The 55,736-nt window shown below is 73.4% G+C and carries 51 protein-coding genes and 1 pseudogene (1 of these 52 running past the window's edge); 33 read left to right on the top strand and 19 right to left on the bottom strand.

Features of this window, described 5'->3' with window-relative positions; genetic code table 11:
- Window positions 1-302 carry the 5' portion of a MoxR family ATPase gene (locus AB0R04_RS21165; protein ID WP_363373310.1) on the bottom strand. It extends 577 nt beyond the left edge of the window, so only the first 302 of its 879 coding nucleotides appear in the window; its start codon is at window positions 300-302; the stop codon falls past the left edge of the window.
- A 263-nt stretch (window positions 303-565) separates the two neighbouring features.
- The gene (locus AB0R04_RS21160; RefSeq protein WP_363373307.1) at window positions 566-1,237 is read right to left on the bottom strand and encodes a Tat pathway signal sequence domain protein; all 672 of its coding nucleotides are present in this window, start codon (window positions 1,235-1,237) and stop codon (window positions 566-568) included.
- 387 nt (window positions 1,238-1,624) lie between these two features.
- Between AB0R04_RS21160 and AB0R04_RS21155 the strand changes: the two genes are divergently transcribed.
- The 3 genes from AB0R04_RS21155 (at window position 1,625) to AB0R04_RS21145 (ending at window position 3,709) form a co-directional block, all read left to right on the top strand.
- Complete coding sequence (locus tag AB0R04_RS21155; protein ID WP_063346149.1) at window positions 1,625-2,377, top strand: TetR/AcrR family transcriptional regulator; 753 nt, start codon at window positions 1,625-1,627, stop codon at window positions 2,375-2,377.
- A 142-nt stretch (window positions 2,378-2,519) separates the two neighbouring features.
- Window positions 2,520-3,176, top strand: a complete 657-nt coding sequence (locus AB0R04_RS21150) for a DUF6230 family protein (RefSeq protein WP_363373305.1) — start codon at window positions 2,520-2,522, stop codon at window positions 3,174-3,176.
- A gap of 2 nt (window positions 3,177-3,178) precedes the next feature.
- Window positions 3,179-3,709, top strand: a complete 531-nt coding sequence (locus tag AB0R04_RS21145; protein WP_244293257.1) for a DUF6114 domain-containing protein — start codon at window positions 3,179-3,181, stop codon at window positions 3,707-3,709.
- A gap of 97 nt (window positions 3,710-3,806) precedes the next feature.
- On the opposite strand, the gene AB0R04_RS21140 is transcribed toward AB0R04_RS21145, so the two are convergent.
- A complete protein-coding gene (locus AB0R04_RS21140) occupies window positions 3,807-4,901 on the bottom strand; it encodes an NAD(P)-dependent alcohol dehydrogenase (RefSeq protein ID WP_363373303.1) in 1,095 nt (364 codons plus the stop codon).
- 158 nt (window positions 4,902-5,059) lie between these two features.
- Between AB0R04_RS21140 and AB0R04_RS21135 the strand changes: the two genes are divergently transcribed.
- Both AB0R04_RS21135 and AB0R04_RS21130 read left to right on the top strand, forming a co-directional pair.
- The gene (locus AB0R04_RS21135; RefSeq protein ID WP_363373300.1) at window positions 5,060-5,956 is read left to right on the top strand and encodes a helix-turn-helix transcriptional regulator; all 897 of its coding nucleotides are present in this window, start codon (window positions 5,060-5,062) and stop codon (window positions 5,954-5,956) included.
- Between the two features lie 116 nt (window positions 5,957-6,072).
- On the top strand, window positions 6,073-7,350 hold the full coding sequence (locus AB0R04_RS21130) for a globin domain-containing protein (protein ID WP_363373298.1): 1,278 nt from the start codon (window positions 6,073-6,075) through the stop codon (window positions 7,348-7,350).
- A gap of 173 nt (window positions 7,351-7,523) precedes the next feature.
- On the opposite strand, the pseudogene AB0R04_RS21125 reads toward AB0R04_RS21130, so the two are convergent.
- Together AB0R04_RS21125 and AB0R04_RS21120 are read right to left on the bottom strand one after the other, a co-directional pair.
- Window positions 7,524-8,758, bottom strand: a pseudogene (locus AB0R04_RS21125) (IS701 family transposase).
- Between the two features lie 346 nt (window positions 8,759-9,104).
- Window positions 9,105-10,103, bottom strand: a complete 999-nt coding sequence (locus AB0R04_RS21120; RefSeq protein ID WP_363373295.1) for a helix-turn-helix domain-containing protein — start codon at window positions 10,101-10,103, stop codon at window positions 9,105-9,107.
- Window positions 10,104-11,007: 904 nt separating this feature from the next.
- On the opposite strand from AB0R04_RS21120, the gene AB0R04_RS21115 reads away from it, so the two are divergent.
- Together AB0R04_RS21115 and AB0R04_RS21110 are read left to right on the top strand one after the other, a co-directional pair.
- On the top strand, window positions 11,008-11,481 hold the full coding sequence (locus AB0R04_RS21115; RefSeq protein ID WP_363373292.1) for a hypothetical protein: 474 nt from the start codon (window positions 11,008-11,010) through the stop codon (window positions 11,479-11,481).
- A 62-nt stretch (window positions 11,482-11,543) separates the two neighbouring features.
- On the top strand, window positions 11,544-11,699 hold the full coding sequence (locus AB0R04_RS21110; RefSeq protein ID WP_363373499.1) for a hypothetical protein: 156 nt from the start codon (window positions 11,544-11,546) through the stop codon (window positions 11,697-11,699).
- Between the two features lie 465 nt (window positions 11,700-12,164).
- Here AB0R04_RS21110 and AB0R04_RS21105 read toward each other — a convergent pair whose 3' ends face one another.
- Window positions 12,165-13,571 (bottom strand): selenium-binding protein SBP56-related protein, encoded by a 1,407-nt coding sequence (locus AB0R04_RS21105; RefSeq protein WP_363373291.1) that lies wholly within the window; start codon window positions 13,569-13,571, stop codon window positions 12,165-12,167.
- A 247-nt stretch (window positions 13,572-13,818) separates the two neighbouring features.
- Here AB0R04_RS21105 and AB0R04_RS21100 point away from each other — a divergent pair, with 247 nt between their 5' ends.
- The 6 genes from AB0R04_RS21100 (at window position 13,819) to AB0R04_RS21075 (ending at window position 19,313) form a co-directional block, all read left to right on the top strand.
- Window positions 13,819-14,835, top strand: a complete 1,017-nt coding sequence (locus AB0R04_RS21100) for an alpha/beta hydrolase (protein WP_363373289.1) — start codon at window positions 13,819-13,821, stop codon at window positions 14,833-14,835.
- 83 nt (window positions 14,836-14,918) lie between these two features.
- Window positions 14,919-15,713 (top strand): fused MFS/spermidine synthase, encoded by a 795-nt coding sequence (locus AB0R04_RS21095; RefSeq protein WP_363373491.1) that lies wholly within the window; start codon window positions 14,919-14,921, stop codon window positions 15,711-15,713.
- A 170-nt stretch (window positions 15,714-15,883) separates the two neighbouring features.
- Window positions 15,884-16,696 (top strand): class I SAM-dependent methyltransferase, encoded by an 813-nt coding sequence (locus AB0R04_RS21090; protein ID WP_363373286.1) that lies wholly within the window; start codon window positions 15,884-15,886, stop codon window positions 16,694-16,696.
- Between the two features lie 202 nt (window positions 16,697-16,898).
- Window positions 16,899-17,564, top strand: a complete 666-nt coding sequence (locus AB0R04_RS21085) for a DedA family protein (RefSeq protein ID WP_363373283.1) — start codon at window positions 16,899-16,901, stop codon at window positions 17,562-17,564.
- Between the two features lie 118 nt (window positions 17,565-17,682).
- The gene (locus AB0R04_RS21080; RefSeq protein WP_363373280.1) at window positions 17,683-18,351 is read left to right on the top strand and encodes an O-methyltransferase; all 669 of its coding nucleotides are present in this window, start codon (window positions 17,683-17,685) and stop codon (window positions 18,349-18,351) included.
- A 62-nt stretch (window positions 18,352-18,413) separates the two neighbouring features.
- Window positions 18,414-19,313: a Gfo/Idh/MocA family oxidoreductase gene (locus tag AB0R04_RS21075; RefSeq protein WP_363373278.1), complete on the top strand. Its 900-nt coding sequence runs from the start codon at window positions 18,414-18,416 to the stop codon at window positions 19,311-19,313.
- 78 nt (window positions 19,314-19,391) lie between these two features.
- Here AB0R04_RS21075 and AB0R04_RS21070 read toward each other — a convergent pair whose 3' ends face one another.
- Together AB0R04_RS21070 and AB0R04_RS21065 are read right to left on the bottom strand one after the other, a co-directional pair.
- Window positions 19,392-19,877, bottom strand: a complete 486-nt coding sequence (locus AB0R04_RS21070; protein ID WP_363373275.1) for a hypothetical protein — start codon at window positions 19,875-19,877, stop codon at window positions 19,392-19,394.
- A 185-nt stretch (window positions 19,878-20,062) separates the two neighbouring features.
- Window positions 20,063-21,172: a hypothetical protein gene (locus tag AB0R04_RS21065; RefSeq protein WP_063346137.1), complete on the bottom strand. Its 1,110-nt coding sequence runs from the start codon at window positions 21,170-21,172 to the stop codon at window positions 20,063-20,065.
- Window positions 21,173-21,403: 231 nt separating this feature from the next.
- Between AB0R04_RS21065 and AB0R04_RS21060 the strand changes: the two genes are divergently transcribed.
- The 4 genes from AB0R04_RS21060 (at window position 21,404) to AB0R04_RS21045 (ending at window position 26,347) form a co-directional block, all read left to right on the top strand.
- On the top strand, window positions 21,404-22,441 hold the full coding sequence (locus AB0R04_RS21060) for a phosphotransferase family protein (protein WP_363373272.1): 1,038 nt from the start codon (window positions 21,404-21,406) through the stop codon (window positions 22,439-22,441).
- Window positions 22,442-22,444: 3 nt separating this feature from the next.
- A complete protein-coding gene (locus AB0R04_RS21055; RefSeq protein ID WP_363373269.1) occupies window positions 22,445-23,656 on the top strand; it encodes an acyl-CoA dehydrogenase family protein in 1,212 nt (403 codons plus the stop codon).
- Between the two features lie 145 nt (window positions 23,657-23,801).
- Window positions 23,802-25,091 carry an esterase gene (locus tag AB0R04_RS21050; protein ID WP_363373266.1) on the top strand — a complete coding sequence of 430 codons (1,290 nt, stop codon included), beginning with the start codon at window positions 23,802-23,804 and terminating at the stop codon, window positions 25,089-25,091.
- 227 nt (window positions 25,092-25,318) lie between these two features.
- A complete protein-coding gene (locus AB0R04_RS21045) occupies window positions 25,319-26,347 on the top strand; it encodes a hypothetical protein (RefSeq protein ID WP_363373263.1) in 1,029 nt (342 codons plus the stop codon).
- Between the two features lie 351 nt (window positions 26,348-26,698).
- On the opposite strand, the gene AB0R04_RS21040 is transcribed toward AB0R04_RS21045, so the two are convergent.
- The 3 genes from AB0R04_RS21040 to AB0R04_RS21030 form a co-directional block, all read right to left on the bottom strand.
- The gene (locus AB0R04_RS21040; RefSeq protein WP_363373261.1) at window positions 26,699-27,670 is read right to left on the bottom strand and encodes an NADPH:quinone oxidoreductase family protein; all 972 of its coding nucleotides are present in this window, start codon (window positions 27,668-27,670) and stop codon (window positions 26,699-26,701) included.
- Window positions 27,667-28,419 carry an SDR family oxidoreductase gene (locus tag AB0R04_RS21035; protein WP_363373259.1) on the bottom strand — a complete coding sequence of 251 codons (753 nt, stop codon included), beginning with the start codon at window positions 28,417-28,419 and terminating at the stop codon, window positions 27,667-27,669. Before AB0R04_RS21035 ends, AB0R04_RS21040 begins: the two co-directional genes overlap by 4 nt.
- A gap of 116 nt (window positions 28,420-28,535) precedes the next feature.
- Complete coding sequence (locus AB0R04_RS21030) at window positions 28,536-29,294, bottom strand: SDR family oxidoreductase (RefSeq protein ID WP_363373256.1); 759 nt, start codon at window positions 29,292-29,294, stop codon at window positions 28,536-28,538.
- A 207-nt stretch (window positions 29,295-29,501) separates the two neighbouring features.
- Between AB0R04_RS21030 and AB0R04_RS21025 the strand changes: the two genes are divergently transcribed.
- The 5 genes from AB0R04_RS21025 (at window position 29,502) to AB0R04_RS21005 (ending at window position 35,939) form a co-directional block, all read left to right on the top strand.
- Window positions 29,502-30,131, top strand: coding sequence for a TetR/AcrR family transcriptional regulator (locus AB0R04_RS21025; RefSeq protein ID WP_363373254.1), 630 nt, complete (start codon window positions 29,502-29,504; stop codon window positions 30,129-30,131).
- 64 nt (window positions 30,132-30,195) lie between these two features.
- Window positions 30,196-30,825, top strand: a complete 630-nt coding sequence (locus tag AB0R04_RS21020) for a maleylpyruvate isomerase N-terminal domain-containing protein (protein WP_363373251.1) — start codon at window positions 30,196-30,198, stop codon at window positions 30,823-30,825.
- A gap of 234 nt (window positions 30,826-31,059) precedes the next feature.
- The gene (locus AB0R04_RS21015; protein ID WP_363373249.1) at window positions 31,060-31,662 is read left to right on the top strand and encodes a GNAT family N-acetyltransferase; all 603 of its coding nucleotides are present in this window, start codon (window positions 31,060-31,062) and stop codon (window positions 31,660-31,662) included.
- Window positions 31,663-31,861: 199 nt separating this feature from the next.
- Window positions 31,862-33,589 carry a cellulose synthase catalytic subunit gene (locus AB0R04_RS21010; RefSeq protein ID WP_363373247.1) on the top strand — a complete coding sequence of 576 codons (1,728 nt, stop codon included), beginning with the start codon at window positions 31,862-31,864 and terminating at the stop codon, window positions 33,587-33,589.
- Window positions 33,590-33,791: 202 nt separating this feature from the next.
- On the top strand, window positions 33,792-35,939 hold the full coding sequence (locus AB0R04_RS21005; protein ID WP_363373244.1) for an acyltransferase family protein: 2,148 nt from the start codon (window positions 33,792-33,794) through the stop codon (window positions 35,937-35,939).
- A gap of 90 nt (window positions 35,940-36,029) precedes the next feature.
- Here the strand turns inward: AB0R04_RS21005 and AB0R04_RS21000 are convergent, their stop codons facing one another.
- Window positions 36,030-36,662, bottom strand: a complete 633-nt coding sequence (locus tag AB0R04_RS21000; RefSeq protein WP_363373242.1) for a hypothetical protein — start codon at window positions 36,660-36,662, stop codon at window positions 36,030-36,032.
- 144 nt (window positions 36,663-36,806) lie between these two features.
- Here AB0R04_RS21000 and AB0R04_RS20995 point away from each other — a divergent pair, with 144 nt between their 5' ends.
- Genes AB0R04_RS20995 through AB0R04_RS20985 form a run of 3 tightly spaced genes read left to right on the top strand, consistent with a single transcriptional unit; the run spans window position 36,807 to window position 38,270 of the window.
- Window positions 36,807-37,037, top strand: a complete 231-nt coding sequence (locus AB0R04_RS20995; RefSeq protein WP_063350865.1) for a hypothetical protein — start codon at window positions 36,807-36,809, stop codon at window positions 37,035-37,037.
- 25 nt (window positions 37,038-37,062) lie between these two features.
- A complete protein-coding gene (locus AB0R04_RS20990) occupies window positions 37,063-37,569 on the top strand; it encodes a hypothetical protein (RefSeq protein WP_159398314.1) in 507 nt (168 codons plus the stop codon).
- Entirely contained in the window at window positions 37,566-38,270 is a 705-nt protein-coding gene (locus tag AB0R04_RS20985; protein ID WP_363373239.1) for a class I SAM-dependent methyltransferase, read from the top strand. Before AB0R04_RS20990 ends, AB0R04_RS20985 begins: the two co-directional genes overlap by 4 nt.
- Window positions 38,271-38,313: 43 nt before the next feature.
- On the opposite strand, the gene AB0R04_RS20980 is transcribed toward AB0R04_RS20985, so the two are convergent.
- The 4 genes from AB0R04_RS20980 to AB0R04_RS20965 form a co-directional block, all read right to left on the bottom strand.
- Window positions 38,314-38,787, bottom strand: coding sequence for a helix-turn-helix domain-containing protein (locus AB0R04_RS20980; RefSeq protein WP_363373237.1), 474 nt, complete (start codon window positions 38,785-38,787; stop codon window positions 38,314-38,316).
- A gap of 116 nt (window positions 38,788-38,903) precedes the next feature.
- Entirely contained in the window at window positions 38,904-40,028 is a 1,125-nt protein-coding gene (locus tag AB0R04_RS20975; protein ID WP_363373234.1) for an SDR family oxidoreductase, read from the bottom strand.
- Window positions 40,029-40,194: 166 nt separating this feature from the next.
- Window positions 40,195-40,788, bottom strand: a complete 594-nt coding sequence (locus tag AB0R04_RS20970; protein WP_363373232.1) for a TetR family transcriptional regulator — start codon at window positions 40,786-40,788, stop codon at window positions 40,195-40,197.
- Between the two features lie 191 nt (window positions 40,789-40,979).
- Complete coding sequence (locus AB0R04_RS20965; RefSeq protein WP_363373229.1) at window positions 40,980-41,915, bottom strand: aldo/keto reductase; 936 nt, start codon at window positions 41,913-41,915, stop codon at window positions 40,980-40,982.
- A 270-nt stretch (window positions 41,916-42,185) separates the two neighbouring features.
- On the opposite strand from AB0R04_RS20965, the gene AB0R04_RS20960 reads away from it, so the two are divergent.
- From AB0R04_RS20960 to AB0R04_RS20950, 3 genes are all read left to right on the top strand, one after another.
- Window positions 42,186-42,920: a rhomboid family intramembrane serine protease gene (locus tag AB0R04_RS20960; RefSeq protein WP_363373227.1), complete on the top strand. Its 735-nt coding sequence runs from the start codon at window positions 42,186-42,188 to the stop codon at window positions 42,918-42,920.
- A gap of 115 nt (window positions 42,921-43,035) precedes the next feature.
- Complete coding sequence (locus AB0R04_RS20955) at window positions 43,036-44,004, top strand: D-2-hydroxyacid dehydrogenase family protein (RefSeq protein ID WP_363373224.1); 969 nt, start codon at window positions 43,036-43,038, stop codon at window positions 44,002-44,004.
- A 258-nt stretch (window positions 44,005-44,262) separates the two neighbouring features.
- Entirely contained in the window at window positions 44,263-45,120 is an 858-nt protein-coding gene (locus AB0R04_RS20950) for a hypothetical protein (RefSeq protein ID WP_363373222.1), read from the top strand.
- Between the two features lie 48 nt (window positions 45,121-45,168).
- On the opposite strand, the gene AB0R04_RS20945 is transcribed toward AB0R04_RS20950, so the two are convergent.
- On the bottom strand, window positions 45,169-46,764 hold the full coding sequence (locus AB0R04_RS20945; protein WP_363373220.1) for a M4 family metallopeptidase: 1,596 nt from the start codon (window positions 46,762-46,764) through the stop codon (window positions 45,169-45,171).
- Window positions 46,765-46,973: 209 nt separating this feature from the next.
- Between AB0R04_RS20945 and AB0R04_RS20940 the strand changes: the two genes are divergently transcribed.
- The gene (locus AB0R04_RS20940; protein WP_363373218.1) at window positions 46,974-48,302 is read left to right on the top strand and encodes a hypothetical protein; all 1,329 of its coding nucleotides are present in this window, start codon (window positions 46,974-46,976) and stop codon (window positions 48,300-48,302) included.
- Between the two features lie 37 nt (window positions 48,303-48,339).
- Here the strand turns inward: AB0R04_RS20940 and AB0R04_RS20935 are convergent, their stop codons facing one another.
- Complete coding sequence (locus AB0R04_RS20935) at window positions 48,340-50,484, bottom strand: amino acid adenylation domain-containing protein (protein WP_363373215.1); 2,145 nt, start codon at window positions 50,482-50,484, stop codon at window positions 48,340-48,342.
- Between the two features lie 206 nt (window positions 50,485-50,690).
- Here AB0R04_RS20935 and AB0R04_RS20930 point away from each other — a divergent pair, with 206 nt between their 5' ends.
- The 4 genes from AB0R04_RS20930 to efeU all read left to right on the top strand — a co-directional run bounded on the left by AB0R04_RS20930 (window position 50,691) and on the right by efeU (window position 55,179).
- Complete coding sequence (locus AB0R04_RS20930; protein WP_363373213.1) at window positions 50,691-51,515, top strand: ATP-binding cassette domain-containing protein; 825 nt, start codon at window positions 50,691-50,693, stop codon at window positions 51,513-51,515.
- 195 nt (window positions 51,516-51,710) lie between these two features.
- Window positions 51,711-52,862: an iron uptake system protein EfeO gene (efeO, locus tag AB0R04_RS20925; RefSeq protein ID WP_363373211.1), complete on the top strand. Its 1,152-nt coding sequence runs from the start codon at window positions 51,711-51,713 to the stop codon at window positions 52,860-52,862.
- Between the two features lie 107 nt (window positions 52,863-52,969).
- Entirely contained in the window at window positions 52,970-54,310 is a 1,341-nt protein-coding gene (gene efeB / locus AB0R04_RS20920) for an iron uptake transporter deferrochelatase/peroxidase subunit (protein WP_363373209.1), read from the top strand.
- A gap of 35 nt (window positions 54,311-54,345) precedes the next feature.
- Complete coding sequence (efeU, locus tag AB0R04_RS20915) at window positions 54,346-55,179, top strand: iron uptake transporter permease EfeU (RefSeq protein WP_063346113.1); 834 nt, start codon at window positions 54,346-54,348, stop codon at window positions 55,177-55,179.
- A gap of 69 nt (window positions 55,180-55,248) precedes the next feature.
- Here efeU and AB0R04_RS20910 read toward each other — a convergent pair whose 3' ends face one another.
- Entirely contained in the window at window positions 55,249-55,521 is a 273-nt protein-coding gene (locus AB0R04_RS20910) for a hypothetical protein (RefSeq protein ID WP_363373206.1), read from the bottom strand.
- Between the last annotated feature and the right edge of the window lie 215 nt (window positions 55,522-55,736).

Genomic DNA, 55,736 nt, shown 5'->3' with positions numbered 1-55,736 from the left:
CCGGCGGTGATCCGCAGCAGCTGCTTGGCGTGGTTCCACTCATAGAGGGCGCGGGCCTCGTCGATGCCCTCGTAGCACTGGAGCCGGACCAGCCGGGCCCGGCCGACCGCGGCCACCGCCTTGGCGAGTTCGGTCTTGCCGACCCCGGCGGGGCCCTCGACCAGCAGCGGCTTGCCGAGCCGGTCGGCGAGGAAGACGGTGGTGGCCACGGCGGTGGAGGCCAGGTAGCCGGTGGCGGCCAGCTGGTCGGCGGTGTCCGCCACCGATGCGAAGAACCCCGTGCTGTCGCCGCTGCCGCTCATCTGCCCGCCCCGTTCCTGTCCGCCCTGTCCGTGCGGCAGCACCCTACCGGCCGGTCACTTCGCTGTCTCGGGGGTTCGGCGGGGTGGCGCGGCGCGGGGCCGGGGTCGTGGCGTGCTGCCGGATCACCTGGCGGGCGTGCGGGCGCGCCGGAGCGGTGTACGGCGACCACGGCCGCCGTACACCGCCCGTCTGTTCCCGCCGGTCTCGGCCGTCGGTTGAGGACGTCTGACCGGGCGTCAGGTGGTGCGTGCCCCTCGGGTCGTCAGTTGACGAAGATGAGCGGGCTGCCCGCCACCGAGGTGTCGGTGACCGGGCCGTAGGTGGCGCTGAACCAGCCGGTCGAGAAGCACAGGCCCGAGCCGGAGACCAGGTTGAACGGCTGGGAGGAGAAGCCGATGGTGTTGCCGGTGTTCGAGGTGGTGCCGTTGATCCCGGTGGTGGTCTGGTAGACGCAGTTGATGCTGCCGAGGATGGTGTTGAGCACCACCGTGGTCTTCATCGCGCCGGCCGCGCCGGGGGTGAGGGCGACCGGGTTGCCGGGGCCGTCGCCGACGGTGTTGGTGAACGGCAGGTTGTTGACGGTGATGCTCTTGACGCCGGTGACGCCGAGGACGTTGGAGGAGCAGGAGCCGAAGGTCTGGGTGTTGAGCTGCTCGACCGCGCTGCCGGGGGCGGCCGGGTTGGCCGTCACGGTGGCGGAGAAGGCCGAGTTGGCGCAGCTGATGCCGCTCGTGCCGCTGGCGCTGCTGTAGAAGGTGGCGGCGGTGCCCGAGACCAGACTGGCGGTGAGGACGTCGCCGATGGCGACGTCCGGGCCGCTGCTGCTGCCGGTGGTCAGCACCGCGGAGCCGTCGGCCTGGGCGGGTGCGACGGCGGCGCAGGTGAAGGCGAGGGCGGCGAGGGCGGCGGTACCGAGCGTACGGCGAAAGCGCATGAGGGTGACCTCTCTCCGTGCGGAGACGGGTGGGGGTGGCCCGCGGTGCGGGTGTGGTGGCGTGCACGGCGGGGGAGGTGCGTGGGCATGGCGTACCGGGGGCTTCGCGGGGCCGTGGTGCGGCGGGCCCGGCGCCACGGGCCCGCTCGTACGGCACAGCGGTGTGAAGGTGCGGACGTGCGCTGCGAGTGCAGGAGTGCACGTCGGCGGCTGCCACCGCCGCGGGCCTGCGTCCGCTCGTGGTCCCGTGGCCCGGGCTGTTCGCCCGGGGCCGCCGGAGCCCCTGGAGGTCGTCCGGTGGTGACAGGGTCGCCCACCGGTTGGAAACCTGTCAGTGTTGTAAACCCGATGTTGCGTCAATGTCAATACAGGTAACAGGAGTTGGTGATGGAACGGAAACACCTCCGAAGTGCCGACGTGATCCTGCTGCCGGGCGCGCGGGCCGGTCGTGACCCGGCCCGGTCCATCAAGCGCGGCCCGAGCCGGCTGCCCCCGGGCGTGGTGGCCGCGACCCAGCGCGAGCGGCTGCTCGACGGGCTGGTCCAGACGGTGGCCGCGCGCGGCTATCAGCACGCCACGGTCAGCGACATCTGCCGCGCGGCGGGTGTGACCAGACCGGTCTTCTACGAGCTGTTCAGCGGCAAGGAGGACGCCTTCCTGGCCGCGCACCGGCACGGCACCGGAGTGGTGCTCCGGCGGATGGCGGCGGCCTTCGCGGCGGAGTCCGACTGGTGCGCCGGGATCCGGCAGGCGCTCGGCGCGATGCTCCATCTGCTGGCGGGGACACCGGCTTTCGCGACCATGGCGGTGATCGAGATCGAGGCGGTCGGACCGGCCGGCCGCCGCGAGCGGGACCAACTCCTCACCCGGTTCCGGGCGTTCTTCGCCGAGGTGCCCCAACCGCCGGTCGGTGTGCGGGTGGTGGAGCTGGTGGACGCCGTGGTGGGCGGGGTCTACAGCGCGCTCTACCGGCGGATCGACTCCGGCCGGACGGTTCAACTGCCGGAACTCCTTCCGGTGTTGAGCATGTTCTGTCTCGCGCCCTTCCTCGGCCCGGCGCAGGCGGCCGTCCGGCTCGGGTTTCCGATCGGTGAAGATCCTTCGTGCACCCGTATTGACCCGGCCACTACCGGGCAGTAGCTTCCCAGTTACTCAAAGCGCGGCTTGACCGTGCCCGCCCCGCTGCCGAGGGGCGGGCGGCCCGGTCGGGCCGTGGAACGCTGTCCGCGCCAGGGCACCGTGCCAGTGCCTGCACATCCCACCCACCCAACAGGGAGCACACATGGCCATGTCCGAGGACGCCGCCGCCGCGGCCGAGACCCCGGAGACGCCGACCGGCAGCAGGAGAGGGCGGGTACGGCTCAAGCGCAGCGCCTGGATGGCCGTTCCGGCCGTCGCCGCGGGCGCCGTCCTGATGGCCCTCACCGCCCAGGGCGTACTCGCCGCCCAGTTCTCCATCAGCGGCATGCCGTTCACGATCACCGCGGACAAGCTCGACGGCAAGGGCTTCGCCCAGTTCGGCAGCCTGGACTCGATGATCCCCGACAGCCCCAACCAGGGCTCCACCGGCGGTCAGGTGCTGGTCGCGGTCTCGGCGATCAAGAAGGCCGAGATCACCAACCTGTGCCAGAGCGTGGACCTCGGTGGCGTCAACCTGGTGATCCACGCCGGCGACGCCGGCACCCCCGTCTCCGCCACCGACCTCACCACCGACTCCGACATGCTGTCCGGTGACGCGGAGTTCACCAACATCGAGATCGGCGGCGACGCCAGCACGTACACCAAGGCCGGCAACGCGGGCAAGGGCAACCCGGGCGTCTTCGGGCAGCAGGCCGACACCGTCGTGCTGACGCACCTCAAGCAGCACAACTACGCGAGCACCGCCGTCGGGTTCAAACTGCCCAACCTGCGGCTGAGCTTCAGCTCCCAGGGCTGCTGACCATGACGGAGTCCGTACCGGAGCCGGCCGGTTCCGGCGAGGGCGTCGCGGAGGGGGCCGTGGGGACGGCTCCCGCCCCCGCTCCCGCCACCACCCGACCGGTCAAACGCGACTGGCGGGGCCAACGGCCGTTCTGGGGCGGGCTGCTGGTGCTGTTCGGCGGCGCCGAGATCCTGTTCACCCTGCGTGCCCCGCTGCCCGTCGTCCTGCACATCGGGATGCAGGGGCTGGCGGGCTACCTGGTGCCGGCGGTGATGGTGCTGTGCGGCCTGCTGATCCTGTTCAACCCGGCTCAGCGGCTGTTCTACTCCGTCCTCGCCGTGCTCGCCGCGCTGGCGAGCTGGCTCACCTCCAACCTGGGCGGCTTCGTGATCGGGATGCTGCTCGGACTGGTAGGCGCCTGCCTCACCTTCGGCTGGCTGCCCGATCAGCCGCTGCGCCGGGGGCGGCAACGGCGGGAGGACCGGCGCCAGGAACGCCGGTCGTCCCGAGCGGGCACGGCCGGGGCCGGGGCCGACCCGGCCGGGGTCTAGCCCGAGGCGCCCCGACGGCGCCCGCCCCCTGGTGATGGGAGAGCACCAGGGGGCGGGGCGTCGGGGCACGGGGGAGTGCGGGGTCAGGCCGTGACGGTCAGATCGTCGCGGCGTCGATCACGAAGCGGAACCGGACGTCGCCGGCCAGCACCCGATGGTAGGCCTCGTTGATCTGCTCGGCGCGGATCAGCTCGATCTCCGCGGTGATGCCGTGCTCGCCGCAGAAGTCCAGCATCTCCTGGGTGGCCGGCAGCCCGCCGATCATCGAGCCGGCCAGCGAACGGCGGCCGGAGAGCAGCGCGTGCGCGTTCACCGTGACCGGCTTCTCCGGCGCGCCGACCTGCACCATGGTGCCGTCGGTGCGCAGCAGGCCGAGGTAGGCGCTCAGGTCGAGGTCGGCGGAGACCGTGTTGACGATCAGGTCGAAGGTGCCCGCGAGCTCGGTGAAGGTGGCCGGGTCGGAGGTGGCCCGGTAGTGGTCGGCGCCGAGCTTCAGCCCGTCCTCGCGCTTGCGCAGCGACTGGCTGAGCACGGTGACCTCCGCGCCCATGGCGTGGGCGAGCTTCACGCCCATGTGGCCGAGCCCGCCGAGGCCCACGATCGCGACCTTCTTGCCCGGCCCGGCGCCCCAGTGCGCGAGCGGCGAGTACAGCGTGATGCCGGCGCACAGCAGCGGCGCGGCGGCGTCCAGCGGCAGGTTGTCGGGGATGCGCAGCGCGTACGCCTCGTCGACGACCAGCTTCGAGGAGTAGCCGCCGTGGGTCGGCAGGCCGTCGTGGCCGACGCTGTTGTAGGTGAAGACGGTGCCGTCCTGGCCGGTGCAGTACTGCTGGAGGCCGGCCCGGCAGTTGTCGCACTCCCGGCAGGAGTCGACGATGCAGCCCACGCCGACCCGGTCGCCGGCCTGCCAGCGGGTGACGCCCGCGCCGACCTCGGTGACCACGCCGGCGATCTCGTGGCCCGGGACCATCGGGAAGATGCCGGTGCCCCAGTCCTCGCCGACCTGGTGGATGTCGGAGTGGCAGATGCCGCAGAACTTGATGTCGATCACGATGTCGTGCTCGCCCACCGCCCGGCGGGTGACGGTGGTCTTCTCCAGCGGGGAGTCGGGCCGCGCCGCGGCGTAGGCGGCGACCGTGCGGGTGGTGCCCTCGGTGGTGCTCGTCGTCGTTGCGTTCGTCGAGTTCGTCATGCTTCCAGCCTGCGCCGGTGCGGAGCGACCAGCCAGACCAGAGCTCTTCGTACGTACGCCAGGCGTAGGGACCCCGGACGTACGACCGCGGAACGTACGCACGGCAGTATCACCCTTGCCCCCGCCCCCGCCGCCCGGATCCCCCGCATACTGCAGACATGGACCAGCGCACCGAACTCAGCGAGTTCCTCCGATCCCGCCGCGCCCGGCTGCGGCCCGAGGACGTGGGCCTGCCGGACAGCACCACCCGGCGGCGGGTGCCCGGCCTGCGCCGCGAGGAGCTGGCCCTGCTCGCCGGAGTCAGCACCGCCTACTACACCCGGCTCGAACAGGGCCACGGCGAGAGCGTCTCCGCCGCCGTCCTGGACGCCATCGCCCGCGTGCTGCGGCTCAGCCCCGCCGAGCGCGAGCACCTCGGCCGGCTCACCAGGCCCGCCCGCCGCCGCCCCGGCCGGGCCGCCGCCCGCCCGCAGCGGGTCCGGCCCGCGCTCCAGCAACTCCTGGACGCGATGGAGTGCGTGCCCGCGTACGTCCTCGGCCGGCGCCTGGACATCATCGGCTGGAACCGGCTCGGCACCGCCCTGCTCGGCGACTTCGCCGCGATGCCGCCCGAGCAGCGCAACATGGCCTGGCAGCTCTTCCTCGACCCGTCGGCCCGCGAGCTCTACGAGGACTGGGACGGCAAGGCCACCGACGTCGTCGGCATGCTGCGGCTGGACGCCGGACGGGATCCGGACGACCCCAGGCTCGCCTCGCTGATCGGCGAACTCTCCCTCAAGAGCGCCGACTTCCGCCGCCTCTGGGCCGCCCACAGCATCCAGGACAAGGGCCACGGCACCAAGCGGCTGCACCACCCGGTGGTGGGCCGGCTCAACCTCCAGTACGAGACGCTGCGCCCGGCCGGGGACGTCGACCAGGTGCTCGTCACCTACCACGCCGAGCCCGGCTCCAGCTCCGCCGAATCCCTGCGCCTGCTGGCCAGTTGGGCGGCCACCGAGTTCCACCCCGAGCCCGTCGAGGCGACCCAGGCGACCCCGGTCGACCCCGTCCGGTAGCGCCCCTGGTAGGCCTTCCGGCCAGGCCCTCCCGTCAAGGGGTCGATGGTCCCGGGTCCGATCGGGGCCATCGGCCCTTCTCGCCGGTAACCGGGCGGCGATTGACTGGGCGGGTCATGGACACCACCACCAGCGGAAACACCACCAGCGGCACCACCGCCGAGTACGACCGGCTGATCGCCCGCCACCACGCGATGCGGCTCCGGCGCCAACTCCTCACCCCTGCCTCGCCCTTCGCGCCCGATCCGGCCGGCTCCGGTGCCGACGCGTACGGCGGCTCCGGGGGCACCGATGGCTACGACGGCTACGACGGCGCCGCCGACCAACGGCTGATCCGGCGCGACCTCGGCCTGCTCGACCCGCTCTCCGAACTGATCGACCACCTCTACGCGGTGATGTTCCGCCGCCGCCCCTACCTGCGCGCGCTCTTCCCCGCCTCGATGGAGTTCCAGCAGGCCCACCTGGAGCGGATCCTCCGCCACCTGGTGGACCACCTCCACCACCCGGCCGAACTGGCCGCGACCCTGCGCCAACTCGGGCGCGACCACCGCAAACTGGGCGTCCGGCCGGTCCACTACGAGGCCTTCGAGGAGGCCCTGTGCGCGGCGATCCGGCACCGGGCGGGCGCCGGGTGGACCGAGGAGATGGAAGCGGCCTGGGTCCGGATGCTGCGCTTCGCCGTCGCGGCGATGACCGCCGGCGCCGACTCCGCGCTCACCGAACCCCCGTACTGGCACGCCGTGGTGACCGGCCACGAGCGCCGCCGCCCCGACCTCGCCGTCCTGCGCGTGCGCACCGGCGAGCCCTACCCGTACCGGGCCGGACAGTACGGCACGGTCGAACACCCGACGCTCCCGCACACCTGGCGGCAGTACTCGATGGGCTGCGCGCCGCGCACCGACAACGAGTTGGAGTTCCACGTCCGGCGCACCGGGCCGGACGGGGTCAGCGCGGCCCTCGTCGAACGCACCGCCGTCGGCGACCGGCTGCGCCTCGGCCCGCCGCGCGGCGGCCTGCTGCCCGAGGACGACACCCGCGACCTGCTGCTGGTCGCCGGCGGCACCGGCCTGGCCCCGATGAAGGCCATCGTCGAGCAGCAGGCCGCCCAGCGCCCGCGCGGCCGCCGCGTCCACCTGTTCGTCGGCGCCCGGGACTGCGGCGACCTCTACGACTGGTCCGCCCTCGCCGAACTCGGCCTGCACAAACCCTGGTTGGCGCTCACGCCGGTCACCGCCGGCCGGCTCGCCGACGCCGTCGCGGGCGCCGGGGACTGGCGCGACCACCTCGCCTGCGTCAGCGGCCCGGCCGGCATGGTCGCCTCCGTCCGCTCCGAACTGCTCGCCGCCGGGCTGCCCCTGGCCCAGGTCCGCTACGACCAGGCGCTCGCCCGCTAATACTCCAGCAGGACTTCGACGTTTTGCCTGCTCAGAGGCTGCGTGGTGAGTATAGTGGGCTGATTTCCATCAGGGGCGGTCTTCATGGGACCGCCCCTCGATCGTGTGCAGTCGGCGTTGGTAGTGGCAGCGGCGGGCGACGGCCTGGCGTTGTCGGCGCCAGGTAGACCAGTTCAAGGCGTGAACGCGCGGCGAGTACCTTGGCGGGTGTGGGCCGTGGGGACGGCCAGCTGCCAGGAGTCGCCGGATCTCTGCCACGGCGAGGTCCACCAGGGTGCGCGAACCGTTTCTGCAGCCCCCTTTGATGCCGCAGCCATGGCGGCCAGGAAGGCGTGGGCGAGCATGGCCAGGGCGATGTGCCGCATCCAGCCGGGGTAGCGGCGGACCTCGTACTGGTCCAGGCCGCACTCGTTCTTCGCGGCCTGGAAGCACTCCTCGATCGCCCGGCGCATCCCGGCGATCCGCACCAACTGCTCCACGGTCGTGTCGAGTTGTGCGTAGGCGAGGTAGTAGGCGATCTCGTCGGGCCTGCTCAGACTGCGGCGGGCCAGCGCCCACCGCTGGCGAGCCTGGACCCCGCCCTGGTAGTCGAACTCCGCCACCGCGGGCAGCCGGATGGCCGCCCAGTCGTAGACGCGCGGTCCCTTGGCGCCGTCCCCGCACGAGATCCGCTCCCAGGCCTCGGCCGGGGCCTGGGCAAACAGCCAGTCGATGCGTGGACAGCCCACGCTGAACTGGGACTTGGGCACCGCAAGGACGTAGCCGACGCCGGACTGTTCCAGCAGGCGACGGAAGCGCCCCTCCTGGCCGTAGGCCGAGTCCGCGGTGACCCAGGCGATGGGCATCGGGGAGGCGAGCGCACGCAGTACCAGTGTCTTGGCCGGCTCGCCCTTGGTGTGGAAGCCCCGCTCGTCGGGGACCTTCGCCGCGCGGCAGCGGTCCCGGTCCTCGGTCCAGGATTTGGGCAGGTAGAGCTCACGATCGACCAGCGCCCGTCCGCGGCTGGTGGCACAGGCCGCGAAGGCCCCGATCTGACAGTTCTCCGTGCGGCCGGCCGTGCCGGAGTACTGGCGCTGTACGCCTGCGGAGGTGGTGCCCTTCTTGACGAAGCCGGTGTCGTCGATGATCAGGACTCCGTCGTCGGCTCCGAGGCGTTCGGCGACGTAGTGCTGGAGCTCGTCTCGGATCTCGTCCGCGTCCCACCGGGCACCGGCGAGCAGGTGCTGCAGGCCGTCAGGCGTGGCGTGACCTGCGTACTCGGCCAGCTGCCAGCCGTTCTTGCGGCCGACCGGGCCAAGCAGGCCGCTGACGCGCGCATCCGGCGGCGTGGCTCCACGCGGCTGAAACGGTGGCCGACCTGGAGGAAGAGGTCTTCGAGTTCGTTGTCCCAGGTCTCGGCTGCAGGCACGTTGAGCACGACGAGAGACTGCCCCGCCGCTGCCACTACCAACGCCGACCGCACACGATCGAGGGGCGGTCCCATGAAGACCGCCCCTGATGGCCATCAGCCCACTACACTCACCACGCAGCCTCTGAGCAGGCAAAACGTCGAAGTCCTGCTGGAGTACTAGGCGCCCAGGCCGCGGACGGCGGCATCACCTACACCTGACAGGACCTCCACGCGACCTGCCGTTACGGCGAGGAGAGCTCAACCGTCAGCGTCCCTGGCCCCGCCGCGGCAACTCCGCCGGCACCGGCCTGCACACCTTCGGCGAGGTCCCCGATGCTGCTCCTCGTGCCCAGGCAAATCGCGATCACCTCGCGTGCCGGCCCTGCGGCTGGTCACCTGTTTGGCTGCAGGTGCGGTTGAGGTCGCGCCAGGCACGTGGGGAGAGGCCGTACGCCCGTTTGAAAGCCTTGCTGAAGTGAGTCGCGTCCACGAAGCCCCAGCTGCGCCCGATCGCGGCGATCGTCCGGTACTGCACCTTCGGGCTGGCCAGTTCCCGCCGGCATTCCTCCAGACGGTTCGAGCGGATCCAGTCGCCCGGGGTTAGCCCTGACCGGGCCAGCAGCGTGTAGAGGTGCCGAACCGAGACGCCGTGTGCGGAGGCAATCTGCGCGGCGGACAGGTCCCGATCGCGCAGGTGTGCCCGCATGTACCGAAGAATCCGGAGGTTGAGCGTCGCCTCCAACGATTCCCGGGCCAAGGGCGAGTCGCCGAGCCGCGAGGTGATGGTGGCGCGGATCAGATCGAGGCTGGGTTCCGCGACCGCCTGGGCGTACCGGTCCTGGTGGAGTCCCTCGGTGGCGGCCAGTTGGGAGAAGTAAGCGTAGGCCAGGGCGGCGACGGGACTGGCCGCACTGAACGTGACCGCGGTCATTTCCCTCAGTAACGGCTCGGGCAGTGCGAGCGCGGTGCGCGGGAAGCGCAGGAAGTGATGGTCGACACCGCCGTCGAAGCCGAGGGCGTACGGCACGGACGTGTCGTAGAAGGCGAATTCCCCCGGTTTCAAAAAGGCTTGGCGATCGTTCTGCGTCACCATGCTGGTGCCCGTTACCTGGAGGCCCAGGAAAATGTGCGGCTCGGTGTCCTCCCGGGCCAGCCGCTGCGTCCTCCGTATCGTCAGGCCAGTCGCCTGTCCCGAGCAGACGCCGATGCAGCCGACCGTGTTCAGTTTGACCTTGACCGAGATGTCCTTCGGTGGAGCGTGGTGGTCGATCTCGATCCGTACGATGGACTCCCAGACCGCGTGCCGGACCGCCTCCTCCCGGTCCTGCAGTGGGAAGGACGCGGTGTCCAGGGTCGCGCTCACAGGGCAGGTCCAGCCGGCGGCCGCCCTGGTGTGATGTTGCGGGCCGCGGAGGATGGACTCCTGCGGATACCTGTGCCTGCCAGACACTGGCCGGTCGCGGCAGCGGACTGCGTCACACCTGAGGGGGGCAGCCAAGCCGGGAGGAGAGGGTCGGGTCGATGTGATCCATTCGCTAGGACGCTTTCGTCCCTGTGCCATTCCCTCACTGAGCTGTCCTCCCCGAGGCCAATCCTGCGACCAGGTTGTCAGGACAAGTTACGGCGCGCAACAGGCTCTCGGTGGTGTCAACTCCACTGATTTTGAGGCGCGTTGGCCAGAAGATGCTCGGGAGATCGAGTAGACAGACGAAGGCATTGCCGCAGGCGCATCTGATGCCGGCGGTGTCGGTGTCGCGCGGCGCCCCGCTGTGCCCGGGTGATCGCTAGGCGCGCGGAGGCTATGTCCCGAGGCTCGTAGCCCCGGGAACGGGATCGACGACTGGTGCGGACTTCGCCAGGACACACGCTCAACCGTTGGCCGTCGCACCGATCGCGGTTGGGTCGATCAGCGGGCCCTGCTCGTCGATCTCGTCTCTTTCGGCCGAACCTGGGCACCCGCGCACACCTGACCAACTTCCGCGCACGGACAGCACAGTTGGCGCTGCTCGAAAGACCTAGAGTCATGACACGTCGAGGCCCGATCGACCCGTCCGAGACGGTGACCACCGCGACGACTGTGTCGCATGCCGCGCTGAACAACCCGAAGTGTCATGGACCAGGGTCTCGTGGCTCTTGGCGGGGTTTGTGACACAGCCCACCCCTTGGAGTCCTTCAAAACACCACCGCGCTGCGGCTCACGGGCACTCGCCCACCACCAGGAACCGACTGGTTCCCGTTCGACACCACACCACGAAGGGACAGTTCGTATGTTGAAGAGAATTGCGGTCCTCTCGGCGACCGCCGGTCTCCTCCTCGCGTTGACGCCCGGGACCGCCTTCGCCGCCGTCCAGGGGCTGCCGTGTGGTTCTGGGTACTCGTGTGACGGGGCTGACCCCGGCAACATGTCCTTTGACCAGGTGGACACCGACGACCACGCCAGTGATCCCGGCTGCACGACGGTGCAGCTTCGGTCGGGGAAGAAAGACGGTCTCTGGTACGCCTGGAGCCGCCTGACGGTCTCGACCGGCTGCGGCACCTACGAGGGCTGGATAGATCGGTCCTACGATGGTGGCGTCACCTGGAAGTTGCAGGGCTACTACAGCACGTCAAGCTCGAACTACGGCGACATGTTCTTCTGGCCGGACAACGTTTGTATCCGCGCCGGGTTCAAGCTGTACGGCGAGCCGTGGTCCAAGTCCGGGGTAACCGATTGGCATCCGGTGAACAAGTGCAAAAACTGATCGAGTACCACTGACCTCGATCGTTCGCAACGGTCCGTCGGTCCGTCCGACGGACCGTTGCGGTGCCCGGCTGCCCGACCTGCCACAACGGCCGCCGACTCCTCCTGCGCGGCGAGGACGGCCCCCGAGGCGAATGGCGCCTGCTCGCGGCCTGCCACAACCTCCGCAAGATCTTCCGCCACGCCGGGGCGGCAGGGACCGCCGCCCCGGCCGGCTGACCGGCCGAGCCTCCCCGGCCACATCACGAGCCCTGCCAGCCGGACACCCGACAGGGCAGGACCCCGTCAGAACCCCACAGGCCCCGACGGGGCCGCCACGACCGATCCACCGGTCACGGGAGCGGAACCGCTTGCTCGTTACTGACCCATGCTCCTAGCGACCAGCAGTTCTTGCGCTCAACATCCGAGAGCAGACCGGCGACGAACGCCCGGGCCGTGGCACGTGGCTCGACCCGCACGCACCTGCCCGCCACCTCCCCGAGCACCGATCGCCATCGGTCAGGGTCTACTCTGTGGCTCGCGGCCACCGTCCGTTCTTGAAGAGTCCACACACCTCACCAAGATCACGCGGTGGCCGTTCCAGTTCCCGCGCAAACCGGCCCGATCACGAAGTGCGGCTGGAGTACTGACCGTACGTCCTGCCGCTGGACGTCCCGCCAGTGGACGTCCCCGCCGCTGGACGTCCTACCGGTAGCAGTAGGAGTCCGAGGAGGCGTCGCCGCCCGCGAGGTGGGTCTGGTGCACCCGCAGGCCCCGGAAGTCGGCGCCGTGCGGGAAGAAGCGCTCGTCGACGCTCAGCCCGCCCGCCTCGGTGTCGGCGTCCAGCTTGATGATCCACGGCTCGATGCCGTCCGGGTAGAACTGGTCGTCCCAGGCGCCGTAGAGGGAGTTGGTGAGGTAGAGCCGGCGCCCGTCCCGGCTGATCTCGACCATCTGCGGGGCGCCGCTCAGCGGGCGCCCCGGCGCGGCCGGGTGCGGGGTGCGGGCGACGACCCCGCCCAGCCGTACAGAGTCGGCGAGGCGGGGGTGGAACGGGTCCGACACGTCGTACTGGAACAGCTCGCCGGTGCCCCACGCGGACACGTACAGCCAGCGGTCGTCCACCGACAGGTTGATGTCCGTGATCAGCGGCGGCACCGCGCCGAACGGTTGCAGCGCGGGCGGCAGGTCCTCCGTCTTGGCGGGCTCGGCGGGGATCTCGATCACCTTGCGCGCGGTGAACGCCGGGCCCTCCCGGTACCAGAGCCAGACCGAGGCGGACAGGTCCTCGACGTTGGTCACCACCCCGGCGAAGCCCCACTCGGCCTGCGGATCGTGCGCCGGGCGCAGCTCCAGCACCATCTGGTACTGGTCGCCGAGGTCGACCCGTTGCAGGTGCCGCCCCGAGTCCAGCTCCCAGAAGTGCAGCGCGTGCCCGTACTTGCGGCCCAGCAGCAGCTCCGGGACGACCCCGCCCTCCACCATCCAGGGCGTGCCCCACTCACTGGTCACCCCCACGTTCGTCCCCAGGTGCCACCAGACGTCGTACGCGAAGTGCTGCGGCCCGCGCTCCGTCTCCCAGGCGCGCAGCACCTCGAAGGTGGTGTGGTCCAGCAGCGCCACCCCGCCGGGCCCGTCGTTCCCGTCCCCGCTGCCCAGGCAGGACAGGAACACCCCGTCCGGCCCGCAGTGCAGGGTGTGCGGGCGCGAGTAGCCGGCCTTGGCGGCGAGTTCCGCCGCCTCGACGGTCTTGACGAGGCGCGGCCGGACGGGGTCGGGCCGGGTGTCCATCACGTGCAGCCGCGAGGAGCGCAGGCCCGGGAGGAGGAGGTAGCGCCGCTCGGGGTTCTCGTGGCAGGCGTGCGCCAGCGCGCTGGAGCAGGCGTTCCACCCGAAGTGGTGCAACTCGTCGCCCAGCGTCGGCAGTTCGGCGAAGTTCAGGACCTTCCCGTAGCTCGCCGACGCCGGATCGGTGTCCACGGTGAGCAGCGCGTCCGGCCGCTCCCCGGCCCGGTCGAACCCGGCGACGTACGCCAGCGTCTCCGGTGGCGCGGCGATCGCCTCGGCGGCCGAACGGTACAGCGACGGATCGGTGTGGCCGGCCTGCGGCATGTGTTCTCCTCAACTCGCCTGCGTGACAACCGGAGTTGGATCTGTCCGGGTAGCGTTCCACATGACCACCGGCGCACAGCAGGCGCACGGGGAGCGATCAGGAGGCGCGGGCGACCGGGTCACACCGGTGCCCGGCAGACCGGTGCCCGACAGGCCGCCCCGGGCTACCGGCCGGTATTGTCGGGGTCCTGGATCGGGATCACCTGCGACGGACGGCAGGTCGAGCATGAGGACGGGTGCGGCGCAGATGGAGTTTCGGGAAGACATCCTGGGTGCCCCCTACGAGACGGCCGAGCTGACGCTGCGGCCGGACGCCGAGGGGGAGGTCTGTGCGACGCTGGTGCGCCGGCTGGTGCCGGGGGCGGAGCGGGCCGTGCTGTACATCCACGGGTACAACGACTACTTCTTCCAGACCAACCTCGCCGACCACTTCGCCGCGCTCGGCTTCTCCTTCTACGCCCTGGACCTGCGCAAGTACGGCCGCTCCCTGCGCCCGCACCAGTCGCCGAACTTCGTGCGCGACCTCGCCGAGTACGACGAGGAGATCGACGAGGCGGTGCGCATCATCCGCGAGGTGGACGGGCACCGGCGGCTGCTGCTGAACGGGCACTCCACCGGCGGGCTGATCGGCGCACTGTGGGCGGGGCGGCGCTCGGGGCGCGGCCTGGTGGAGGGGCTGTTCCTGAACAGTCCGTTCCTGTCGATGCCGGCCGCGCCCGCCGTGCGGACCGTCGGCGGCCCGGCCGTCACCGCGATCGGACGGCTGGCGCCCACCCGCGTGCTGCCGTCGACGCTCAATCCGCACTACACGCACAGCCTGCACAAGGACCACGAGGGCGAGTGGGACTTCGACCTCACCCTCAAGCGCCCCGAGGGCTTCCCGCTGTACGCGGGCTGGCTGGCCGCCATCCACCAGGGCCACCGGCAGCTGCGGCACGGGCTCGGGATCGATGTGCCGGTGCTGCTGATGGCGTCGACCAGGTCGATCACGACCACCAAGTGGCACAACGCGCTGCACCACGCGGACGCCGTGCTGCGCGCCGACGACATCGCCGGCCAGGGCCCGCGACTGGGCCGGCACGTCACCATCGTCCGGATCGAGGGCGGCATGCACGACCTGGTGCTCTCGGGCGAGGCCGCCCGCACCCGGGCCTTCGCCGAATTGGACCGCTGGCTCGCCGCCTACCTCGACGTCCGACTGGTGGACGTCCGGTCGGTGGACGCCCAGGCCGTGGACGCTCAGGCCGTGGGGGAGAGCGCGTGACGGACGAGTCGGTGACGCACGAGGCGGCGGCGGACGAGCCGGTGCCGGTCGGGCGCCACACCGACCTCGGCTTCGCCAAGCTCATGCCGGACCTCGACCGGGACGGCGGCTGGCTGCTCACCCTGGACGGCACCCCGCAGTCCTACGTCGACCTCGCCGACCCGACCCACCTGGAGTTCGAGTACACCCGGCGGCTCGGCCACCTCGCCGACGCCCTCGCCCCCGCCGGGCGGCCGCTGGACGTGCTGCACCTGGGCGGCGGCGCGCTCACCCTGCCCCGCTACCTCGCCGCCACCCGCCCCGGCTCGCGCCAGCGGGTGGTCGAGGTGGACGGGCCGCTGCTCGACCTGGTCGCCGAGCACCTGCCCTGGCAGGGGCCCGGCGCGGACATCACCGCGACCGTCGGCGACGCCCGCGCCGCCCTCGCCGAGACCCCGCCCGGCACCCGGGACCTGGTGATCGCGGACGTCTTCCACGGCTCGCGCACCCCCGCCCACCTCACCTCGGTGGAGTTCCTGCGGCTGGCCGCCGCCGCCCTGCGCCCCGGCGGCTGCTACGCCGCCAACCTGGCCGACGGCCCGCCGCTGGCCTTCGCCCGGGCCCAGGCCGCGACGGTCGGCGCGGTGTTCCCGTACACCTGCCTGGTCGCCGAGGCCCCGGTGCTGCGCGGCCGCCGGTACGGCAACATCCTGCTCGCCGGTTCGACGGCCCCGCTCCCGGCCGCCGAGCTCACCCGGCTGCTGGCCGGCGACATCTTCCCGGCCCGCCTCACCGACGGCGCCGACCTGGCCGCCCTGGTCGGCCGCACCGCCCCGGTCACGGACGCCGACGCCACCGACTCCCCGCCCCCGCCGGACGGCGCGTTCAGCATCGGCTGAGCGGCGCGGCGGCCCGAGCGTCCCCGCGTCCGGGGTGTCAGAATCGGCGGGTTCAGGCCGGAGCGTGGAGCACGTCGAGCGTCGAGCACGTCGATCGTGGAGCACGCCGAGCGCGCAACACGTCCAGCGCGGAGCAGGTCCAGCGCGGAGCACGTCCGAAGGAGTGAGCGATGAGCGGCGGGGAGCGGCCGGAGTTGGCGGAGGTGCCGGAGACGGCGTTGTGGACGCTGTGGCACCGCGCGGTGGAGGCGCGTCGGCCGGACACGGTGCTGGAGGACCCGAAGGCGGTCGAGCTGGTCGACCGGATCGACTTCCCGTTCGCGGAGCGCTTCGGGGAGGGCGCGCTGGTCAGCCAGTTGCAGGCGCTGCGGGCGGCCTGCTTCGACCGTGAGGTGGCGGACTTCCTGACCCGCTGCCCGCGCGGCACCGTGGTCGGCCTCGGGGACGGCCTGGAGACCCAATCGTGGCGGGTCGACAACGGCCGGGCGGACTGGCTGGCGGTGGACCTGCCGGAGACGGCCGAGCTGCGGGAGCGGCTGCTGCCGCCGGACGAGCGGCGCCGGATCCTCGCCTGCCCGGTCACCGAGCCGGGCTGGATGGACGAGGTGGATCCGGCACGCGGAGTGATGATCTGCGCCGAGGGCCTGCTGATGTACCTGCGGCCGGAGGAGGTGCGGGCGCTGATCGCGGCCTGTGCCGAGCGCTTCCCCGGCGGGTCGATGGTGCTGGACGCGGTGCCGCGCTGGTTCAGCGCCCGGTCCGTCCAGGGCAAGCTGCGGAACCGGCACTACCAGGCGCCGCCGATGCCGTTCGGCATGAACGCGGACGAGCACGGCAAGCTGGCCAGCGCGCACCCGGCGGTGACCGACGTGCGCGAGGTCTACCCGGAGGGCGGGCGGGGCCTGCTCCGCGCCCTGCTGCCGCTCGTGCGCCGGGTGAACGCGCGGCCGTCCGTGGTCGCACTTCGCTTTGCCGGATCTTGAAGAACGGCTGGTCAAGCGGGAACCATGGGGCACCACCGCACGTCGTAACCACGGGTGATCGGCCGGGGGGACAGGCCGCCCGGCACGTTAGGCTGCCCTTATGGGGAAGCGGCCGCGTTGCCGCCATCGGACAACTGCCGGAATCGGCGTGCGGCACCGCTGAGGGCCGCGCCGGTTCCGACCTGCCACGGAGGTACTGGCCTTGCACATCGACGCCTGGATCGAGAGCGTCCCACCGACCGCGGTGTACGCCCTGGTCGGCCTGATCATCGGCCTGGAGTCGCTGGGCATCCCGCTGCCCGGCGAGATCGCCCTGGTCACGGCCACCCTGATGGCGGTCAAGGGTGTGGTGAGCCCGGAGTGGATCGCGGTGGTCGCGATCCTCGGGGCGATCATCGGCGACTCGATCGGCTACTCGATCGGCCGCAAGGGCGGCAAGCCGCTGTTCGAGAAGCTCGGGCGGAAGTTCCCCAAGCACTTCGGGCCGTCCCACCTGGCCACCGCCGAGCGCTCCTTCCAGAAGTGGGGGATGTGGGCGGTCTTCTTCGGCCGCTTCATCGCCCTGCTGCGCATCTTCGCCGGGCCGCTCGCCGGTGCGCTGAAGATGCCGTACTGGAAGTTCCTGATCGCCAACGTGCTCGGCGGCATCGTCTGGGCCGGCGGCACGACCCTGCTGGTCTACAAGGTCGGCAAGAGCATCGAGCCCTGGCTGTCCCGCTTCTCCTGGGCCGGCCTGGCCGCGGCGGTGCTGGTCGGCGGCGCCTCGGCCTGGTTCATGAAGCGCCGGGCCGCCAAGACCCACGCCAAGATCGAGGCGGAGGAGGCGGCCGCCGCCGCGACCGCCGCCAAGGCGCCCGTGGCGGAGTAAGCGCAGTAAGCGCAGTAAGCGGAGTGACGAGGCGCTGCTACTGAGCACGGAGGGGCTGTCGGGCCCACGGGAGTAGCATCGGCGGGTACCTGCCGATCATGCACAACTGGAGGGCCCGATGACCCAGTCGACGTGGGATGCCGTGGACGCGTACTTCTCCGAGCAGCTGGTGGGGCACGACCCGGCGCTGGAGGCCGCGGCCGCCGCCGCCGACGCGGCCGGGCTGCCGGAGATCGCCGTCGCCCCCAACCAGGGCAAGCTGCTGCACCTGCTGGCGCTGACCCAGGGCGCGCGGCGGATCCTGGAGGTCGGCACGCTCGGTGGGTACAGCGCGATCTGGCTGGCCCGGGCGCTGCCCGCGGACGGCACCCTGATCACCCTGGAGATCGACCCGAAGCACGCCGAGGTCGCCCAGGGGAACATTGCGCGCGCAGGGCTGGAGAAGGTCGCCGAGGTGCGGCTCGGCCGGGCCGCCGACTCGCTGGCCGCGCTGGTGGAGCAGGGCGTTGAGCCCTTCGACCTGGTCTTCATCGACGCGGACAAGCCCAGCAACCCCGAGTACTTCCGGCGGGCGCTCCAGCTGACCAGGCCCGGCTCGCTGATCATCGTCGACAACGTGGTGCGCGGCGGCGCCGTCGCCGACGCGGACAGCACCAACCCGGCGGTGGTCGGCACCCGGGCCCTGCACGACCTGATCGCCGCCGAGCCGAAGGTCACCGCGACGTCGGTGCAGACGGTCGGCAGCAAGGGCTACGACGGCTTCACGCTGGCCCGCGTACAGAGCTGAACCTTTTTTCACGTACCACTTTCACGCACCACTTTCACGCACCACGGAGGAACGGAGACATCGTGCGGATCGGACTGCTGGGCGCGGGCCCCTGGGCGGAGCGGGTGCACGCACCCGTCCTCGCCGAGCACCCCGGGCTGGAGTTCACCGGCGTCTGGGCCCGCCGGCCGGAGGCGGCCACGGCCCTCGGCGGGGCGTACGGCGTCCCCGGCTACGCGGACCTCGACCAGCTGCTCGCCGAGGTGGACGCCGTCTCGATCGCGCTGCCGCCGACCGTGCAGGCGGGCCTCGCGGTACGGGCCGCCGAGGCGGGCTGCCACCTGCTGCTGGACAAGCCGGTCGCGCTGACCGTGCCGGACGCCCAGGCCGTGGCCGAGGCCGTCCGGGCCCACGGGGTCGCCTCCGTGGTCTTCTTCACCGTCCGCTTCGGCGGGGAGCAGATCCCGTGGATCGAGCAACAGGCGGGCCTGGGCGGCTGGTTCACCGGCCGCTCGGACTGGCTCGGCTCGGTGTTCGCCCCCGGCAGCACCAGCCCGTACGCGGTCTCGCCGTGGCGCGAGGAGAAGGGCGCGCTGTGGGACGTCGGCCCGCACGCGCTGTCGGTGCTGCTGCCGGTGCTCGGCGACGCGACGCAGGTCACGGCGGTGGCCGGCCCGCTGGACACCGTCCACCTGGTGCTGCGGCACGCCGACGGCGCCTCCAGCACCCTGGCACTGAGCCTGACCGCGCCGGTCGGCGCCGGCGGCGTCGGCCTGGAACTGCGCGGCGAGCACGGCATCGCCCACCTGCCCGAGCGCGGCGAGGGCCCGGACGCCGCCCTGCACCGCGCCCTGGACGCCCTCCAGGCCTCGGCCGCCACCGGCCAACCGCACCTCTGCGACGCGGAGTTCGGCCTGCGCGTGGTCGAAATCCTGGCCGGCGCCGAACACTCCCTGGCCACGGGCGCACCGGTCGCGGTGTAGATGTGACACCTGGGCGGGTTCGCTGCGGACCATCGCAGCGAGCCCGCCCGTGTCATGACGCGACGCGTCAGGGCCCGCTCACGGCGGAGGCACCATCTGAGCGGTGGCGTCCAGGTTCCGGACCGGTTTGCCCTCCTCGTACGACACCGGGACGGCGCCCGCGAGTTCGGCCACGGCCTTCTTGAGTGCTGACGACGCTGCGCCTTCATGCGACGTGGTGACCGTGATCCCCGACGCGTCCGGCCGCAGGGCCGCCGTATAGACCGGGAACGGCAGCGAATCGGCCTGTGCCGCGTCGCCGATCCTCTTGAGGGCGGGATCGACGGCCGCCCGCGCGTAGGAGGCGTGCCGGATCTCGGCGCGTCCCGTCTCGATGCCGGGGTGCGCCTGGGCGGCGGCCGCGACGAGCGCCCGCGCCCGCGGTTCGTCCGTCGCGAACAGCACGACCCGGCCTGCCGCCGGGTCCAGCTTCAGCGCGCCGAAGGTGTCCTTGAACCCGCCGCGCCCCTGCTCTCCGAGCGCCGACGCCAAGTCCTGCAGCGCGGCGAGCGAGAGCGCGTCCACCTGCCGCGACGGCGAGGAGACCACGGCCCCGGGACCGGGGGGGCCGCCAACGGCCGACGTGCTGCTACCGCAGCCACACAGCAACCCGGCTGCCGTCAGTACGGCGGCCGACCACGCGGGTAGTCGCGATGGTGTCATTCGGTGAACTCCGTCCTGGTGGCGCTTCTGCCAACGCGGTCGTGGGGTCAGGCCGCGGGCAGGGTGGGGTTGGTCGGGCCCGGGCGGCGGTCGGTGGGGCGGGCCGGGGGGATGACGGGGGCGTGGAAGTCGCGCGGGCCGGTCCACAGGGCGGGGACGGCGTCGCCGCGGCGGGCGAGTTCGTAGGCCAGCGCCTCGTAGTTGACGCGCCAGCCGTGGAAGTGCTGCCAGGCCTCGTCGACCGGGCGCTCGCGGGGGAAACCGGCGCTCGTGATCATGGCGACGGCGCCGATGTACTCGGTGTAGGTCAGGCGGATCGGGACGTCCGGGTCCGGGTCCGGGTCGAAGTCGATCCGCACCGAGCGGCCGATGTCGCGCAGCGCGGTGAAGCCCGCGCGCAGCACCAGGCGGGCCTCGGGCGGGGCCGAGCGCGGGCAGAGCGCCAGGTGGAGGGCGGCCGCGTCCAGCACCGCGATCAGGCCGACCACCCAGCTGCGGTTCGGCTGCGGGGAGCGGAAGGACAGCAGCACCGGGTAGTTGGAGTGGCTCTCGCCGATGTCGGCGGCGAGCCGCTCCCAGTCCCGGTAGAGCTGGGGGAGGGCGGTCTCGGTGTCGACGAGGGACTGCCGGGCCAGCAGCTCCGGGCCCCAGGCGGGCTCGCCGGCCCGGGACTGGAGCAGAGTCACCTCGGTCTCCCGTCGCTGGTAGGCGGCGTAGAGGGTGGGCAGGTAGGCGATCTGAAGGGCGATCACCAGCGGCCCGCTGGCGGCGGCCATGAAGTCGATCGCCGAGAGTTGCAGGCGCTCGCCGCTGGCGTAGCCGAGGGTGAAGAGGCTGGACCCGGACTCCCGGATGGCCACCGACCAGCTGAGGTCGGACGTGCCGTGCAGCAGCAGGGTGTAGGCGAGCAGCATGCCGCTGAGCCACACCCCGAGCATGCCGAGCAGGATCAGCGGCGCCAGCCAGGTCAGCGCCCGGTCCTGCGCGTAGTAGCTGCGGAACGGTGTCGCGTAGAGCCGGAGCACGGTCCGCAGCACCCGCCAGAGCCGGCTGACCAGCGCCGAGTACAGCCCGCGCGGGACGACCAGCGTGCGCAGGATGCTGCCGACGATGAGCAGGAGCAGCAGGGCGCCGGCCAGGGTGTGGATCATCCTCATGGCGCCATTGTGGCGGTCCGGCGGAGCGGCTGCGGCACGGGGCACGGCGCTACGGGACGGCCCTACGGGACGGAGGCGGCCAGGTGTCCTTGCCTCACCCGCGAGCCCCCGGACCCTTTGGTCCGGGGGCTCGTCGCGTGCGGGGCGGCATTGACAGCGGGCGGCGTCCGGCTGAATGCTAAGCAAGCGCTTAGTCAACGCCACACCCCGAGGACCCCGAGGAGCCGCCCGATGCCCGAGACCCCCGCCGAGCCGCCCGGGCTGGACCTGGCCCGCCTCCGCGCCCACCTGGACCGGGAGCTGCCCGGCCTCGTCCAGGGCCCGCTGCGGGCCGACCTCATCGAGGGGGGCCGCTCCAACCTCACGTACGTCCTCACCGACGGCACCGACGGCACCGGCCGCTGGGTGCTGCGCCGCCCGCCGCTCGGGCACGTCCTGGCCACCGCGCACGACATGGGCCGCGAGTACCGCGTCATGACCGCCCTGCGCGACACCGACGTGCCCGTCCCGCGCACCCTGCTGCTCGACCCCGGCACGGACGTGCTCGGCGCCCCCTGGTATCTGATGGAGTTCGTCCCCGGCGTCGCGCACCGGGCCCTCGCCCCGATCGCCGCCCTCGGCGAGCAGCGCGTCCACGCGCTCGGGCGGCGGCTGGTCGACACCCTCGCCGCCCTGCACCGGATCGACCCGGCCGACGTCGGCCTCGCCGACTTCGGCCGCCCCGACGGCTACCTGGAGCGCCAACTGCGCCGCTGGTCCACCCAGTTGGCGAACTCCCGCAGCCGCGAACTGCCCGACGTGGAGCGGCTGCACGCCCTGCTCGCCGAGCGGCGGCCGATCTCCCCGGCGCCCGCCCTGGTGCACGGCGACTACCGACTGGACAACGTGCTGGTCGGCGACGGCGACGCGATCACCGCCGTGCTGGACTGGGAGATGTCCACCCTCGGCGACCCGCTCACCGATGTCGGCCTGCTGGTGATGTACACCGAGGTCGCCGGCGTCGGCGGCGGCATCATCCCCTCCGCCGCGACCGCTCCCGGCTTCCCGAAGCCGGACGAACTCGTCGCGTACTACGCCGAGTTGACCGGCCGGCAGGCCGCCGACCTGGACTGGTACGTCGCCTTCGCCTCCTTCAAGCTCGCCGTCGTCGCCGAGGGCATCCACTACCGCTACCAGCAGGGCCGCACCCTCGGCGCGGGCTTCGAGCGGGCCGGCGAGATGGCCCCGATCCTCGCCCGGCACGGCCTGAGCACCCTCAAGGAGCACTGACCGATGGACTTCGCCTATGACGCCCGCACCAACGAACTCCGCGAGCAGCTGCTGGCCTTCATGGACCAGCACGTGCACCCGGCGGAGGCGGCCCTCGCGCAGCAGCTCGCCGACCCGGCCCGCGAGGCCTGGAGCATCCCGCCCGTGGTCGCCGAACTCCAGGCCGAGGCGCGCAAACAGGGCCTGTGGAACCTCTTCCTCCCCGGGGAGCGCGGCGCCGGCCTCACCAACCTCCAGTACGCCCCGCTCGCCGAAATCACCGGCCGCAGTCCGCAGTTGGCCCCGCCCGCGCTCAACTGCGCGGCCCCCGACACCGGCAACATGGAGCTGCTCGCCCAGTTCGGCACCGCCGAGCAGCGCGAGCGCTGGCTGCGCCCGCTGCTGGACGCCGAGATCCGCTCCGCCTTCGCGATGACCGAGCCCGAGGTCGCCTCCTCGGACGCCACCAACATCGCCACCCGGATCGAGCGCGACGGCGACGAGTACGTCGTCAACGGCCGCAAGTGGTACATCACCGGGGCGATGAACCCGCAGTGCCGGATCCTCATCGTGATGGGCAAGACCGACCCGGCCGCCGAACCGCACCGCCAGCAGAGCATGGTGCTCGTCCCGCGCGACACCCCCGGCGTCACCGTCAGGCGCGGCATGACGGTCTTCGGCTACGACGACGCGGACCACGGCGGCCACGCCGAGGTGCTGTTCGAGGACGTCCGAGTCCCGGTCGGGAACCTGATCGGGGAGGAGGGCGCGGGCTTCGCCATCGCGCAGGCCCGGCTCGGCCCCGGCCGGATCCACCACTGCATGCGCGCGATCGGCATCGCCGAGCGCGCCCTGGAGCTGATGTGCCGCCGGGTGAACGGGCGGGTCGCCTTCGGCCGGCCGCTCGCCGAGCAGGGCGTGGTGCAGGACTGGATCGCCGAATCCCGGGTCAGGATCGAGCAGTTGCGGCTGCTGGTGCTCAAGACCGCCTGGCTGATGGACACCGTCGGCAACCGGGGCGCGCACACCGAGATCCAGGCGATCAAGATCGCCACCCCGCGCACCGTCGAGTGGATCCTCGACAAGGCCGTCCAGGCGCACGGCGCCGCAGGTGTCAGCCAGGACACCCCGCTCGCGCAGCTCTGGGCCGGCAACCGCACTCTGCGGCTGGCCGACGGCCCGGACGAGGTGCACAAGCGCTCGCTGGCCCGGCGCGAGCTGCGGCGGCACCCGTAGGGGTGTCATACCGGAGTACTCAGGGGCAGGTTGGCTCCTGGGTATGACGGCCGCGGTCCGCCCCCGCCCGTACTGTCCTGATCAGCAGGCCAGCAGATCGGCAGGCCAGCAGATCAGCAGGTCAACGGGGACGAGGAGAGACATCATGGGCGGGCGGGGACGGGCCGTGGCGGCGGTACTTCTGGCGGCGACGGCGGTGCTCGGAGTGGCGGGCGCCCCCGGGGCGGTGGCGGCAGCACCGGCGCCGGGGGCGGACGGCGGTGGCGAGCGGCAGGCCCGGGCCTGGCTGCCGGAGCCCACCGGGCCGTACCCGATCGGCACCACCACGCTGCACCTGACCGACACCGGGCGGGAGGACCCCTGGAAGCCCGGGCAGCGCCGCGAGCTGATGATCAGCCTCTGGTACCCGACCGCCCGTCCGGCCACCGGCGCCGACCGCGCCCGCTACATGGGCCCCGCCGCCGGCGAACACTTCGGCACCGAGGGCAGCATCGGTCAGGCGAACTACGGCGCCACGCCCGGCCGCACCGACTGGGCGGGCATCCGCACCCACGCCCGGCCGGACGCCCCCGCCCTGCCCGGCGGCCCGCGCCCGGTGGTGCTGTACTCGGCCGGCCTCGGCGACCCGCGGACCTGGGGCACCGGGCTGGTCGAGGACCTGGCCTCGCGCGGCTACGTCGTGGTGACGCTGGACCACACCTACGAGGCCTCCGAAGTCGCCTTCCCCGACGGGAACCTGGCCACCTCCGTGTTCCCCGCGCTGGTCGGACAGCCCGGCCTGGACATCGGCGCGGTGCTGCGCAAGTCGATGCGGACCAGGGTGGACGACACCCGCTTCGTACTGGACGAACTCGGCGGCCTGCGCCTGGACCCACGGCTGCCGGTCGGCCTCGCCGCCTCGCTGGACCTCGACCGGATCGGCATGGTCGGCCACTCGGCGGGCGGCTTCACCGCCCTCCAGGCCATGCACGACGACCCGCGCATCGCGGCCGGCGTCAACCTGGACGGCCAACTGCACTTCCCCGGGCCGGACGGCCACACCGGGGTGGACCTGCCCAGCGTCGCCCAAAACGGCCTGGACCGCCCGTTCCTGCTGATGGGCACCCGCAACGAGGACTCCGGGGACTACCACCGGCAGCCCGGCTGGGACGCCCTCTGGCAGCACAGCACCGGCTGGCACGCCGACGTCACGCTGAACGGCTCCCGGCACGGCTCCTACACCGACGCGCAGTCGCTGCTGCCCCAACTCGCCCGGCAGGGCGCGATCACCCCGGAGCGGCTGAGCGCCGACGTCGGCGACATCCGCCCCGACCGGGCGGTGCTCGCCACCCGCTCCTACGTCGCGTCCTTCCTCGACCGCTGGCTGCGCGGGCACGACGACCACCTGCTGGACGGGCCCTCGGCGCGCTTCCCGGAGATGGTGTACGAGCGTTAGGCGTACTGACCGCCGGGGAGCGAAGACGAACAGTCGGGAAACTCGCACCCTCCCTCAAGCTCCCGCAATAACCTGTCCGGCATCAGCCCGAGTTGGAGAGGAACGCCATGAACTCACTTGCCGTATACGGACGTTGTGGAGCATCACTGGCCGCCTGCGTGCTGCTCCTGGCCTCTGGCGGCGGGACCGCCGTCGCCGACGACAGGGCGCCGGCAGTGGCGGGGGCAGTGGCAGTGGCGGGGGTGGTCACCGTCCCGGTCGGGACCCTGGTCTCCGGGATGGCGGTCAGCCCGGCCGGGGACAAGGTCTACGTCACGGCCGACGGCGCGCTCAAGACCGTCGACACCGGGACGGACACCGTCACCGCCCAGACCCCGCTGGCCAACGCCGAGAGCGACTACCACCAGACCGTGATCAGCCCTGACGGCAGGCGCGTGTACGTCGTGAGCGGTCTCGTCATGAACGTGGTCGACACCACGACCGGCACCCTCCTCGCCGCCGCACCGCTGCCGCCGCAGAACAAGCCCGCCGCCTGGCCCACCGGCCGTACGCACGACATCGCGCTCAGCGCCGACGGCGCGACGGTCTACGTCACCCAGGCCGGCGCGACGGGCTACAACGTGCCGCCGATCCCCCCGCCCGGGGTGCCCGCCGAGACTCCCGGACGGGTGCTGACCTTCTCGACCGCGCAGAACGCGTTCACCGGCGAGGTCGCGCTGCCCGGCAGCTACGCGCAGTCGATCGCCCTGCGGCCCGGCGGTCGCGACGCCTACGTCGCCGCCGGGTCCGGGCTGGTGCACCTCGACACCTCGGGCGCCCCCGGGGCCGCGCCGACCGTGGTCGGCTCGGTGTCGAACCTCCGTCAGGCGATCCGTCAGGCGGCGTTCACCCCCGACGGCACCCACCTGTTCGCCGTCGCCGACAGCGCCGCCAACCAGGTCTTCCCCGTCGACCCCGCCACCGACGCCGCGCAGGCACCCGTCACGCTCGCGCCGGTCGCCTCCGCTGGACTCACCGGTGTCTCCGTCAGCCCGAACGGGACCCGTCTGCGCACCGTTCGGTATGACCGCGATCCGCGGGCGGTCGCGCTGGTGGCCTTCGACACCGCCACCTACGCTCCGGTGCCGACCGAGACGGTCCCCTTCACCCTGGACAGCGTCAGCGACACGGCGGTGAGCGCCGACAGCAGCACCGTCTACGCGTTCGGCTGGCGCAACGCCACCCGCGACACCGCCCTCCAGATCGTCACCCGCTGACCGGAGTCCCCCGCTGACCGGCGGGGGAGCGCCGCCCTCCTGACGAGTACGGACGGAGGGCGGCAACGCGCAGGGCCTCAGGCCCTGTCCGGCCGATCTTGCCGGGCCCGCGACGCCGGGCATCCCGCCTGGACGCACGCCCGAACCGCCCAAGTACGTCCAGTACGAGGACGATTCGGGCGCACGCCCAGCCGGGCGCCCAACGCCGCGGGCTGATCCGCCAAGATCGACCGGACAGGACCTACGGCGCCCTGCGCGTTCCGCGCAGCGCCGGGGGCCCTGCCGGCCTTGGCTCCGCCCGGCCAAGGAACACGAGCCCGCCCGCCGCAGCACCTGAACCGCCGCCGGTCGTCAGCCCCCCAGGACGGCGATCCGGCCGGTGCTGCGCCCGGCGGCGACGAGTTCGACGGCGTCGGCGGCCCCGGCGAGCGGCACCCGGGCGCTCACCAGCGGGCGGACCGCGCCCCGGTCGGCGAGCCGGATCAGCTCGTCGTGGGCGGCGCGGACGGCCTGCGGGTCGTGGGTGTTGTAGAGGCCCCAGTGCAGGCCGAGGATGGCGTAGTTCTTCACCAGCGCGTGGTTGAGCGCCGGCGCAGGGATCCGGCCGGCGGCGAAGCCGACCACCACGATCCGGCCCTCGAAGGCGACGCACTTGGTGGAGCCGGTGTAGGCGTCCCCGCCGACCGGGTCGAAGACCACGTCCGCGCCGCGCCCGCCGGTGAACTCCTTGACGGCGGCGACGAAGTCCCCGGCCGTCCGGTCCACCACCAGGTCGGCGCCGAGCGCCCGGGCCGCCTTCGCCTTGGCGGGGCCGCCGACCACGGCGACCACCCGGGCCCCGGCGGCCCGGCCCAGCTGGACCGCCGCGCTGCCCACGCCGCCCGCCGCCGCGTGCACCAGCAGCGTCTCGCCGGCCACCAGCCGGGCCCGGCGGTGCAGGGCGAACCACGCGGTCTGGTAGCCGATGTGCAGCGCGGCCGCCTCGGCGTCGTCCAGCGCCCCGGGCGCGGGGAAGGCGGCGGCCGCGTCCAGCAGCGCGTACTCGGCGAAGGCGCCGTGCGGCAGCACCGGGTTGCCGATCAGCCGCTCGCCCCGCCGCGCGCCGTCCGCCACCTCGCCGCACAGCTCCACGCCGGGCGTGAACGGCAGCGGCGGGCGGACCTGGTACTGGCCGCGCACCATCAGCGCGTCCGGGAAGTTGACCGCCGCGGCCCGCACCCGGACCAGCAGCTGCCCCGGCCCGGCCACCGGCCGCGCCACGTCGTCGGCCAGCCGCATCACCTCGCCCGGCTCGCCGAGCTGTTCCACCTGCCAGGCCCTCACAGCGCCTCGCTCCTCTCCAGCCCCTGCTGGAGCCGGTTCATCCCGTTGATCCAGCGGTCCGGTTCGGTGGCCCGGACCCGGTAGTACTCGGCGACCTCGGGGTGCGGCAGGATCAGGAAGCGGCCCTCGCGCAGCCCGGCCAGCGCCGCCTCGGCGACGTCCTCCGGGTCCAGCGCGGTGGGTGCGAGCAGCGCCTCGCCGACCGCGCCGGTCGAGGCGAGCATGTCGGTGCGCACGCCCTGCGGGCAGAGCGCGTGCACCCGGACACCGCGGTGGCGGTACGTCGCGGAGAGCCACTCGGCGAAGGCGAGCGCGCCGTGCTTCGTCACCGCGTACGGGGCCGATCCCAACATGGTGAGCAGCCCGGCGGCGGAGACCGTGGCGAGGAAGCGGCCCCCGCCGCGCTCCAGCCAGCGGGGGAGCAGCAGTTCGGCGGCCCGGACGTGGGCGAGGACGTTGACCTCCCAGGCGCTCGCCCAGGCCGCGGCGGGAGCGTCGGCCCCGCCGACCGGGGCGACGCCCGCGTTGGCGCACCACACGTCGATCTCGCCGAGCGCGGCCCGGGCCTGCCCGACCAGGGCGGCCAGCCCCTCGGGGGAGGCGGCGTCCCCGGGGGCGGCGGTGCCGCCGCAGTCCCTGGCGACGGCGTGGGCGGCCTCGGCGTCCAGGTCGTTGACCACCACCCGGGCGCCGGCCGCGGCGAAGGCCCGGGCCAGGGCGGCGCCGATACCGCGCCCGCCGCCGGTCACCACCACGCCCTGGCCGGCGAAGTCCGTTGCCGGCGCGTCCTGGTCCGCTGCGTCGGTTGCCGGTGCGTCCGTATCCGCTGCGTCCGTCGCCGCTGCCTCTGCGCCCGCCGCGCCGCTCACAGGCCGCCGCCGAGGGTGACGCCGCCGTCCACGACCAGGGTCTGGCCGGTGATCCAGGCGGCGTCCGCGGAGAGCAGGAAGGCGACCGCGCCCGCGACGTCCTCGGGCACGCCGAGCCGGCCGAGCGGGTAGGCGGCGGCGACCTGCTCCTCCCGGCCCTCGTACAGGGCCTCGGCGAACCTGGTCTTGACCACGGCGGGGGCGACGGCGTTGACCCGGATGCCCTGGCTGCCCAGTTCGGCGGCGAGTTCGGTGGTGAGCCGGATCAGCGCGGCCTTGCTGACCCCGTACATGCCGATCCCGAGCGAGGAGCGGATGCCCGCGACGGAGGCCACGTTGACCACCGAGCCGCCGTGCTCGCCCATCCAGGCGGCGTGCGCGCGGCGGGTCCAGGCCAGCGGGGCCAGCACGTTGACGGCGAGGATCTTGGCGGCGGCGGCCTCGTCGGCGTCGAGGACCGGGCCGTAGAGGGGGTTGATGCCGGTGTTGTTGACCAGGTGGTCGAGCCGGCCGAAGGCCTCCAGGGTGCGGGCGACGGCCTCCTCCTGGTGGACCGGGTCGTCGGTCCTGCCGGCGACGGCGATGGCGTTCTCCGGCCCGCCCAGGTCGTGGACGGCCTCGGCGAGCGGTTCGGGGTTGCGGGCGGTCAGGCAGACCTTGGCGCCGCGGGCGACCAGCTCGCGTGCGATGCCGAGGCCGATGCCCCGGCTCGATCCGGTGACGACGGCCACCCGGCCCTTGAAGGAGTACGCCACGGAGGGTCCTGCCTTTCGCGCGGAACGTTCGACGGGGGTGCCGGGTGGTCGGAGACGCCGGTTCGGCGGGGATGCCCGGTCGGCGGGTGTGCCGGTCCACCGGCTGACTAAGCGCTTGCTCAGCATGGTGTCGGTGCGGGAGCCTGTCAACAGCCCGTCGACCGGGCGGCGGGAATGTGTGTACGAGTTCTCTGGGAGGATGGCGCCATGACCAGCACGCCCATCGCCGACCTCTGGCGCACCCTGCCCGGCGGCGCCGACACCCGCCCCGAGGCGGCGTACCGGCTGCTCCAGGCGGCCGTCGAATCCTTCGCGGAGCGCGGTTTCCACGCCACCACCACCCGGGACATCGCCACCGCCGCCGGGATGAGCCCGGCGGCGCTGTACATCCACTACCAGTCCAAGGCCGCGCTGCTGGCCGAGATCAGCCAGGCCGGGCACGCGGCCACGCTGGAACTGGTCCGGGCGGCGGCGGCCGGTGAGGGCGGCCCGGTGGACCGGATGCGCCGGCTGGTCGAGGAGTTCACCGCCTGGCACGCCCGGGCCCGTACGGTCGGCCGGGTGGTCAACTACGAGCTGCACGCGCTGCCCGAGGACGCCTACGCGGTGGTCGCGGCGCTGCGGCTGGACATCGAGCGCGAGGTCAGCGCGCTGATCGAGGCGGGCGTGACGGCCGGCGCCTTCCAGGTGTCCGAAGTCCGGACGGCGGCCCGTGCGGTCACCTCGCTGGGCATCGACGTCTCCCGCTGGTTCACCGACCGCTCCACCGAGACGCCGGATGAACTCGGCCGCCGCTACGGCGAGTTGGTGCTGCGGATGCTCGGCGCCCGGGTCTGATCCGCCGGATGCCCGGCGACCGGTAAGATGACAACTCAGTTGCCATTCGCTCCGAGGAGGACCGATGACGCGTCAGACCGGTGATGTGCCCGCCCTGTTGGCCGAAGCCTGGGTCTCCTGGGCGGAACGCGGCGCGGCCCTGGACGGCGCGTCGTGGGGGCTCGCCACCCGGCTGCCCGGCTGGACCGTCCGGGACCTGTACGCCCACGTGGCGCCGGTGCCGGAGATGTTCGCCGGACTGCGCGGGGCCCTGGTGGACGGCCCGGCCGAGGTGACCACCGGGGTCGGCATCCTGCGGGCCTACAACCGGCCGGGCGGGATCGCGCACACCGCCGCCGAGCAGGTCGCCGAGGCGGCGAAGCAGACCGCCGCGGCAGCCGAACCGGCCGAGCTGATCGCCCGCTTCGGGGCCGAGGGCCCGGCGGCCCTGGCCGGCATCGCCGACCTGCCGCCCACCGCCGCGGTGGCCCACCCGCTGCTCGGCTCGGTGACGGTCGGCGCGCTCGGCGAGGTGGCGCTGATGGAGGCGACCGTCCACCTGCTCGACCTGATCGCGACGATCGGCGGCCCGCCGCCGTCCGACGGCGCCCTGCACTTCACCCGCACCCTGCTCGCCGAGGTCGCCGACCCGGTGGCCTTCATCGAGGCGGCAGCCGGCCGCGACACCACGGCGGTCCTGCCCGTCATCCGCTGACACCGGGGCGCGGCGCGTAGGCCGCGACGGCGGAGCCGGGCTCGGGGTGGACGGCGGCCGGGCCCGCGCTCCCGCCGGGCGGGCCCGTGGGGGGCGTCGCCGCAGGTCCTGCGGCTCGGGGCCGGTTTGCGGGCTGTGGCACGATGCCCGCAGGCCGGTCACCAGGGACGGCCCGCGCCACGCCGCAGGCACGAGCGGCGGGCGGTTCCACCGCACGCAGAATGAGGACCCGCCATGTCCGAGACCATCCCCAGCCACGCCCGGCCCACCGGGCGGCCCGCCTTCCGCCCCGCCACGCTCGCCGACGTACCGGCGCTGGTCGAGCTGGTCGAGTCCGCCTACCGCGGCGACGCCAGCCGGGCCGGCTGGACCACCGAGGCGGACCTGCTGGAGGGCCAGCGCACCGACGCCGAGGGCGTCGCCGCGGTCATCGGCCGCTCCGACGGGGTGCTGCTGGTCGCCGAGCGGGACGGCCAGCTGGTCGCCTGCTGCCAGCTGGAGCACCGCGGGGACCGTGCGTACTTCGGCATGTTCTCGGTGCGCCCCGGGCTCCAGGGCGGCGGCCTCGGCCGGGCCGTGCTCGCCGAGGCCGAGCGGCTGGCCGGCGAGGAGTGGGGTGTGGGTGAGCTGGAGATGACCGTGATCGAGCAGCGCGCCGACCTGATCGCGTGGTACGAGCGGCGCGGCTTCCGCCGGACCGGGGTCTTCACGCCGTTCCCGTACGGCGACGAGCGTTTCGGCGTCCCGCTGCGCCCCGATCTGCGGTTCGAGAAGCTGACGAAGGTGCTGGCGAAGGCGCTGAAGGAGTCGCTGGGGGAGTCGCTGGGGGAGGCCTGACCGCAGGGGCGCGGGCCGGCGGTGCTCGGGGTCGAATCCATGATCGCTTGACGGTTCGTCGGTACGTGATGACATGTCAAGTCACTGACCAGGGGCGATGCGGAGATGTCATACCTCGTTCATGATTGGTCTAGGCCAATGTGAGAGGCTGAGGGCGAACGGCCACGTTCCGTCCCATGCCCAGGGGGGCCACTTCCGCATGCCCGTACTCCATGGCACCGCCATGCCCGCGCCCGTCCCCGGCCCGCGCCGGATCCCCGCGGACCCCGACCTCCGCCTGCCCAGCCCGCCCGACGACGAGGAGCTCTACTGGTACTTCGGCCCGCAGCGCCGCTGGGTGCTGCTCTGCGCCACCCTCTCCTACGCGGGAGCCACCGCCACCCTCGGCCTGTTCGCCCTCAGCCGGCCGCTGCTCTGGCCCTTCCTGGTGCTCACCGTGCTCAACGCGGCCACCTGGCTGCTCTCGCTCACCGACGGCCAGCGCGCCCGCCGCTACACCCGCGACTCGCACGACCTGCTGATGCGCGCCTGGCAGCCCGCCCGCCACCCGAGCGTCGACCTGCTGCTGCCGACCGCCGGCGAGCCGCTGGCCGTCCTGGAGAACGCCTACCGCCACACCGTCGCCGTCCAGTGGGCCGGCGCGCTGACCGTCATCGTCCTCGACGACGCCGCCCGCCCCGAGGTGCGCGAACTCGCCGAGTCCTACGGCTTCCAGTACCGGGCCCGCCCCGACCGCGGCCGGTTCAAGAAGGCCGGCAACCTCAACCACGGCCTGGCCGAGGGCAACGGCGAGATCGTCGCCGTCCTGGACGCCGACTTCTGCCCCCGCCCCGACTTCCTGCACCACCTGGTGCCCTACCTCGACAACCCCGAGGTCGGCATCGTGCAGAGCCCGCAGTGCTTCGACACGGACGCCGACATGTCCTGGCTCGAACGCGCCGCGGGAGCCACCCAGGAGATCTTCTACCGCTGGATCCAGCCCTCCCGGGACGCGCAGGACGGCACCGTCTGCTGCGGCACCAACGCCCTCTACCGCCGCGCCGCACTCATGCGCGTCGGAGGCTTCGCCGAGATCGACCACAGCGAGGACCTCTACACCGGCCTCTCGCTCGCCCGCGCCGGGTGGACCACCCGGTACGTGCCCGCCCTGGTCGCCAAGGGCATGTCGCCCACCGGCCTGCCCGCCTTCATCAGCCAGCAGTACCGCTGGTGCCTCGGCTCCCTGGCGCTCGTCCGCGACCCGGACTTCCGCCGCGGACCGCTCCCTCGCTCCGCCCGGCTCTGCTTCTGGAACGGCATCCTCGGCTACGTCACCAGCGCGGTGAACGTCTTCGCCGTCCCGCTGCCCGCCCTGATCATGCTGTTCTTCGCCCCCGGTGAGATCCAGCCGTGGCAGGTGCTGCCGTTCCTGCCGCCGATCTGGGTCTCGCTCGTCCTGCTGCCCGCGATGTCCCGCACCCGCTGGCGCTTCGAGGTCACCCGGGTCCAACTCCTCGGCGGGCTCTGCCACGTGGTCGCCATCGCGCACGCGCTGCGCCGCCGCAGCGCCGACTGGGTGCCCACCGGCGCCGTGTCGGGCGGCAGTTCACTGGCCAAGGCGGTCGCCCGGATCGGCGTCGGCTGGCTGGGATTCGTCGTCCTCGCGGGCATCGCCGGACTCGTGCGCGCGGCCATGCTGTACGGCTGGCAGCCCTTCTGGGCGCTCACCGCGCTGCTCGCGCTCACCGCGTACACCATGATCCCGCTGATCCGGTCCCTGTGGCCGCTCCTGCGCGGTGGCAACGGGGCCGCCGTCGGAGAGGTCGCCCCGCCCGTGCGGCGCCGGTCCGACCTGGGCTTCGGCCACGCGGAGGCCGTCGCCGTCACCGCCGTGCTGCTGCTCTGCGGACTGCTGGCCTCCGGCTGGGCCGATCCGCTGATCTTCTGACGTTCCGTCAACTTCGCTCAGTCAACTTCATGAACTCCACCAATTCCTGACGTCAAAGTCGATGTCTGACGACCCATCAACTTCGTTCGGATCCACCGCGTTTCCCAGCGCGTCGCCCCACCGGCGCGGATGCGCCGCCCTGCCGCCCCATCGGCCCGGCGGTCCCGACCACCCGCTGCCTGCCCCTGCGAGGAGCACCGCCGTGTCAACGGCCGTACCACCACCGTCGTCGTCCCCTTCCTCCCCTGCCGCCACCGCCTCGGCCGAACTGCTGCCCGGCGTCGTCCGAATGGACCGGCAGGCCGCGCCCGAGCGGCGCCCCTCCGCAGAAGCCGTCGCACCGCCGCAGGCCCAGCGGCGCACCGGCTTCCGCCCCGACATCGAGGGCCTGCGCGGCGTCGCCGTCCTCTCCGTCCTCGCCTACCACGCCGCCGTTCCCGGCTTCGCCGGCGGCTACGTCGGCGTCGACGTCTTCTTCGTCATCTCCGGCTTCCTCATCACCGGACTGCTGCTCGGCCGCCCGATCGGCCTGTGGGACTTCGCCGCCCGCCGCGCCCGCCGTATCCTGCCCGCCGCCGCCACCGTCCTGGTCGCCACCGCCGTCGCCGGCGGCGCGCTGCTCGACCCGCTGCGCGGCACCGACCTCGCCCGCGACCTGATCGCCTCCGCCGGACAGGTCGTCAACTGGCGCTTCGTCGGCCAGCAGACCGACTACCTGGCCGCCGAACACGCCCCGAGCCCGCTCCAGCACTTCTGGTCGCTCGGCGTGGAGAACCAGTTCTACCTGCTGTGGGGCGTTCTGCTGCTCGGCCTCGCCCGCTTCCTGCACGGCCGCCGCCGCACCGTCGCGATCACCCTGGCCACCACGGCCATCGGCGCGGTCTCGCTGCTGCTGTGCGTCCGGTGGACGGCGACCTCGGCGCCGCTCGCCTACTTCTCCACCGGCAGCCGGCTCTGGGAGTTCGCAGCCGGCGCGTGCGCTGCGCTGCTCGGCGGCGCCCTGGCCGGCCGTGTGCAGCGGCGCGGGACGGCCTGGTCGCTGCGACTGCTCGGCTGGGCCGGCGCCGCCGCCGTCCTCGCGTCGATCCTGCTCTACGACCGGAACACCCCCTTCCCCGGCACCGCCGCGCTGGTGCCCGTCCTCGGCGCCGCCGCCCTTTTGCTCGCCGGCCCCGCCCACCGCGCGCTCGGCGCCACCGACGCCGGACGCCTCCTCGACAGCCGGCCGCTGCGCGCCGCCGGTCGCCTGTCGTACGCCTGGTACCTCTGGCACTGGCCGGTGCTGACCATCGCCCAGGCCCGCTACGGCGCCCTGCCCTGGACCACCCTGGCCGCCCTCGCCGCAGCCAGCGCGCTGCCCGCCTGGCTCACCATGCGGCTCGTCGAGCAGCCGCTGCGGTACGGCAGCAGCCCGGCGCCGCGCCGGGGCCTCGCGGTCGGCGCCAGCGCGCTCGTCATCCCGCTGATCGCCGCACTCACCCTCGGCGGCGGCACGGTCCGCGCCCTCGGCGGCACCGCCGACACCCCCGCCGCCGCCCCGGCCGGGGCCCCGACCGGCCCCACCCTGCTCGCCCCCGGTGCGCGGGTGCTCGGCCTGACCCCCTCGCTGGCCCGCGCCCGGGAGGACTTCCCGCCCGGCAAGGGCTGCGAGATCCCGCTGAACGCCGACAGCAGCCCGCGCTGCCTGTTCGGCGCCGAGGACAGCCCCGACCGGATCGTGCTGCTCGGCGACTCGCACGCCGGCCAGTGGATATCGTCCGCACTCGCGATGGCCGAGCAGCGGCACTGGGCCCTGGAGGTCCTGGTCAAGCCCGGCTGCCCGCTCGCCACCCTCACCGTGCGCAACAACGTCCTCGGCCGCACCTTCGAGGAGTGCGACCGCTGGCGCGAGAACACCCTCACCCGGCTCACCTCCGGGCCCAGGCCGCGCCTCGTCCTGATGGCCGGCCTCAACAGGTACGGCAGCCAGGAGGAACGCACCCAGGGCTGGACCCGCACCCTGGACCGCCTCGCCGCCGTCGGCGCCCCGCTCGCCTACCTCGGCGACACCCCGATGCCCGGCAAGGACATCCCGACCTGCCTCGCCGCCTCCGACGGCCGCTCGGACGCCTGCTTCTTCCCGCGCGACACCGCCTTCGAACCGGACCCGATGCTCGACGGCGGCCTCGCCGCCCGCTACGGCGTCCGCACCCTCGACCTGGGCCCGCTGCTGTGCCCCGGCAGCGGACCGGACTGCCCGGCGGTGCTGGAGGGCGTGGTGCTGTACCGCGACACCGGCCACATCACCGACACCCTGGCCCGCGTCCTGGCGCCGCGCCTGGACAAGGGAATCCTGGAGGCGGCCGGGTAGCACGGCTCCGCCGCCTGGGGCGCCCCGCCGGATCGATCCGGCGGGGCGCCCTCGTCGTGCGGGTGCGGGTGTGGCCACGCAGGCGTTTTTTCAGCCGTAGATGCTGTGGCAGAGGCGGGCCTGCTCCGAGCCCGCGGGCCAGCGGCCGACGCGTTCGGCCTGGTCGCAGATGCCGCCCGGGCCGAGGGTGGGCAGCGCCGCGCCGGTAGCCGGAGCCGCCGGGGTGGCGCTGGCCGGGGCGGGGGCGCCGTGGGTCGACGGCGAGGGGCGCGCGGTGCGGCCGGGCTTCGGGTGCGCGGTCGCCGCGTGCTGCGCGTCGGCCGGCTCGTCCTCGTTCGGCGCGGCCGCCGTCGTGGCCGTGGCCAGGGCCGGGGCCGGTCCGGCGCGCTCCGGCGTGGGCGGCGGGAGCGGGGACGGCGCGGGTGTGGTGGGGAGCGGCGAGAACGCGGGCGGGTCCGGCGCCGTCGGGTCGGACGCGGAGGGGGAGGTGTGCGGCAGGGCCACCACGTCCAGTTCGTCTCCTGTCCCCGGCCCGCACATCGCCAGGACGGCGGCGAGGACGGCGACCGTCCCGATGGTCGCGGCGGCCCACACCTTCCGCGACCGCCGCGACGCCGGTGCGGGCGCCAGAACGGGGGCCGGCGCGAACGCGGTGGGTACCGGGGGTGGCTGCCAAGCGTCCTGCGGCCACTGCCACTGTCCTCCGGTGGACTGCCCAGTCATGTTGTCGTCCTTCCAGCGCCGACCCCCCCGTCGAATCCCCCGCCATGCCTTCTCCGTGCTCAACGAGCGCGCCGACGCCGGGACATGACCCGGAAGAGGGGTCTGGAGGGGCGCCGATTGCCGCCGCGCCACATGCTGGGGGGCATGGAGACCAACAGCACGTCCAAGCACCTGGTCGAGGTGGCAGACTTCCGGACCGACAGCCGCTACCGCCTGGTCCACTTCGAGGGCCACGGCTGGGAGCCGCTCGCCCCCGAGGAGTTCGAACCCCGGATCCACCAGCTCTTTCCGGACCTCGACCCGCGAGATCCGGTCCGCGTCCACTGGGCGGATCGCCCCTGGGAGTGGCCCCTCTGGCACCCCGGCGAGGCGTGAGCCGCGCTTTCGTTACGCTGTCCGGGTGAGCGTGGATCATTTCTGGCGCCGCCTGCCCGGCCAGGAGGTCGACACCTGCTCGCCGACGGAACTCGGCGAGCTCGTCCCCGACCGGCAGGACGTCCGCTACGGCCAGCTGGCCTCCGCCGGACTCCTCCTCGGCGTGCGGAGCACCGCCCGGCTGATGGAACTGGCCCTCACCGAGAACGGCCTGCACCCCGACCCGGCCGCCCGCCTGCCCGTGTACGGCGGCGAGCGCCGCGAACCCGACGCCGCGCAGACCGATCCGCTGGTGCTGAGCCCCGCGCAGGTCGCGGCCGCCTTCACCTTCCTGCGCGACTCGGCGCTCGGCGAACTCGTGCGCCAGCAGGACACCGTGCTGGCCCGGACGGTCGCGCGCCTCGGGTACCCGACGCCGTGGTCCGAGACGTGGGCGACCCGGGTGGTCGCCGACCTGCGGGAGCTGCGGGACTTCTTCGCCGACGCGGCGGCGGCCGGTGACGCGGTGGTCGTCCGGGACCGGAAGGCATGATCGGGGTGATCGGGGCGGCGGACGTGAACGGGGTGGACGAGTTGGACGAGTTGAACGGGGTGCAGGACGTGAAGGGGATGGACGGGGTGGACGAGGCGGAAGGCCTGAACGGGCTTTCGAGCACTGCCGGTTACGCCGAGGCGGCGGAGGAGCTCGCCGTCCAGTACGAGAGCGTGACCTTCGCCGAGGTCCACGCGGACCTGCTGCACAGCTACCCGCCCCCGCCCGCCGCCGTCCTCGACGTGGGCGCCGGCACCGGGCGGGACGCGGCCGCCCTCGCCGCCCTCGGCCATCCGGTGGTGGCCGTCGAGCCGACCGCCGAACTCCGTTCCGTCGCCGAGCGGTTGCACGCGGGCTCCGGCGTGCGCTGGGTCGCCGACGAACTGCCCGAGCTGCCGCAGCTGAGCGCCGGCACCGAACGCTTCGACCTCGTCCTGCTGACCGCCGTCTGGATGCATCTCGCCCCCGCCGAGCGGGCGTTGGCGATGGCCGCCCTCGGCCGGCTGCTCGCCCCGGGCGGGCGCCTCGCCCTGACCCTGCGCCACGGCCCCGTCCCGCCGGGCCGCCGGATGTTCGACGTCCCGCCCGAGGAGACCGTCGCGCTCGCCGCCGCCCGGGGCCTGCGGCTGCTCCACCGCGCCGAACGCGGCGACCTGCACGGCCGGTCCGGCGTCCGCTGGACGAGCCTGGTCTTCGGGTAGGTCGCCCTCCTGGCCTCCGGGCCACGCTCGCGCGGTGCGGGGGTCAGTTCACGTCGACGTTGTCGAAGAGTTCGAGCATCTGCGTGAGGACGTGCACGCAGGCGGTCAGGTCGGCGTCGGTCAGCTCGCCGCCGACCTGGCGGAGCAGGGCGTGCTCGCGGGCGCTCGCCGCGGAGACGGCGGCCCTGCCGTGGCCGGTCAGCCGGATCAGCGAGGACCGCTGGTGGGCGGGGTTCGGGGTGATCTCGACCAGGTCCAGGGCTGCCGCGTCGTTGACCATGCGTTGCACGAACTGCCTGCTCAGCGCCTGTGCGCGGCCCATCTGAGGGACGGTCATGGGCCCATGCTCCGCGAGCAGGAGCAGCACGGCGCGCACGCCGACGGACAGCCCCTCGATGGGAGCCGCGAGTTCCACCGTGCGGAGCACCCGTCGGTACAGCGGGCCGACCAAGTCGAACACGTCCATGAGCCGCTGGGCGAGGACGTCGGGCGGGAGCGGGGCATCGGTATCGGTCACCCCGCCATCATGACACCTGGGTTGCCAATCCCTGCCGTGGAGGAACCGCGTGGAGGGAACCGTTCGCCGCCGCCGGCTGAACCGCCACGGCGTTCTGTGCCGGGCTCACCGGGGGTTCACCGGGGCGGGGCGCCGAAGTCCTCGGCGACCAGCCGGTCGGCCCAGTGCCGGAGGGCCGGGGCGAGGGGCGGGTGGACCAGGCCGGCGGCGGTGGCGAGGCGGTCGGCGGAGGTGGTGTCGTAGCGGTCCTCGGAGAGGAAGCCGAGGGTCTCCGGGTCGGCGCCGGTGAGGGTGCGGGGGAGGCGGCGGACGATGGCGACGGGCGCCAGGCCGCGGGGTGGGCGGACGCCGAGGTGGGCGGCGAGCAGGGCGATCAGGTCCGGGAGGACGGGAGTGGCGGGGTCGAGGACGGTGTGGGCCACCACGGCGGAGCCGTCGGGGGTGGGAGTGGCGTCGGGGGTGGCGGAGCCGTCGGGCGTGGGGGCGGCGGCGCTGTCGTGGGCGGGGACGGCGGCGAGGAAGCGGGCCAGGTGGTCGACGGTGACCACGGGCAGGAAGGTGCGGCGGGTGCCGGGCAGCAGCGGCAGGCGGCCGCGGTGGAGCTGACGGACGAGCTGGGCCAGGCCGACGTACTGGCCGGCCTCGCCGGTCCGCGAGTGGCCGATGACGCTGCTGGGGTTGACGGTGGTGAGCGGGACGCCGAGTCGGGGCGCGGTGACCCGGACGGCGGCGTCGCCGAGCAGCTTGGAGGCCTCGTACGCGCCGAGGCGTGCGTAGGCGGCGGTGGTGGCGCGGGGGCTGGGCGGGTACTGCGGCTGCGGGTCGCGGCCGACGCGGTAGCCGGAGAGGTGGACCAGGCGGCGCAGCCGGGGCCGGGTGGCGGACCAGTGGAGGGCGTGCAGGGCGCCGTGGACGTTGGCGGGTTCGGCCTGGGCGCGGGTGAGGCCGAACCGGTAGCGGGCGGCGAGGTTGTGGACGTCGCGGACCTCGGTGAGCCGGGCGTCGTCCTCGGGGGAGAGGCCGAGGCCGGGGCGGGTGAGGTCGGCGGCGACGGTGGTCAGCGCGGTGTCGTCGGCGCCGTGGGTGCGCAGCCAGTGGCGCAGCTCGGTGTCGCGGCCGGCGCCGCGCACGGCGGCGGCCACGGGCTCGCCGCGGGTGAGGAGTTCGAGGACGAGCCAACGGCCGAGGAAGCCCGTGGCGCCGAGGACGAGGGTGCGGGGCGGTGGCGGGAGGGGCGGCATGTGGCAACTCCTGGAGCTGGAATCTGTAGACCGGTCTGCATATTTTTTGGACACGAGGAAACTCGGACACGAGAAAACCTCGGGCACAGGAGAATTCGGGCACAAGGAATCGGAAGGAGGGGCGGAGCCGCGCACCGGTCGGCGGCGGCTCCGCTTCCGCGAAGCCCTACGCGGTGCGAGCGGCCGGCTTGGCGCCGAGCAGGTGGCGGACGGCGTGCAGCGCGTGGTCCAGCGGCTCGCGGCTGCGCCGGACCGACGCGAGCAGGACCGCGCCCTCCATCAGCGCCAGTGCCTGCCCGGCCGCCGTCGCGGCCTCGGCCGGCTGGAAGCCCTCGGCCTCCAGCCGTTCGGCCAGCACGCGCTGCCAGCTCTCGTACACCTCCGCGCAGACGGCGCGCAGCGGCTCGTTGGTGCCGGCGACCTCCAGGGCGACGATCGCGATCGGGCAGCCCTTGGTGTAGTCGGAGCGCGCCAGTCGCTCGGCGAAGACCTCGGTGAGCCGCTCGGTGAGCGCTCCGCTGTCGGCGCCCTCGGCGGCCAGCGCGGCGAGCAGGTCCTCGACCTCCTGCCCGGCCTGGGCGAGGGAGGCGGCGACCAGTTGGTCCTTGCCCTCGGGGAAGTGGAAGTAGAGCGAGCCGCGCGGTGCGCCCGTCGCGGCCACGATCTGGTTGAGGCCGGTCCCGAAGTAGCCCTGTGCCTCGATCAGCGTCCGGGTACCGGCGATCAGCCGGGCCCGGGTCTCCTCACCCTTGACTCCCATGCGGAAAACAATAGACCGGTCTGCATATTCCTGTCGACGGGCCTCAGTGCTGGGCCGCGGGCGGGAAGCCGGTCGTTGTGGAGCAGCGCTCCGGGACTCCTTCGTTCGTGTCGGCGTGCGTGCTCTCGTGCTCGCCGGTGATCGTGAGCTCGTCCCGGAGCGACGCCGTCGCGGCCCTGCCCGGCTCCGGGTCAGCCCGTGTGCGCCTCCTGAAGCAGCGCCAACTCCTCCGGGGAGAGGCGCAGCGCCCCGGCGGCGATGTTGTCCTCCAGGTGCGCCAGGTCGCCGGTGCCGGGGATGGCCAGAACGTGCGGGCCCTGGTGGAGCGTCCAGGCGAGGCGGACCTGGGCCGGGCTGACCCCGCGCGCCTGCGCCACCGCCCGGACCTGGGCCGGTTCGGCGCCGCCCGTGCCGGACTCCCGCCCGGCTCCGGCGATCGCGTAGAACGGGACGAAGGCGATGCCCTGCTCGCCGCAGAGCCGCAGCACGGCGTCCTGTTCGGGCGAGGCGCCGATGCCGTACGGGTTCTGCACGCACACGACGGGCGCGACGGCCTGCGCCTCGGCGAGCTGGTGCGGGTGGATGTTGGAGAGGCCGAGGTGGCGGATCAGCCCGGCCTGGCGCAACTCGGCGAGGGCGCCGAAGCGTTCGGCGATCGAGTCGGTGCCGACGATCCGCAGGTTCACCAGGTCGAGGTGGTCGCGGCCGAGTTGGCGCAGGTTCTGCTCGACCTGGCCGCGCAGCCGCTCCGGGGTGCGGGCGTGCTCCACCCACTCGCCGTCGAGTCCGCGGCCCGGGCCGACCTTGGTGGCGATCACCAGGTCGTCGGCGTACGGCGCGAGCGCCCGGTTGATCAGCTCGTTGGCGGAGCGCAGCGGGGAGAAGTAGAAGGCGGCGGTGTCGAGGTGGTTGACGCCCAGTTCGACGGCGCGCCGCAGCACCCGGACGGCCTGCTCGCGGTCGCGCGGTACGGCGTCGGGGACGAGCGCCCGGCCGGTCTGCGGCAGGCGCATGGTGCCGAAGCCGATCCGGTGGACGGTGCGGTCGCCGAGCGTCCAACTGCCGGAGGCGGCGGCGGTGACGGCAGCGGTGACGGGGGTGGGGGCGGGGGTGGTGCCAGAAGTCATGCCGTCATGATCGCTACTGCACTGCCCTGACCGCCAGCGATTCGGGAATGTACGAATCCCCGCGGAATCCCCGCGGAATCCACGGGGGCGGAGGTGACGGCGGGCTGCTGTCCACGGGGGAGGGCGCCGTGACGGCGGACCTGTCGGGACTGTGACAACCGTCATGCCGTTTCCATGATCACCCACCCTGGTCCGGGGCCCCGCCCGGCCGGGATGATGGGGCTCGTCGACGGGCGGGAGCGCCCAGGGTCGGGTGAACGGGGGTCGGCGATGTCGCCGCACGAGATCGGGTTGTACGCGAGCGCTGCCGTGGTGGTCAGCGTGGGACTTCAGGCGCTGGTGCTGGCCGGCTCCAACGTCGGTCGGGGAGCCGGTGCTCCGGCGGGCGCTCCGGCGGGCGCCGGGCCGGGCGAGGTGCTCGCCGTGGTCCGGGCCGCCCTGGCACGGCGGCCCCGGGCCACCCTCGCACTGTTCGCGCTGATGGCGGTGATGGCCGTGCTCCAGTACGCCGTGCCCACCCTGGTCGACGATCTGATGCGGCAGCCGGGTGCGCTGTCCGACGGGCAGTGGTGGCGGGCCGGGACGGCCCTGCTGGTGCAGTCCTCCGGGATCGCGCAGATCGCGATGAACCTGCCGGCCCTGCTCGTGGTCGGCGCCGTCGCCGAGTCGGTCCTCGGATGGTGGCGGACCCTGGCCGTCTTCCTCGCCAGCGGCGTCCTCGCCCACGTGGTGAGCCTGGCCGGCTGGTCGCCGCGCGGCGGCGGCGACTCCGTGGCCGTCTGCGGCCTGCTCGGCGCCCTGGCCGTCACCTGCCTGCTGCGCGGGAGCGCCCTGGGCCTCACCTTCAAGCGCACCTGGTACCTGCTGCTCATCCCCGCGGCCGGTCTGTTCCTGTGCGCGCTGCGGAACAACCACGGCGCCGGCCTGGTGGCGGGTTGCCTGCTCGGTCTGGTGCTCGCCACCGGGACGAGGACCGGGCCGCCCGGGCAGCCCTCCGTGGCGTGACCGGGGGCCGGTCCACCCCCGGGGCCAATCCCGCAGACCCGCAGACCCGCAGACCCGCAGCTCGGACCGGGGCCTGGCACGCCGGGCGCCGACCGGCGTCTGGGAGAGTGCGGGCATGACACTTCGGACCCTTCGGTGCGCCGTCCTCGACGACTTCCAGGGCGTCGCCACCAGCATCGTCGACTGGTCCCCGGTCTCCGACCGGGTGGCGGTGACCGCCTTCTCCGAGCACTTCGGGTCGGAGGACGAACTCGCCGCCGCCCTGGCCGACTTCGACTTCGTCGTGACCCTGCGCGAGCGGGTGCCGTTCCCGGCCTCGCTGTTCGCCCGGCTACCGAGGCTCAGGCTGCTGGTCGCCTCGGGCATGCGGAACTCGGTGATCGACTACGCGGCCGCCGAGGCGCACGGCGTGACGGTCTGCGGGACGGCCAGCTCCTCCACCCCGCCGGTCGAGCTGACCTGGGCGCTGCTGCTCGGCCTGGCCCGCGGCATCGTGCCGGAGAGCACGGCGCTGCGCGAGGGCGGTCCCTGGCAGAGCACCGTCGGCGCCGACCTGCACGGGCGGGTGCTCGGGCTGCTGGGCCTGGGGAAGATCGGCGGCCTGGTCGCCCGGGTCGGACTGGCCTTCGGCATGGACGTGCTGGCCTGGAGCCAGAACCTCACGGACGAGCGGGCCGCCGAGGTCGGCGTGCGCCGGGCCGCCGGCAAGGAGGAACTGTTGAGCGGCGCCGACTTCGTCTCGATCCACCTCGCCCTGGGCGAGCGCACCCGGGGACTGCTCGGCGAGGCCGAACTCGCCCTGATGAAGCCCGAGGCGTACCTGGTGAACACCTCCCGGGCGGCGATCGTCGACCAGGACGCGCTGCTGGCCGCGCTCACCGGGGGCCGGATCGCGGGCGCCGCCGTGGACGTCTTCGACGTCGAGCCGCTGCCCGCCGACCACCCGCTGCGCACCGCGCCCAGGCTGCTGGCCACCCCGCACCTGGGGTACGTGTCGCGCGACAACTACCGCCGCTACTACGGCGAGGCGGTCGAGGACATCGCGGCCTACTTGGCCGGCGAGCCGATCCGCCGCCTGGGCTGACCCACGGGCCGGGCCCGGGCCGGCCCTCGTGGCGGCGTCCGCCCGCCGGGCGCCGCCCGGCCGCATACTGGCCGCGTGACGAGCGGAGACGGTGCCCGGGGTGCGGGCCGGCGCGGTGTGCTGAGGGCGGGTGCGGCCGCGTTGCTGCTGGGCGCGGCGGGGTGCGGGAGCGGGGCCGGGCGGCCCGCGGTGACGACGGGTCCGACCGGCACACCGACGGAGACGTCGCCGCCGGCGCGAACACCGACGGAGACACCGGTGGAGACGTCAACACCGACGGTCTCCGCCCTGCCGAACCCCGCGCTCTGGCAACCCGGCCCGTCCGAGGTGCAGCCCGACGTCAAGCGCCGCGCCGTCGAGCTGGTCGCCGCGCTCGGCGCCTGGCCGCCGGGCGGGCAGGGCGTGGAGGCGGCCCGGGCCCGGGTGGCGGCGCTCGGCCTGCCGCCCGAACTGGCGGACCGGGCCGGGCCGCTGGCCCCGGCGGCCGCCGAGGCGAGCCTGGAGGTGGTCGACGCCCAGTACGGCGGGATCCTCGCGGACTCGGCGAGTGTGCTGGTGGTCTGCCGGCAGTGGACCCGCCGGGTCGACGGCTCGGTCGCCGAGGGCGGCACCACGGTGGACGTCCGGCTGAGCCGGGCCGCGCCGCGCTGGACCGTCACCGGCCTGAACCCGGGGGAGCCGGGCCCGGCCGCCGCCTCGCCCGCCCCGGCGGTGGCGCAGGTGTTGGCCCAGTCGAGGATCGAGCTGCCGCCCGAGGCGGCCGCCGACCTGCGCAGCGGCACCGTGCACGACAGCGTGCTGGCGGCGATGCTCCGGCTGGCCGGCCCGTACACGCTGTCGGTGAGCGTGGTGCGGACCGGCCATCCGTTGGACGTCTTCGGTACGACTCGGCCCAGCGACCATCCGCTGGGCCGGGCCTTCGACGTCTGGCGGATCGACGGTCAGGCGGTGGTGGACCCGTCGACGCCCCGGCAGCTGATCGAGTCCTTCATGCGGGACGCGGCCGCCGCCGGCTCGTACAACGTGGGCGGTCCGGTGGCGATCCCGGGCGTGGGCAACCAGTTCTTCACCGACGACACCCACCACGACCACGTCCACGTGGGGTTCTCCGCCTGACCGCCTGACCGTCTGACGGCCTGACCACCACCGCCCGGGGACGGTACGTCAGTTGACGTTGACGCCGCTCCAGGCCGCCGCGACGGCCTTGTACTCGGTGCTGTTGAGGCCGTACAGGTCCTTGGCCGCGCTCAGGGAGGCGGTGCGGGCGCCCTTGTAGGTGGTGGTGGAGGTCATGTAGACGGTCAGCGCGCGGTACCAGATCTTGGCGATCTTCTGGTTGCCGATGCCGGCCACCGTGGAGTTGTTGCAGGTGGGGCTGTTGTAGGTGTAGCCGTTGATGGTCTTGCTGCCGCTGCCCTCGCTGGCCAGGTAGAACCAGTGGTTGCCGACGCCCGAGGAGTTGTGCACGTCGAGCTTGCCGACCGAGCTGCTCCAGCAGTCCGCCGACCGGCCGTCGAGCGAGGGCTTGTCGAAGCGGCGCAGCCACGGAGGGGTGGACTGGTCGCTGAACAGGTAGTCGGGGGTGTCGACCTTGTTGTTGGCGTACCACTCCACCATGGTGCCGAAGATGTCGCTGGTGGACTCGTTGAGGCCGCCGGACTCGCCGCTGTAGCGCAGGTTGGCGGTGGCGCTGGTGACGCCGTGGGTCATCTCGTGGCCCATGGTGTCGAGGTCGACCTGCTCGGGGTCGGTGCTGCCGTCGCCGTCGCCGGTCATCATGCAGAAGCAGCTGTCGGACCACTGGGCGTTGTCCCAGTTGGTGCCGACGTGGACGAAGACGGTGGCGCCCTTGCCGTCGTTCTTGATGCCGTTCCGGCCGAAGGTGTTCTTGTAGTAGTCGTACGTCCAGGCGGTGTTGGCGTGGGCGTCGACGGCGGCGGTGGAGCGGTCGGTGGAGAACTTCTTCCCGTCGCCCCAGACGTTGGTGGTGCTGGTGAACGCGGTGCCGGAGCTGGCCTTGAGCGCGCTCGCCGCGACGTTGTTGGCGTCCTTGGTGACGTGGCCGCGGACCGCGTCCTTGAGGGTGTAGCCGCCGCCGCTCTGGGCGGTGGTGTCGATCGTGATGTCGCCGGTGTACTCGGAGTGGCCGGTGCCGGAGGCCTGGTGCTCGGCGTCGTAGGTCTCGATCTGCTCGCCGGTGGTGGCGTCGGTGACGACCACCTTGCCGGCCGGTTGGCCGTGTTCGCCGGTGCCCTCGACGGTGGTGCGCCAGGCGAGCCGGGGCGTGCCGTCGGCGGCCCAGACGACCAGTTCGGGCGTGCTGGTGGCGTCTTGGACGCCGGGTGCGGCCGCGAGCGCGTTGGCGGCGCCGGCCTGCGCGGGCACCTTCGGGACGGTGGACCTGACGGCGGCGTCGTGGGCGGCCGCGCGGGAGGAGTCCTTGAGCCGGCCGCGGGCGTCCTGGTGGACGACCAGGTCACCGCCGACCACCGGCAGGCCCTGGTAGGTGCGGTCGAAGCGGACGTGCTGGGTGCCGTCGGCGTCGAGGACGACGTCCTTGACGACGAGGTCCTGGCCGGCGCCGAAGCCGAACACCCCCGCGTTGTGGGTGACGTTGGCGCGGGCCTGGGATATCGCGGCGTCCCTCGTGCCGGTGGCGGCGGAGGCCGTGCCGGTGGGGACGGCGACGGCGACGAGGGCGGCGACGACCGCGATGGCTCCGGCCGCGAGGGGGCGGCGGGAGGAGGAGGTGGGGCTCACTCTGACTCCAGTCGGGGTAGCTGCAGGGAAAAGAGCTGCGACCGACATTGACGGCGATCAGTCAGGTAGAGCTAGAGGAATGGTCATATCTTTGCCAAGTTGTGTCCTGTTCAAATCAAAAGTGAGCAGAAATCAACACCCGTGCCGCATATGGCCGATCGTGTTCCGGCGCATGACGCATGACCTGACGAGGCCCTAGGCTCGCCCCCATGGACGGATGGGTGGGGGCCTGGACCGGCGGGCGGGCGGCGGTCCACGTGGGCAACGTCGCGGACTTCAACGAGCAGTTCTTCGCCCCGGGCATGGACGCCGCCCAGCGGGCCCGGCGGCTGCGGCAGGCGCACCACTACGCCTGCCTGGCCACCTGCTACAGCCCCGAACCCGCGCTGCTGGTGCTGCCCGCCGAGGTCGGCCCGGAGTGGACCGACTGGCTGGCCCGGGAGCTGGAGTGGGGCCCGGTCGAGGTGCACGGCGGCGTCGCGCCCGAGCGGACGGTCGCCCGGGCGCTCGCCGAACGGCCGGCCCTGGCCGCGCGGATCGCCGCCCTCGGCCGGCCGGTGGTCGCCTGGGGCCGCACCGCCGCCCAGGGCGAGGGCCCCGAACTGGCCGCGGTGCACCGCTACGAGTCCAAGGCGGCGGCCCACGACCTGTTCGCCGAACTCGCCCCCGACCACCCGGGCATCGTCGTCCCCCGGCAGGAACGCCCGGCCGGCCGGGGCCGCGCGGCCCGCCGGCTGACCGCCCGCGCCGCCCGGGGGCTGACCACCGTGCTGAAGAGCCCGCACGGCGTCGGCGGCTACGGCACCGTCGTGGTGGAGCCGGCCGACCTCTTCGCCGCCGGCGGCGGCCGGGCCCTGCTGCGGCGCCTGGTCCGCTCCGAACTCCTGCCCGCTCAGGGCGGCCTGCTGCTGGAGGAGCACGTCGACCCGGGCCCGGCCGCCCGGCTGCGCGACCTCACCTACGACGCGCTGGTCGGCCCCGACGGAGCCGTCCACCCGGTGGGCGCCGGTGACATGCACGTCGCCGGCACCCGCTACCAGGGCGTCACCGTCGGCCCCGACGCGGTGCCCCGGGGCGCCGCCGGGACGGCCCGCCGGTTCGCCCTCGCGGTGGGGGAGCGGCTGGCCGCCGAGGGCTACCGCGGCTGGTACGACGTGGACTTCGTCACCGACCGGCAGCGCCGGCTCGCCCCCACCGAGATCAACCTGCGGCTCACCGGCCCGGCCGTGGCCTTCATGCTGCGGGCCCGCCTCGACCAGGTGCGGGGCCCGGGCCACCTCGTCCGCACCCTGGACGCGATGCCGCTCGGCGCCCGGCTCGCCCCGGGCGCGCTGCACGACCACCTCGACCGGCTGCGGCCGCGCTGCGCCCGGCTCGACGTCACCCTCCTGCCGTTGATCCCGACGGCGGGCCACGACCCGGAGCCCGCCGTCGGCCTCGCCCTCGCCGGGCCGAGCACCGAGGCGCTGGACGCCGCGCAGGCGCTGCTCGCGGCCGCGCACCACGGGCTGGCCGGGATGTTCGAGGCGCTGCGCTGACCGATCGTCAGCGCAGGCCGTCATGACTGGGCAGCCGTCACCGCCGGGCGGTCGGCCGCCGGATCAGGAAGATCAGCACCACCAGCGCGGCCGCCATCAGCGGCACGTTGAAGGTGAACACCATCGCCGTCTCGCGCGGCCAGTCGGTGGCGTCGGTGAGCCGGTACAGGTTGTCCTGCGGCCACCAGGAGGCCAGCAGCCACACCACCGAGAGGTAGGTGAGCAGGGACAGCCTGTACGGCCGCCCCTGCCGCAGCACCGCCGGGAAGCCGAAGAAGAGGAAGGCCACCCCGGTGCCGAAGGCGAGGTTCTCGCACAGGTAGAGCAGCTCGAACCAGAAGTGGTACGCGTCGGGCACCGCCCCGAGCTGCGTCGCGCCGGGGAAGAAGACGTTGGTGCTGACCCAGGCCATGAACGAGAAGAACACCACGCAGCCGAGCACCAGGCAGCCCGGCAGGTCCGACGTGCCGCTGCGCCCGCCCCCGGCCTTGCCGCCGCCGCCCTTCCCCGTGCGCGACCCCGCCTTCGCCGATCCGGTGGCGGCGGTGTGTTTCGGCGGGGCCGGCAGCGGCAGTGCGGCGCGGTCCAGCTTGCCGGCCCGGGTGCGCGGCAGCTCCGGCACCGGGACGACGGCCTCGGGCGCGTCGCCGGCGGGCAGTTGGGCCGCCAGGTACTGGGAGAGCGACCAGCCGTCCGCCCCGTCCGCGTCCGGCGCGGTCACCGCGTACCCGACCAGGCTGCGCCGGCCCGGCCGCAGCTCCAGCTCCACCACGGCCGCCTCCCGGACCGCCGGGTGGGCGCGCAGTCGGCCCTCGGCCCGGGCCGCCGCCGCGACCCGGGAGACCACCGCGGCCTTGCGGGCGAAGGGGACCGGCCCGACCACGTGCGCGGCCCGGCCGAGGAACTCCAGGACGCCGTCGTCCCGGAGCCGCCCGATGTCCCCGGTCAGCAGTACCCGGCCGTCCGGGTCGAAGTCCGCCCGGACGAACCGGTGGCGGGTGTCGTCGGCCCGGTTGAGGTAGCCCCGGCCGAGGCCGCCGCCGGCGATCGCGATCTCGCCGGCCTGCCCCGGCGGCACCGGGGTGCCGTCCGGGCCGACCACGTACACCCGGGTGCCGGGGAACGGCCGGCCGATCAGGGAGACCCGCTCGCCGTCCTCGGTGGCCGCCGTGCCCTGCGCGTCGAAGTAGGTGCTGTCCACGCCGGCCTCGGCGAGGCCGTACACGTTGAGCACTCTGGTCCCGTCGCCGAGCAGCCGTTGGAGGCCCAACTGCTCGTCCAGGTACCACTTCTCGGCGCCGACGGTGAGCAGCCGCACGCCGGGCAGCGGCGTACCGGTCAGGGGTTCGCCTGCCTGTGGCGCGTCGCTCCGGGCGAGGTGGGCGGCCAGCCGGCGCGCGAGGCGGGCGTTCAGCTCCAGGACGGTGATCCCTTCGGCGGCCACCAGGGCGGGCAGGCCGGCGAGGTCGGCGGTGCGGTCCAGGGTGAGGTTGCGCGGGGCGACCACCAGGGTGGCTCCGGTGCCCAGAGCGCGGACCCAGTCGGCGGTGAAGACGTCGAACTCCAGGCTCGACGTCTGCAGGATCCGGTCCGCCGGGGACAGGCCGTACACCTCGCGCCAACCCCGGTACGCGGACAGCAGGTTGCGGTGCTCGACCAGGGCCCCGGTGGGCAGGCCGGTGGAGCCCGAGGTGTAGAGGACGCAGGCGAGGTCCGTCGGGCCGGTGGGCGCCCCCGGTGGGTCGGACGGCTCCTCGGTGAGGTCGGCCGTGTCCAGGCAGACGATCTGCGCCGGGCCCGCGTCGGCGAGCCGCACCCGGTGGCTCTCCTCGGTCACCACCAGGTCCGGGGCGGCGTCGGCCAGGACGTGCCGCAGCAGCGCGTCCGGCGCGCTCGGCTCCAGCGGCACGTACGCGGCGCCCGCCTTCAGCACCGCGAGCAGCGCGACGTACACCTGCGTGCCGCGGCCCAGCGCCACCGCCGCCCGGCCGCCCGGGGCCAGACCGCGCGCCGCCAGGTGGCGGGCCAGGGCGTCGGCCCGCTTGTCCAGTTCCCCGTACGTCAGCTCGGCATCGCCGCAGCGGACGGCCACCGCCTGCGGTGCCTGCCCGGCCCGCAGTTCGACCAGTCCGTGCAGCGTGTCGGCCGCCCGGTCCTCGGCCGCTTCCCCGTCGGTCGGCATCGGCGCTCCCCTCATCCCCTCCGAATCCCCCGATCATCCTCCCAACTCCCGCTGGGCGACAGGGTTCTGGAGCGTCCACTCCTCGGACGGCCCGGCTCCGCACGCGGCGACGGTTGTACTCTGCACGCAGACGGTCGGCGCCGGCCCGTCCGGTACGGCGCCCCGCCCGCACCCTGTCCGGCGCCGCACCTCGGAGGTCCGCCCCCATGAGCTCGTCCGTCCCGCCCTTCGACGGCCCGCTGCTGCGCACCCAGGACGTGGACGTCGTACGCGACGGCCGCCACCTGCTGCGCGGGATCACCCTCGCCATCGAGCCGGGCGAGCACTGGGCGCTGCTCGGCCCCAACGGCGCCGGCAAGTCGACCCTGCTCGCCCTGCTCGGTGCGGTCTCCCACCCCACCCGGGGCGAGGTGGACGTGCTCGGCCGCCGGCTCGGCCGGGTGGACATCCGCGAGCTGCGCGCCCACCTCGGGCACGTCAACCCCCGGCACCCGCTGCGCTCCCCGCTGAGCGTGCGCGAGGTGGTGCTCACCGGGCACACCAACACCATCGAGCCGGAGTGGCACCGCAAGCCCGGCCCCGAGGTGCTGGAGCGGGCCGAGCAGCTGATCGAGACGCTCGGCATGGGCGCGATCGCCGAGTCGGCGTGGACCACCCTGTCCCAGGGCGAGCGCGGCCGGGCCCTGATCGCCCGCGCGCTGATGCCGAGCCCCCGCCTGCTGCTGCTCGACGAGCCCGCCACCGGGCTGGACCTGACCGCCCGCGAGCTGCTGCTGGACAGCCTGGACCTGCTGCGCCACCAGCACCCGGAGCTGGCCAGCGTGCTGGTCACCCACCACCTGGAGGAGCTGCCGGAGAGCACCACCCACGCCCTGCTGCTGCGGGACGGGGAGTGCGTGGCGGCCGGGCCGGTGGATGAGGTGATGACCACCGAGCTGATCAGCGTGACCTTCGGCCACCCGATCCGGATCAGCCGGCACGAGGGCCGGTGGACGGCCCGGGCGGCCGCGCGCCGTACGCCGGGGCGCTGACGGGTCCGGGGCGGGGACGGGGCAGGGCGGGCAGGGCGGTCGCTCCGCTTCCGACGGGGGCGGGTGTAGACGTAAAAAAGTTTTTACGTAAGGTATGCCTTAGCTAAGGCGGGGTTGTCGCTGGTCCGACGCCCCACCGGTGCTCAACCCTGCCCCGCCCTGGCACACCCATGCCCTTTTTCCGTTGGAGCCCGCATGTCCGCCCGTCGCCGTTCCACCGCAGCCGCGCTGCTCACCCTCGCCGTGGCGACCGCCACCCTGGCGGGCTGTGCGGCGAAGAAGGACGACAAGGCGGGCGGCGCGGACGCGGTCAAGATCAACGCGACCGACACCGCCTGCGAGGTCTCCAAGACCAGCTTCCCGGCCGGCCACGTCGTCCTGGACATCAGCAACAAGGGCGGCAAGACCACCGAGGTCTACGTCTACGGCGCCGGCGACAAGATCGTCACCGAGCGCGAGAACATCGGCCCCGGCACCAAGGCCACCATCAACGCCGAGATCAAGGCCGGCTCCTACGAGATCGCCTGCAAGCCCGGCATGGTCGGCGACGGCATCCGCCAGAAGATCACCGTGACCGGCGAGGGCGCCACCGCCGCCGCCGCCGCCGACCCGCGCCTGACCGCCGCCGTCGACGCGTACCGCACGTACGCCCAGCAGCAGGCCGACGCCACCATCCCGGCCGTCGAGGCCTTCGCCGCCGCGATCAAGGCCGGCGACGTGGAGAAGGCCAAGTCGCTGTACGCGCCGTCGCGCACCGGCTGGGAGCGCACCGAGCCGGTCGCCGAGAGCTTCGGCGACGTCGACCCCAAGACCGACACCCGCGAGGACAAGCTGGAGGCCGGCCAGGAGTGGACCGGCTGGCACAAGCTGGAGAAGTCACTCTGGGCCGACGCCAAGATCGGCGACGACGAGAAGAAGCTCGCCGACCAGCTGGTCAACGACCTCAAGGACTGGCAGAAGAAGATCCCCGAGGCCGAGATCACCGCGACCAGCATGGCCAACGGCGCCAAGGAGCTGCTGGACGAGGTCGCCACCAACAAGATCACCGGCGAGGAGGACCGCTACAGCCACACCGACCTGGCCGACTTCCAGGCCAACGTCGAGGGCGCGCAGAAGGCCTACGAGCTGCTGAAGCCGGTCGCCGCCGAGAAGGACCCGGAGCTGTCCAAGACCCTGGACTCCGAGTTCACCGCGATCCAGGCCCTGCTCGCCAAGTACAAGCAGGCCGACGGCACCTTCACCTCCTACGACAAGGTCACCGAGGCCGAGCGCAAGACCTTCTCCGACGCGGTCAACTCGCTGGGCGAGCCGCTGTCGAAGCTGGCCGCCGCCGTGGTCGTCAAGTAACGACCGCGGTCCCACCCGAGCACCGTCCCCACCCCACCGACGCCGTGGCGGCCCGAAGCGGCCGCCACGGCATCGGCGAGTCAGCACAGAGAAGGATCCGCCCGCCGATGGACGCCGAGAACGCCAAGGGCACCAAGAACCCCGAGAACCCTGAGGGCACCGCGAACCCCGAGGGCACCGCGAACGCCCCGGCCGCTGCCGCCGGTGGCGCCGTCAGCCGACGGGCCGTGATCGGCTGGGCCGGCGCGGGCGTCGCGCTCGGCGCCGCCGCCGTCGGCTCGGTCGCCGCCGCCACCCGGCAGGACGACCAGGCCCCGGCCCCGGCCGCCCAGACCGGCGCCGACGTGCCCTTCTACGGCGAGAACCAGTCCGGCATCGCCACCCCGGTCCAGGACCGCCTGCACTTCGCCGCCTTCGACGTCTCCGAGAAGGCGACCCGCGAGTCGCTGGTCAAGATGCTCAAGGAGTGGACCAAGGCCGCCGCCGCGATGACCGGCGGCCGCGAGGTCGGCACCGGCGCCGCCGGCGGCCTGCCCGAGGCACCGCCGGACGACACCGGCGAGGCCCTCGGCCTGCCCGCCTCCCGGCTCACCCTCACCATCGGCTTCGGCCCCACCCTGTTCGACCAGGACGGCGTCGACCGCTTCGGCCTCCGCGCCAAGCGCCCCGAGGCCCTGATCGACCTGCCGAACTTCAAGGGCGACAAGCTCGACCCGCTGCGCAGCGGCGGCGACCTCTGCGTCCAGGCCTGCGCCGACGACCCGCAGGTCGCCGTGCACGCGATCCGCAACCTGGCCCGGATCGGCATGGGCACCGTCAACATCCGCTGGTCCCAGCTCGGCTTCGGCAAGACCTCCTCCACCACCCCGGACGCCCAGACCCCGCGCAACCTGCTCGGCTTCAAGGACGGCACCCACAACATCGCGGGCACCGACGGCGCCGGGCTGGCCGAGCACGTCTGGGCCGCCCCCGGCGACGGCCCCGAGTGGATGACCGGCGGCTCCTACCTGGTCGCCCGGCGGATCCGGATGCACATCGAGACCTGGGACCGCGCCTCGCTCAAGGACCAGGAGGACACCTTCGGCCGCACCAAGGGCGAGGGCGCCCCCTACGGCAAGGTCAAGGAGCACGACGCGCCGGACCTCAAGGCGATGCCCGCCGGCTCGCACGTCGCGCTGGCCCACCCGGACGCCAACAACGGCCTGATGATCCTGCGCCGCGGCTTCTCCTTCACCGACGGCACCGACGGCCTCGGCCGCCTGGACGCCGGCCTGTTCTTCCTCGCCTACCAGCGCGACACCCGCAAGGCCTTCGTGCCGCTCCAGCAGCGGCTCGCGGCCGGCGACAAGCTCAACGAGTACATCCAGCACGTCGGCTCCGCCCACTTCGCCTGCCCCGCGGGCGTCCGCAAGCCCGGGGAGTGGTGGGGCCAAGCGCTCTTCGGCTGATCCCCCGCCCCGTTCAACCCCCCGAGGAGAGTGCCGTGTTCGGCAACTACCTGATCGGCCTGCGCGAAGGCCTCGAAGCCAGCCTGGTCGTCTGCATCCTGATCGCCTACCTGGTCAAGACCGGCCGCAGGGACAAGCTGCCGCCGGTGTGGATCGGCGTCGCCTCCGCCGTGGTGCTCAGCATGGTCTTCGGCGCCGTGCTGCAGTTCGGCTCGTCGCAGCTCACCTTCGAGGCCCAGGAGGCGCTGGGCGGCTCGCTGTCGATCATCTCGGTCGGGCTGGTCACCTGGATGGTGTTCTGGATGCGCCGCACCGCCCGGCACCTGAAGACCGAACTGCACGGCAAGCTGGACGCGGCCATCGCCATGGGCACCACGGCCCTGGTGGTCACCTGCTTCCTGGCGGTCGGCCGCGAGGGCCTGGAGACCGCGCTGTTCATCTGGTCGGCGGTGCAGGCCACCAACGACGGCTACAACCCGCTGATCGGCGCCGCGCTCGGCCTGCTCACCTCGGTGGTGCTCGGCTGGCTGTTCTACCGCGGCGCGCTGAAGATCAACCTGGCCAAGTTCTTCACCTGGACCGGCGCGATGCTGGTGGTCGTCGCGGCCGGCGTGCTCGCCTACGGCGTGCACGACCTCCAGGAGGCCGGCTGGCTGCCCGGCCTGCACAGCGTGGCCTTCGACATCAGCAGCACCATCCCCAAGGACAGCTGGTACGGCACCCTGCTCAAGGGCGTGTTCAACTTCCAGCCGGACCCGACGGTGCTGCAGCTCGTGGTCTGGCTGCTCTACCTGGTGCCGACCCTCGCCGTGTTCTTCGGCCTGTTCAGCGGCAAGGCGAAGCCCGTCGCCGCCAAGCCGGCCGCCTGACCCCTTCGTTCGGCGAACCGCCCCGCCCCGTCCGGCACCCCGCCGGGCGGGGCGGTGTCGTGTGCGGCGCTATATCCCGTACAGGCAGAGGAAGATGATGAAGGCGACCAGCCCGACGGCCGCGGCGATCCACGGGCCCGGCGCGAACTCCTGCCGGACGTACCCGGCTTCGTGCGTCTGCGACAGGTGCTGGGAGGCCTTCGCCTGCGCGCCGAACGCCGCCGACCTGCGGTAGCCGCAGCTCTCGCAGACCACGCGCCGGGTGTTGTTCCGCCCCGAGACGACCTTCACCGCGTGCTGGTGCCCGTGCGGGTCCTCGCCCGTGAACCGGCTGGTCTCCATAACCTTTGGCCCCCTTCGCCTCGCCCCTGTGCGCGCGAGCATCCTTGCACGCACCACCGACAGCCGTACCCCGGTGGGACCGGGATACGCCGGAGCCCCGGACGGTCGAGGACCGTCCGGGCTCCCGCCGGTTCCGGGCGGGGCGGTGTCCGGTGGTCCGGCGGGCGGCTGCGGCCGGGTTTTCGCGGTCGGCGTCCCCGCGGTATCGGTGGTCA

Origin of the sequence: Kitasatospora sp. NPDC056731 (assembly GCF_040687675.1) — a bacterium.
In the GTDB taxonomy this organism is placed as follows: domain Bacteria; phylum Actinomycetota; class Actinomycetes; order Streptomycetales; family Streptomycetaceae; genus Kitasatospora.
This window is presented reverse-complemented; position numbering and strand designations above follow the sequence as displayed.

What these genes read in the sequence shown, in the direction of transcription:
- AB0R04_RS21065 (WP_063346137.1), bottom strand. Translation starts at nt 21,172, where the DNA reads ATGAGGATGATCCACACCCTGGCCGGCGCCCTGCTGCTCCTGCTCATC.
- AB0R04_RS21000 (WP_363373242.1), bottom strand. Translation starts at nt 36,662, where the DNA reads ATGACTGGGCAGTCCACCGGAGGACAGTGGCAGTGGCCGCAGGACGCT.
- AB0R04_RS20965 (WP_363373229.1), bottom strand. Translation starts at nt 41,915, where the DNA reads ATGACTTCTGGCACCACCCCCGCCCCCACCCCCGTCACCGCTGCCGTC.
- AB0R04_RS21160 (WP_363373307.1), bottom strand. Translation starts at nt 1,237, where the DNA reads ATGCGCTTTCGCCGTACGCTCGGTACCGCCGCCCTCGCCGCCCTCGCC.
- AB0R04_RS20975 (WP_363373234.1), bottom strand. Translation starts at nt 40,028, where the DNA reads ATGCCGCCCCTCCCGCCACCGCCCCGCACCCTCGTCCTCGGCGCCACG.
- AB0R04_RS21130 (WP_363373298.1), top strand. Translation starts at nt 6,073, where the DNA reads ATGGACACCACCACCAGCGGAAACACCACCAGCGGCACCACCGCCGAG.
- efeO (WP_363373211.1), top strand. Translation starts at nt 51,711, where the DNA reads ATGTCCGCCCGTCGCCGTTCCACCGCAGCCGCGCTGCTCACCCTCGCC.
- AB0R04_RS20955 (WP_363373224.1), top strand. Translation starts at nt 43,036, where the DNA reads ATGACACTTCGGACCCTTCGGTGCGCCGTCCTCGACGACTTCCAGGGC.
- efeB (WP_363373209.1), top strand. Translation starts at nt 52,970, where the DNA reads ATGGACGCCGAGAACGCCAAGGGCACCAAGAACCCCGAGAACCCTGAG.
- AB0R04_RS20995 (WP_063350865.1), top strand. Translation starts at nt 36,807, where the DNA reads ATGGAGACCAACAGCACGTCCAAGCACCTGGTCGAGGTGGCAGACTTC.
- AB0R04_RS20960 (WP_363373227.1), top strand. Translation starts at nt 42,186, where the DNA reads ATGTCGCCGCACGAGATCGGGTTGTACGCGAGCGCTGCCGTGGTGGTC.
- AB0R04_RS21050 (WP_363373266.1), top strand. Translation starts at nt 23,802, where the DNA reads ATGGGCGGGCGGGGACGGGCCGTGGCGGCGGTACTTCTGGCGGCGACG.
- AB0R04_RS20935 (WP_363373215.1), bottom strand. Translation starts at nt 50,484, where the DNA reads ATGCCGACCGACGGGGAAGCGGCCGAGGACCGGGCGGCCGACACGCTG.
- AB0R04_RS21060 (WP_363373272.1), top strand. Translation starts at nt 21,404, where the DNA reads ATGCCCGAGACCCCCGCCGAGCCGCCCGGGCTGGACCTGGCCCGCCTC.
- AB0R04_RS21025 (WP_363373254.1), top strand. Translation starts at nt 29,502, where the DNA reads ATGACCAGCACGCCCATCGCCGACCTCTGGCGCACCCTGCCCGGCGGC.
- AB0R04_RS21135 (WP_363373300.1), top strand. Translation starts at nt 5,060, where the DNA reads ATGGACCAGCGCACCGAACTCAGCGAGTTCCTCCGATCCCGCCGCGCC.
- AB0R04_RS21105 (WP_363373291.1), bottom strand. Translation starts at nt 13,571, where the DNA reads ATGCCGCAGGCCGGCCACACCGATCCGTCGCTGTACCGTTCGGCCGCC.
- AB0R04_RS21145 (WP_244293257.1), top strand. Translation starts at nt 3,179, where the DNA reads ATGACGGAGTCCGTACCGGAGCCGGCCGGTTCCGGCGAGGGCGTCGCG.
- AB0R04_RS21155 (WP_063346149.1), top strand. Translation starts at nt 1,625, where the DNA reads ATGGAACGGAAACACCTCCGAAGTGCCGACGTGATCCTGCTGCCGGGC.
- AB0R04_RS21090 (WP_363373286.1), top strand. Translation starts at nt 15,884, where the DNA reads ATGAGCGGCGGGGAGCGGCCGGAGTTGGCGGAGGTGCCGGAGACGGCG.
- AB0R04_RS21115 (WP_363373292.1), top strand. Translation starts at nt 11,008, where the DNA reads ATGTTGAAGAGAATTGCGGTCCTCTCGGCGACCGCCGGTCTCCTCCTC.
- AB0R04_RS20970 (WP_363373232.1), bottom strand. Translation starts at nt 40,788, where the DNA reads ATGGGAGTCAAGGGTGAGGAGACCCGGGCCCGGCTGATCGCCGGTACC.
- AB0R04_RS21150 (WP_363373305.1), top strand. Translation starts at nt 2,520, where the DNA reads ATGGCCATGTCCGAGGACGCCGCCGCCGCGGCCGAGACCCCGGAGACG.
- AB0R04_RS20930 (WP_363373213.1), top strand. Translation starts at nt 50,691, where the DNA reads ATGAGCTCGTCCGTCCCGCCCTTCGACGGCCCGCTGCTGCGCACCCAG.
- AB0R04_RS21020 (WP_363373251.1), top strand. Translation starts at nt 30,196, where the DNA reads ATGACGCGTCAGACCGGTGATGTGCCCGCCCTGTTGGCCGAAGCCTGG.
- AB0R04_RS21100 (WP_363373289.1), top strand. Translation starts at nt 13,819, where the DNA reads ATGGAGTTTCGGGAAGACATCCTGGGTGCCCCCTACGAGACGGCCGAG.
- AB0R04_RS20985 (WP_363373239.1), top strand. Translation starts at nt 37,566, where the DNA reads ATGATCGGGGTGATCGGGGCGGCGGACGTGAACGGGGTGGACGAGTTG.
- AB0R04_RS21055 (WP_363373269.1), top strand. Translation starts at nt 22,445, where the DNA reads ATGGACTTCGCCTATGACGCCCGCACCAACGAACTCCGCGAGCAGCTG.
- AB0R04_RS21140 (WP_363373303.1), bottom strand. Translation starts at nt 4,901, where the DNA reads ATGACGAACTCGACGAACGCAACGACGACGAGCACCACCGAGGGCACC.
- AB0R04_RS21080 (WP_363373280.1), top strand. Translation starts at nt 17,683, where the DNA reads ATGACCCAGTCGACGTGGGATGCCGTGGACGCGTACTTCTCCGAGCAG.
- AB0R04_RS20940 (WP_363373218.1), top strand. Translation starts at nt 46,974, where the DNA reads ATGGACGGATGGGTGGGGGCCTGGACCGGCGGGCGGGCGGCGGTCCAC.
- AB0R04_RS20910 (WP_363373206.1), bottom strand. Translation starts at nt 55,521, where the DNA reads ATGGAGACCAGCCGGTTCACGGGCGAGGACCCGCACGGGCACCAGCAC.
- AB0R04_RS21095 (WP_363373491.1), top strand. Translation starts at nt 14,919, where the DNA reads ATGCCGGACCTCGACCGGGACGGCGGCTGGCTGCTCACCCTGGACGGC.
- AB0R04_RS21010 (WP_363373247.1), top strand. Translation starts at nt 31,862, where the DNA reads ATGCCCGTACTCCATGGCACCGCCATGCCCGCGCCCGTCCCCGGCCCG.
- AB0R04_RS21015 (WP_363373249.1), top strand. Translation starts at nt 31,060, where the DNA reads ATGTCCGAGACCATCCCCAGCCACGCCCGGCCCACCGGGCGGCCCGCC.